The 57,671-nt window shown below is 45.9% G+C and carries 52 protein-coding genes and 1 riboswitch (2 of these 53 cut by a window edge); of the genes, 23 read left to right on the top strand and 29 right to left on the bottom strand.

Features of this window, described 5'->3' with window-relative positions; genetic code table 11:
* The 7 genes from H3V12_RS10355 to H3V12_RS10385 form a co-directional block, all read left to right on the top strand.
* A protein-coding gene (locus H3V12_RS10355) for a LysR family transcriptional regulator (RefSeq protein ID WP_198214597.1) crosses the window boundary here: on the top strand, positions 1-11 show its 3' end. Its footprint begins 871 nt before the window's first position; only the last 11 of its 882 coding nucleotides appear in the window; its start codon lies off the left edge, out of view; the stop codon is at positions 9-11.
* Positions 12-243: 232 nt separating this feature from the next.
* A complete protein-coding gene (locus H3V12_RS10360; RefSeq protein WP_246787559.1) occupies positions 244-870 on the top strand; it encodes a glycosyltransferase family 29 protein in 627 nt (208 codons plus the stop codon).
* Positions 871-976: 106 nt separating this feature from the next.
* Complete coding sequence (locus H3V12_RS10365) at positions 977-1,717, top strand: glycosyltransferase family 25 protein (protein ID WP_198214599.1); 741 nt, start codon at positions 977-979, stop codon at positions 1,715-1,717.
* Between the two features lies 1 nt (position 1,718).
* On the top strand, positions 1,719-2,417 hold the full coding sequence (locus H3V12_RS10370; RefSeq protein ID WP_198214600.1) for a polysaccharide deacetylase family protein: 699 nt from the start codon (positions 1,719-1,721) through the stop codon (positions 2,415-2,417).
* Positions 2,418-2,602: 185 nt separating this feature from the next.
* Positions 2,603-4,501, top strand: a complete 1,899-nt coding sequence (locus tag H3V12_RS11330; protein ID WP_198214601.1) for an AsmA family protein — start codon at positions 2,603-2,605, stop codon at positions 4,499-4,501.
* 52 nt (positions 4,502-4,553) lie between these two features.
* Complete coding sequence (locus H3V12_RS10380) at positions 4,554-5,240, top strand: MOSC domain-containing protein (RefSeq protein WP_198214602.1); 687 nt, start codon at positions 4,554-4,556, stop codon at positions 5,238-5,240.
* A gap of 670 nt (positions 5,241-5,910) precedes the next feature.
* On the top strand, positions 5,911-6,759 hold the full coding sequence (locus H3V12_RS10385) for an aldo/keto reductase (RefSeq protein WP_198214603.1): 849 nt from the start codon (positions 5,911-5,913) through the stop codon (positions 6,757-6,759).
* Between the two features lie 577 nt (positions 6,760-7,336).
* Here the strand turns inward: H3V12_RS10385 and H3V12_RS10390 are convergent.
* The 4 genes from H3V12_RS10390 to H3V12_RS10405 all read right to left on the bottom strand — a co-directional run bounded on the left by H3V12_RS10390 (position 7,337) and on the right by H3V12_RS10405 (position 10,830).
* Complete coding sequence (locus H3V12_RS10390; protein WP_178391758.1) at positions 7,337-7,480, bottom strand: hypothetical protein; 144 nt, start codon at positions 7,478-7,480, stop codon at positions 7,337-7,339.
* Between the two features lie 178 nt (positions 7,481-7,658).
* On the bottom strand, positions 7,659-8,534 hold the full coding sequence (locus H3V12_RS10395) for an HlyD family secretion protein (protein ID WP_198214604.1): 876 nt from the start codon (positions 8,532-8,534) through the stop codon (positions 7,659-7,661).
* Positions 8,535-8,539: 5 nt separating this feature from the next.
* Complete coding sequence (locus H3V12_RS10400) at positions 8,540-8,743, bottom strand: DUF1656 domain-containing protein (RefSeq protein WP_075869218.1); 204 nt, start codon at positions 8,741-8,743, stop codon at positions 8,540-8,542.
* Positions 8,740-10,830: an FUSC family protein gene (locus tag H3V12_RS10405; RefSeq protein WP_198214605.1), complete on the bottom strand. Its 2,091-nt coding sequence runs from the start codon at positions 10,828-10,830 to the stop codon at positions 8,740-8,742. Before H3V12_RS10405 ends, H3V12_RS10400 begins: the two co-directional genes overlap by 4 nt.
* Positions 10,831-11,197: 367 nt before the next feature.
* Between H3V12_RS10405 and H3V12_RS10410 the strand changes: the two genes are divergently transcribed.
* From H3V12_RS10410 to H3V12_RS10420, 3 genes are all read left to right on the top strand, one after another.
* On the top strand, positions 11,198-11,956 hold the full coding sequence (locus tag H3V12_RS10410; protein ID WP_198214606.1) for a 16S rRNA (uracil(1498)-N(3))-methyltransferase: 759 nt from the start codon (positions 11,198-11,200) through the stop codon (positions 11,954-11,956).
* A gap of 91 nt (positions 11,957-12,047) precedes the next feature.
* Positions 12,048-13,421: a glutamate--cysteine ligase gene (locus H3V12_RS10415; RefSeq protein ID WP_198214607.1), complete on the top strand. Its 1,374-nt coding sequence runs from the start codon at positions 12,048-12,050 to the stop codon at positions 13,419-13,421.
* Positions 13,422-13,830: 409 nt separating this feature from the next.
* A complete protein-coding gene (locus H3V12_RS10420) occupies positions 13,831-14,919 on the top strand; it encodes a hypothetical protein (protein WP_198214608.1) in 1,089 nt (362 codons plus the stop codon).
* A gap of 213 nt (positions 14,920-15,132) precedes the next feature.
* Here H3V12_RS10420 and H3V12_RS10425 read toward each other — a convergent pair whose 3' ends face one another.
* From H3V12_RS10425 to H3V12_RS10435, 3 genes are all read right to left on the bottom strand, one after another.
* On the bottom strand, positions 15,133-15,942 hold the full coding sequence (locus H3V12_RS10425; RefSeq protein WP_075869213.1) for a tetratricopeptide repeat protein: 810 nt from the start codon (positions 15,940-15,942) through the stop codon (positions 15,133-15,135).
* Between the two features lie 211 nt (positions 15,943-16,153).
* Complete coding sequence (rpsU, locus tag H3V12_RS10430; protein ID WP_198214609.1) at positions 16,154-16,381, bottom strand: 30S ribosomal protein S21; 228 nt, start codon at positions 16,379-16,381, stop codon at positions 16,154-16,156.
* A 789-nt stretch (positions 16,382-17,170) separates the two neighbouring features.
* On the bottom strand, positions 17,171-17,644 hold the full coding sequence (locus H3V12_RS10435) for a MaoC family dehydratase (RefSeq protein WP_075869210.1): 474 nt from the start codon (positions 17,642-17,644) through the stop codon (positions 17,171-17,173).
* A 310-nt stretch (positions 17,645-17,954) separates the two neighbouring features.
* Between H3V12_RS10435 and H3V12_RS10440 the strand changes: the two genes are divergently transcribed.
* On the top strand, positions 17,955-19,271 hold the full coding sequence (locus H3V12_RS10440; protein ID WP_198214610.1) for an NAD(P)H-dependent oxidoreductase: 1,317 nt from the start codon (positions 17,955-17,957) through the stop codon (positions 19,269-19,271).
* An 805-nt stretch (positions 19,272-20,076) separates the two neighbouring features.
* On the opposite strand, the gene H3V12_RS10445 is transcribed toward H3V12_RS10440, so the two are convergent.
* The 4 genes from H3V12_RS10445 to H3V12_RS10460 are packed head-to-tail and all read right to left on the bottom strand — an operon-like array spanning position 20,077 to position 24,426.
* On the bottom strand, positions 20,077-21,279 hold the full coding sequence (locus tag H3V12_RS10445; RefSeq protein ID WP_198214611.1) for an NnrS family protein: 1,203 nt from the start codon (positions 21,277-21,279) through the stop codon (positions 20,077-20,079).
* Between the two features lie 48 nt (positions 21,280-21,327).
* Positions 21,328-22,728, bottom strand: coding sequence for an NAD(P)(+) transhydrogenase (Re/Si-specific) subunit beta (locus H3V12_RS10450; RefSeq protein WP_075869206.1), 1,401 nt, complete (start codon positions 22,726-22,728; stop codon positions 21,328-21,330).
* Between the two features lie 11 nt (positions 22,729-22,739).
* Positions 22,740-23,150, bottom strand: coding sequence for a proton-translocating transhydrogenase family protein (locus H3V12_RS10455; RefSeq protein WP_198214612.1), 411 nt, complete (start codon positions 23,148-23,150; stop codon positions 22,740-22,742).
* Positions 23,143-24,426, bottom strand: coding sequence for a Re/Si-specific NAD(P)(+) transhydrogenase subunit alpha (locus H3V12_RS10460; RefSeq protein WP_198214613.1), 1,284 nt, complete (start codon positions 24,424-24,426; stop codon positions 23,143-23,145). Before H3V12_RS10460 ends, H3V12_RS10455 begins: the two co-directional genes overlap by 8 nt.
* A gap of 286 nt (positions 24,427-24,712) precedes the next feature.
* Here H3V12_RS10460 and H3V12_RS10465 point away from each other — a divergent pair, with 286 nt between their 5' ends.
* Complete coding sequence (locus H3V12_RS10465) at positions 24,713-25,498, top strand: gamma-glutamyl-gamma-aminobutyrate hydrolase family protein (protein WP_198214614.1); 786 nt, start codon at positions 24,713-24,715, stop codon at positions 25,496-25,498.
* Between the two features lie 446 nt (positions 25,499-25,944).
* Here H3V12_RS10465 and H3V12_RS10470 read toward each other — a convergent pair whose 3' ends face one another.
* Together H3V12_RS10470 and H3V12_RS10475 are read right to left on the bottom strand one after the other, a co-directional pair.
* Complete coding sequence (locus H3V12_RS10470; RefSeq protein ID WP_198214615.1) at positions 25,945-26,970, bottom strand: LacI family DNA-binding transcriptional regulator; 1,026 nt, start codon at positions 26,968-26,970, stop codon at positions 25,945-25,947.
* A 331-nt stretch (positions 26,971-27,301) separates the two neighbouring features.
* Positions 27,302-27,781 (bottom strand): MarR family transcriptional regulator, encoded by a 480-nt coding sequence (locus H3V12_RS10475; protein WP_198214616.1) that lies wholly within the window; start codon positions 27,779-27,781, stop codon positions 27,302-27,304.
* Positions 27,782-27,974: 193 nt separating this feature from the next.
* Between H3V12_RS10475 and H3V12_RS10480 the strand changes: the two genes are divergently transcribed.
* The 3 genes from H3V12_RS10480 to H3V12_RS10490 all read left to right on the top strand — a co-directional run bounded on the left by H3V12_RS10480 (position 27,975) and on the right by H3V12_RS10490 (position 30,903).
* Positions 27,975-28,718 (top strand): creatininase family protein, encoded by a 744-nt coding sequence (locus tag H3V12_RS10480; protein ID WP_198214617.1) that lies wholly within the window; start codon positions 27,975-27,977, stop codon positions 28,716-28,718.
* A gap of 87 nt (positions 28,719-28,805) precedes the next feature.
* A complete protein-coding gene (locus H3V12_RS10485; RefSeq protein ID WP_075869198.1) occupies positions 28,806-29,897 on the top strand; it encodes a GTP-binding protein in 1,092 nt (363 codons plus the stop codon).
* A gap of 16 nt (positions 29,898-29,913) precedes the next feature.
* Positions 29,914-30,903: a WD40 repeat domain-containing protein gene (locus H3V12_RS10490; RefSeq protein WP_198214618.1), complete on the top strand. Its 990-nt coding sequence runs from the start codon at positions 29,914-29,916 to the stop codon at positions 30,901-30,903.
* Between the two features lie 80 nt (positions 30,904-30,983).
* Here the strand turns inward: H3V12_RS10490 and H3V12_RS10495 are convergent, their stop codons facing one another.
* Complete coding sequence (locus tag H3V12_RS10495) at positions 30,984-32,099, bottom strand: alkene reductase (protein WP_198214619.1); 1,116 nt, start codon at positions 32,097-32,099, stop codon at positions 30,984-30,986.
* Positions 32,100-32,257: 158 nt separating this feature from the next.
* Here H3V12_RS10495 and H3V12_RS10500 point away from each other — a divergent pair, with 158 nt between their 5' ends.
* The gene (locus H3V12_RS10500) at positions 32,258-34,567 is read left to right on the top strand and encodes a Tex family protein (protein ID WP_198214620.1); all 2,310 of its coding nucleotides are present in this window, start codon (positions 32,258-32,260) and stop codon (positions 34,565-34,567) included.
* A gap of 600 nt (positions 34,568-35,167) precedes the next feature.
* Here H3V12_RS10500 and H3V12_RS10505 read toward each other — a convergent pair.
* From H3V12_RS10505 to H3V12_RS10550, 11 genes are all read right to left on the bottom strand, one after another.
* Complete coding sequence (locus H3V12_RS10505) at positions 35,168-35,620, bottom strand: hypothetical protein (RefSeq protein WP_198214621.1); 453 nt, start codon at positions 35,618-35,620, stop codon at positions 35,168-35,170.
* A 28-nt stretch (positions 35,621-35,648) separates the two neighbouring features.
* Positions 35,649-36,308: a methionine ABC transporter permease gene (locus H3V12_RS10510; RefSeq protein ID WP_198214622.1), complete on the bottom strand. Its 660-nt coding sequence runs from the start codon at positions 36,306-36,308 to the stop codon at positions 35,649-35,651.
* Positions 36,301-37,332 (bottom strand): methionine ABC transporter ATP-binding protein, encoded by a 1,032-nt coding sequence (locus H3V12_RS10515; protein ID WP_198214623.1) that lies wholly within the window; start codon positions 37,330-37,332, stop codon positions 36,301-36,303. Before H3V12_RS10515 ends, H3V12_RS10510 begins: the two co-directional genes overlap by 8 nt.
* Before the next feature lie 8 nt (positions 37,333-37,340).
* Positions 37,341-38,171, bottom strand: a complete 831-nt coding sequence (locus H3V12_RS10520) for a MetQ/NlpA family ABC transporter substrate-binding protein (protein WP_075869193.1) — start codon at positions 38,169-38,171, stop codon at positions 37,341-37,343.
* A 250-nt stretch (positions 38,172-38,421) separates the two neighbouring features.
* Positions 38,422-38,607 (bottom strand): hypothetical protein, encoded by a 186-nt coding sequence (locus H3V12_RS11110; protein ID WP_198223209.1) that lies wholly within the window; start codon positions 38,605-38,607, stop codon positions 38,422-38,424.
* 1,017 nt (positions 38,608-39,624) lie between these two features.
* The gene (locus H3V12_RS10525) at positions 39,625-40,659 is read right to left on the bottom strand and encodes an aspartate-semialdehyde dehydrogenase (protein ID WP_198214624.1); all 1,035 of its coding nucleotides are present in this window, start codon (positions 40,657-40,659) and stop codon (positions 39,625-39,627) included.
* A 663-nt stretch (positions 40,660-41,322) separates the two neighbouring features.
* Positions 41,323-42,435, bottom strand: coding sequence for a 3-isopropylmalate dehydrogenase (gene leuB, locus H3V12_RS10530; protein ID WP_198214625.1), 1,113 nt, complete (start codon positions 42,433-42,435; stop codon positions 41,323-41,325).
* Between the two features lie 174 nt (positions 42,436-42,609).
* On the bottom strand, positions 42,610-42,801 hold the full coding sequence (locus H3V12_RS10535) for a Trm112 family protein (protein WP_198214626.1): 192 nt from the start codon (positions 42,799-42,801) through the stop codon (positions 42,610-42,612).
* A gap of 43 nt (positions 42,802-42,844) precedes the next feature.
* A complete protein-coding gene (locus H3V12_RS10540; RefSeq protein WP_198214627.1) occupies positions 42,845-43,510 on the bottom strand; it encodes an LON peptidase substrate-binding domain-containing protein in 666 nt (221 codons plus the stop codon).
* 105 nt (positions 43,511-43,615) lie between these two features.
* A complete protein-coding gene (trxA, locus tag H3V12_RS10545) occupies positions 43,616-44,566 on the bottom strand; it encodes a thioredoxin (protein ID WP_078040028.1) in 951 nt (316 codons plus the stop codon).
* A 70-nt stretch (positions 44,567-44,636) separates the two neighbouring features.
* Positions 44,637-45,143, bottom strand: coding sequence for a prolyl-tRNA synthetase associated domain-containing protein (locus tag H3V12_RS10550; RefSeq protein ID WP_198214628.1), 507 nt, complete (start codon positions 45,141-45,143; stop codon positions 44,637-44,639).
* A gap of 136 nt (positions 45,144-45,279) precedes the next feature.
* On the opposite strand from H3V12_RS10550, the gene crcB reads away from it, so the two are divergent.
* The 4 genes from crcB (at position 45,280) to gcvP (ending at position 50,382) form a co-directional block, all read left to right on the top strand.
* Positions 45,280-45,663 carry a fluoride efflux transporter CrcB gene (gene crcB / locus H3V12_RS10555; RefSeq protein WP_198214629.1) on the top strand — a complete coding sequence of 128 codons (384 nt, stop codon included), beginning with the start codon at positions 45,280-45,282 and terminating at the stop codon, positions 45,661-45,663.
* 295 nt (positions 45,664-45,958) lie between these two features.
* A riboswitch (glycine riboswitch) is annotated at positions 45,959-46,057 on the top strand.
* 44 nt (positions 46,058-46,101) lie between these two features.
* Positions 46,102-47,208, top strand: coding sequence for a glycine cleavage system aminomethyltransferase GcvT (gene gcvT, locus H3V12_RS10560; RefSeq protein ID WP_198214630.1), 1,107 nt, complete (start codon positions 46,102-46,104; stop codon positions 47,206-47,208).
* A gap of 5 nt (positions 47,209-47,213) precedes the next feature.
* Positions 47,214-47,582 carry a glycine cleavage system protein GcvH gene (gene gcvH, locus H3V12_RS10565; protein ID WP_075869183.1) on the top strand — a complete coding sequence of 123 codons (369 nt, stop codon included), beginning with the start codon at positions 47,214-47,216 and terminating at the stop codon, positions 47,580-47,582.
* Positions 47,583-47,586: 4 nt separating this feature from the next.
* Entirely contained in the window at positions 47,587-50,382 is a 2,796-nt protein-coding gene (gene gcvP / locus H3V12_RS10570) for an aminomethyl-transferring glycine dehydrogenase (RefSeq protein ID WP_198214631.1), read from the top strand.
* A 534-nt stretch (positions 50,383-50,916) separates the two neighbouring features.
* Here the strand turns inward: gcvP and H3V12_RS10575 are convergent.
* Positions 50,917-52,173 carry a D-amino acid dehydrogenase gene (locus H3V12_RS10575; protein ID WP_198214632.1) on the bottom strand — a complete coding sequence of 419 codons (1,257 nt, stop codon included), beginning with the start codon at positions 52,171-52,173 and terminating at the stop codon, positions 50,917-50,919.
* Positions 52,170-53,315: an alanine racemase gene (gene alr / locus H3V12_RS10580; RefSeq protein ID WP_198214633.1), complete on the bottom strand. Its 1,146-nt coding sequence runs from the start codon at positions 53,313-53,315 to the stop codon at positions 52,170-52,172. Before alr ends, H3V12_RS10575 begins: the two co-directional genes overlap by 4 nt.
* Positions 53,316-53,508: 193 nt before the next feature.
* On the opposite strand from alr, the gene H3V12_RS10585 reads away from it, so the two are divergent.
* Together H3V12_RS10585 and H3V12_RS10590 are read left to right on the top strand one after the other, a co-directional pair.
* Positions 53,509-53,958 carry an Lrp/AsnC family transcriptional regulator gene (locus tag H3V12_RS10585; RefSeq protein WP_198214634.1) on the top strand — a complete coding sequence of 150 codons (450 nt, stop codon included), beginning with the start codon at positions 53,509-53,511 and terminating at the stop codon, positions 53,956-53,958.
* Positions 53,959-54,131: 173 nt separating this feature from the next.
* Complete coding sequence (locus H3V12_RS10590) at positions 54,132-54,422, top strand: hypothetical protein (protein WP_198214635.1); 291 nt, start codon at positions 54,132-54,134, stop codon at positions 54,420-54,422.
* A 200-nt stretch (positions 54,423-54,622) separates the two neighbouring features.
* On the opposite strand, the gene H3V12_RS10595 is transcribed toward H3V12_RS10590, so the two are convergent.
* Both H3V12_RS10595 and cueR read right to left on the bottom strand, forming a co-directional pair.
* A complete protein-coding gene (locus tag H3V12_RS10595) occupies positions 54,623-55,783 on the bottom strand; it encodes an alpha-hydroxy acid oxidase (protein ID WP_075915000.1) in 1,161 nt (386 codons plus the stop codon).
* A 354-nt stretch (positions 55,784-56,137) separates the two neighbouring features.
* A complete protein-coding gene (gene cueR / locus H3V12_RS10600) occupies positions 56,138-56,542 on the bottom strand; it encodes a Cu(I)-responsive transcriptional regulator (protein ID WP_075869869.1) in 405 nt (134 codons plus the stop codon).
* A 315-nt stretch (positions 56,543-56,857) separates the two neighbouring features.
* On the opposite strand from cueR, the gene H3V12_RS10605 reads away from it, so the two are divergent.
* Positions 56,858-57,671: the 5' portion of a nucleobase:cation symporter-2 family protein gene (locus H3V12_RS10605; RefSeq protein ID WP_198214636.1), read on the top strand. 560 nt of this gene lie beyond the right edge of the window; the window shows 814 of its 1,374 coding nt (coding positions 1-814); its start codon is at positions 56,858-56,860; its stop codon lies beyond the right edge, outside the window.

Here is a 57,671-nt window from a genome sequence, read left to right on the forward strand (position 1 = left end):
GCACGCCGTGATCAATATGCTCGAACGAAGTTTGTGCGAAAATTCGACAAAAAGTGGGCTGTTTAATTACAAATATCGGGAAGTTGCTTTTAAAAATTTTTTAGAAAAGCTGTTATTATTTTGTTTTCTTTTAATAAAAATGCCGTAATCCTTTGTTCTTTCCATGAAAAACGGTCACTATAAGCATTGATATCAATGCACAAAAAAAGAACGGGCGAAAACGTCATAATTGGGATCAGGCGTATGAAAACTCAAAAACGACGGTTTATTGTTGTAGGAAATGCCGATTTACCGCGAGATCTTTCTCGAGAAATAGACAGTGCCGACTATGTTTTACGCTTCAATCAGCCACGTTTGCTTGATGGTTGGAGCGGTTCTAAGACAAGTTGTTTGATGATGTGTAATTCTGGCAAACCGATGCAGGAAAAGCTGGAAGACCCGACTTTCCTTGAATGCAAGTTTTTCAAACAGGCAGAATTGATTACATTTGTCTACCATCCTTATATCATGAAAACTTATTTTTCCCGTCCGCGTTTGCTGTCGCAATTATTCAAACATCGTCGGGTCGATTGGACAAAGCAGGCAATTAAAGTCCTCGGTGAAGCGGGTAAGGATATTCTGATAAAATCTGCACAATTCTACCTTGATGCCTGTGCCGAAATTGGCATTAAAGACGAAAAGCTGAAGGAATGGTTTCCTTCAACCGGCTATCTCGGAATCTGGGATTTCCTACACCACTACGATTTGACCGAGTGGGAAATTTACATATGTGGCTTCACCTGGAAAGGTTGGAAACATCACGCCTGGTCAGCAGAAGAAAGATGGGTTCGCGACCGTGTCAATGAAGGAACATGCCATTTCCTTGAATGAGCAATTTTAAGAGCAAGCGGTATAATTCACATTGTTTTCCTTTCCATTCGTCCCTAGTATGGAAGCCGGGCTTTAACCGCCCGCTTTTAAAACTTTCGGGTCGAATATGAACGGTTCAGAGAAAACCATCAAAGCGCTGATTATCCATCTCGATCGTGCGGATGAGCGACAGATACAAGTTGAATTGCTCGAAAGAATGCTGCCTTGTCCTGCAATGGTTTTGAATGCTGTTGATAGTCTTGACCTTGATGACAAGACGATTTTCCAATTTTACAGAAAACAGCTTTATCGTCCTTTTTATCCCTTTGCTTTGTCAAAAAACGAAATTGCGTGTTTTTTGTCGCATAGACGCGCCTGGCAAAAAATCGTCGACGAGGGAATGGATGCAGGATTTATCATTGAAGACGATGTTGCTCTGGACGAGCGATTTGACGAAGTTTTCCGGTTTGCTGTCGAGGAAGCCAATGAAGAAAGTTTCATCCGTTTTCCTTTTCGGGTGCGCGAAACAGGAAAAATAATCGCTGAAAAAGGCGATATTAAACTTATCAGGCCGACAGAAATCGGTTTGGGGCAGGTTGCCCAACTGGTGGGCCGTAGTGCTGCCCGAAAACTACTTGATGCGACAGCCACATTCGATCGTCCGGTTGATACGACCGAACAATTATATTGGAAAACCGGCGTCCATCCACAGGTTATTCTACCTCCTGTGGTTCGCGAGATTTCTGCCGAACTTGGCGGCTCGACGATCAAAAGCAAACATTCTCTTTTTGCCCGCCTTTATCGAGAACTGGCCCGCCCGCTTTATCGGCATCGCATAAAGGTTCTATCGAAACGTCAGGAAGGTTAATATGGCTGTTCCCATACTTCTTTATCATCATTTAGGTACGCCGCCCAAGGCAGGTATTCCGGGGCGCTCCAATTATGTTACGGTTGAAAAATTTATAAGGCAAATGCATGTCTTGAAACGTATCGGCTTTCAAGGATTGTCACTCAAAGAAGCAATGCCTTATATTCGCGGCAGCAAAAAGGGAAAAGTGGCGGCGATAACTTTCGACGACGGTTTTTTATCTGTTTATCAGGATGCTATGCCTGTTCTTGATGAATTGGGGTTCAGTGCAACCGATTTTTTTGTCTCTTCGCGTATGGGGCTCGACAATTCATGGGATAATGAACGTTCACAGCGCGACAAGATAATGACATTCGACCAAATGAGAGATTGGGCGGCGCATGGGCATGAAGTCGGTGGCCATACAAATGACCATCCGCATTTAAAAGATATTCCGATTGAGGAAGCAGAACGCCAGATAATCGAAAACAAGGCAAAACTTGAAGAAGAACTCGGCTCGCCCATTATATCTTTTGCCTATCCCTTTGGTGACGAAAATGAAGCCATCCAAAAAATCGTAAAAAATGCCGGTTATCGTTATGCTGTTACAACAGTCAAATCGCGTGCACGGGGAAACGAAGGGGATTTTGAATTGCCTAGACACAGTATTCGCCGCAATGACACGATTTTACATTTTTTAGCCAAGTGTCTTCTGCGCTAGCGGGGCATAAGTTACGCTTTCACAGCATTTTCATTGTTGTTGGAATAAAATTCGATTAAAAAAATGCCGGGCAATAAAACCCGGCAAAAATTTAAACAAGGGCATTTCAGAAACAAGCTTTCACTGGAAGCCGAAATGTAATTCGGTTTTAATCATTTATGGTTAATAAAAGGTAAAGGGACGAGGTGCACAGAAAAAACATAAAATATGTCGGCGCGCTGGTTGTGCTGTTGGGACTTATCGTTGTGGCGATTTTCCTGCTGTTGCCGGCTCTCGTTTCGACCGATGCGATCCGCATCCGCCTTGCACAGGATTTAAGTGCATGGACGGGTTATAATGTGCAATTGCGAGAAGCGCCGAAACTTGATCTTTTCCCTTATCCTAAAGCATCGTTGGCCGGTGTGATACTCACGCCGACAAATGATGATACAGCACCACTTATGGAAGCGGAGCGCATTGAAGTCGATTTATCACTCATTGATGCTTTGTTCGGGCACATCACATTTTCGCAAACCCGCATTATCAATCCACATTTTGTTATGGAAGAGCCGGTCAAAACAGTTACCGATTTTTTTGACGCAGTTTCAAGGTCGCAAGGCAGTTTCGGAGCAGCCGTTCGTGAAGCCCGCGAAATTGTTAACAAGAATCCTGATCATCCTGATATAACCCGCCTTCTTAATCAACCATTCGGGCGGATAGTGATTGACAATGGAGAGCTGCTCTATCGCAAAAACCTCGGAGGGATGGCAGAAAAAATTACGGCACTTAACGCTGTGCTTGAATGGCCGGAATCAACAAGAGCGGCAAGTTTTCGTGCCAATGCCATGTGGCACGGAAAAGCAACCGATTTGCGTATTGATGCGATGCAGGCGCTGATATTTTTTTCCGGCGGTACCAGCGAACTTAGAGCCAGCCTTAATTCTTTAAGCGGCGGTATCACTTTTGAAGGGAAAGGGCGCCTTTCCGAAAGCTATATTTTTGACGGACGAATTGCAGCCCGTTCTCCGGGCTGGAACAAGACCATGGATTGGCTCGGTTACCGTCAGGTGCTGGGTCAAGGATTGAAAGCGCCGGTTGTCTGGGAATCGGATTTTTCTGCCCAACCCGGTCATATGCAATTTAACAATGTCAATTTCAAACTAGGAAATGATAATGCCCGCGGCGCACTCGCCACCGGTTATCAGGATCATCTGCCTGTCATCAGCGGGTCGCTTGCTTTTGACAAGCTCAATCTTGACACATTGGTTGCAACATTTTTCCCGGATGAAGAAAAAAACGAATTTCTTGATCTTTCGGTTCTTGACCTGATTGGTCTTGATATCCGCATGTCGGCACCAGAGGCGCGGCTTGGAACAATAACCCTCAATAATCTTGCAGCTGCCATACAGATCAGAAGCGGGCGGGGAATTTTCGATCTCGGCAATGCCAATGCATTTGGCGGAGCCATCCAATCCAATATCCAGATCAGTCGCGATAATGATAAAGCCAGCATTGAAGGCCGCGTTTCAGGAAATTCTCTCGACCTCCAATCAATAGCGCAGGCTTTCGGTCATCCTTCCTTTGTCAATGCAAAAACCGGTCTTATCCTGACAATGCATGCCCCGTTCAGCCGGTGGTCGGAAGTTGTTTCCAAAATGCAAGGCCATCTGACATTGAATATGTCGCAGGGCAATATTAAAGGCTATGATATTGAAAAGCTGCGGACAGCGATAGGCGGCGGTGATGAAGCGCAGATTGAAAACTCAGCGGATGCGTCGACGGATTTTGATAGATGGGATATCGAAACAACGATTACTGACGAAAATCTTGTTATTGATAAATCGGTCATTCAAATGGGCAATTGGCAACTTTTGACCAAAGGAACGGCAGATATTCAAACTGAAGACAATAAAAACAATGGTTACGAAATTAAACTTGATGCGGTCTTGAAAAAAGTGCCACGCTCCGACAAAGCCTGCGCCGATGTTACCTGTCTGATGAACAGTCTTGTCAAACCATTAGGTTTTTCAATGTCTGGCAGACGATTTCCATATGGCATCGTCGATCTTCAGCGCGATAATGCGTCAGAAAGGAAACTGGACTAAAAGCAGTTTCGAGGCATAACCACCAGCACCTATTATTATCGGTTTTAAAAAAATGGTAAAACTTTTAGCACTGTCAGTTGGTCCGATAAAAGCAATAGGACCAGAAAAGTTGCAAAGCGGGATTGACAAAAAACCGGTTGATCGACCTCTGTTTCTCACCAAAACCGGTTTTATTGGTGACGAACAGGCAGACAAGAAACATCATGGTGGAATGGAAAAGGCCGTTCATCACTATGATTTTGACCATTATGCTTTCTGGAAAAACGAGCTTGGGCATAAAGCGGTCTTTGATACGCCGACTGCCTTCGGGGAAAATCTGTCAACCTCTGGTTTGAGCGAGAAAGATATTGCTGTCGGGGATGTTTATCGTCTAGGGAAAGCTATCATAGAAGTTTCGCAAGGAAGACAGCCCTGTTTCCGGCTCAATGTAAGGTTCGGTGTCACCGATATGTCACTGCGCACGCAAAAAAGCGGGCGAACAGGCTGGTATTATCGTGTTTTACAGGAGGGGGAGGTAACTCTGCAAGACGAGCTTGAACTTCTCGAACGGTTGCACGAAGAGTGGACGATTTATCGTTTATGGAAGGCTTTTTATGTGACCAGAACCGATTATGAAGAATTGTCGCATATTGCTTCATTGAACGAATTATCACCAAGCTGGCGCTCTCTTGCCCAAAAGCGGTTGGATAATCACGAGATAGAAGACTGGACAAAGAGATTATATGGAGCAGCGAAATAATAATCCGGAATGCGCTTTTTCGCTTCAGTGCTTTATTGGTGATCATAGCTTTTACCTGTCTATATCTTCGGCCTTATTGACGTGAAAAACAACAAGAGTTTTATATTTCCTTGCGGGTTTTGATGTTTCTATCCACACGATAACGCGTTGCGGGTAAATTGGAATTTGATTCAGCGTTTATCACCTGTTCGTCACATAAACATCGTGAAAAGCTGAGGGATCAAGGCATTTTGTTGGACGACTGAATAAACCGGTTTTCCAAAAAAATGCGAACCAGAAATAACATGTCAGGCGAAGCACCTGAATATCCAAAGGAGTCTGAAGGACGCATAATTTTAAGATTTTTCGAAAAATTAAAAATATAAAAGAATATTTTTTGAAGATATTTTTATAAAATATAAAATTCATTTAATTTAATCGAGATGAAAAATATTCATGGAAAATAAAATATTCCGATTTGAATTTTAACGTTTAATTGTTGATTTTAATCGAAATAATATATTTTAACTAAGTTATGTGATACACATCACTTTTTATTTTTGAATTCTGTTTTTACCTTACTGTCAATTCAGGTGATTATGCATTATGATCTACTCCAATGAAAAATCCATGAACGTCGTTGACGGGATGGAGTGTGGTTCATATTGAATAAGATAATCAAGGAGAATAGATGTCAGAACTTTCACAAAATAAATCGGTTCCCTTGCTTAAGATGAATGATGGCTTGTTCATTCCACAACTGGGCTTCGGGGTTTTTAAAATTCCCGAACGCGATACCAGAGACGCTGTTAAACAGGCAATAAAGACAGGCTACCGGCACATTGATACAGCCAAAGCTTATGATAACGAAGAAGGTGTCGGGCTTGGTGTTGCCGATTCAGGTATCGAACGCAAAAATATTTTTATTGCCACCAAAGTCTGGAATAGTGACCAAGGCTATGACAATACGATGCGCGCTTTTGAAGAAAGTACAAAGCGGCTCCGCATGAACGCGGTTGATCTTTATCTTATCCATTGGCCCTTGCCAGCGCGTGATCTGTTTGTGGAAACGTGGAAAGCTTTGATCAGACTCAAACAGGAAAATCGTGTCCGGTCTATCGGCGTTTGCAATTTCCGTATTGTCGATCTTGAACGGATTATCAAGGAAACAGGTGTTGCCCCCGCAGTCAATCAGGTGGAACTGCATCCGCATTTTCAACAAAAGCAATTACGCATTTTCCATGATAAAAACAATATATTGACCGAAGCATGGGCACCTCTCGGACGCGGCCAATTTTTTGATGATCCTGTGCTGAAAAAAATTGCCGGTGAACATCATAAAACTGTCGCGCAAATCATTTTGCGCTGGCATATGGAAATGGGCACGATTGCAATTCCAAAGTCCAGCTCTGCGGAACGTATGGCCGAGAATTTCAATATATTCGATTTTTCGCTTACCGCCGCAAATCATGACGCTATTGCCGCGCTTGATAAATTGGATGGGCGTATGGGGCCGGACCCTTCCGAATTTCAGGCATAAATCTTATGAAAAATTCAGGTTGAAAGGTTTGAGAAAAACAGAATTTTAAAAGCGGAAGCTGTTTCAAGCTTTCGCTTTTTGTTTAGACATCAAATGTCCGATTTTCGGCGTGCTTGCTCATATTTTATTGCCAAATGATTTCCTCAATTTTTACAATCTTGTTTGATGAGAATGCCGTTGCCGATTGGTGATATGGTTATCTAAAATCCGATAATTGATGGCTTTGTTCCGATCACTGTAATAGGAGTGTGCCCCCGCGGAATTTGAAAATGCTTGGCGATAACAAAAGCAGCCATATTCGACTTTTTAATTCAGGAAAAATCGGGCTTTTCACATTTGTGAAGTTCGATTTGTTTACCGACAAAACGGATAATCAAAATTTAAGAAATTCCGCAAGCCGCCTTCAATCGGCGGAAAGAAGATTCCACAAAATTCAGCCGGTAAATTGAAACGGGAACAAACAGACTTATCGGAAACGGACGGAGAAATCATAAAAAGAAGGGGCCTGAAGGCCCCTTTTAAAGTTATGACTGCCGGCTTTCGTTTGACAAGGGAATCCGGTCAGATAGTTCAGATATTAACGCATCGAGCTATGAACACCATAACCGTCTTTGCTCATAAACTCGTTATTTCCAGCACCGACCGAACCAATTCCGGCAGCAACTAGAATAAATGTGAAAAGAGCAGCAACAGTCACCAAGGTGGCTCTCTTGGCTGACATTTTATCTCTCCGATCAAATGTGATTATCAAGTTTTAATTTGTGTGTTGTCATATAGCGAAGTTTCTTTTTCGACAATGAATGAACAGCGCTTTATTCGGAGTTTTTGCCGATTAAAGTAAAAAAAAGTTAAATCTGTTGCACTTAAGTGACGAAAAAATCTTGACGAAAATCAACCGGTTATTTCTTGTGTTCTTCGATTGCGACACTGACAGTGCGTCCCGAAACAAGGTGGATATTGTCAGGTACCGGATCAAGTTTGATACGCACCGGTATACGTTGTGCAAGGCGAACCCAGTTGAATGTCGGCGCAACATTGGCAAGCAGGCTTGTGGTTTGCGTGCGTTCGCGATCTTCAATGCCTGCAGCAAAACCTTCAACAACGCCGGTCAACACAGTGCTTGATCCCATAATGTGGATGGTTGCACGACTGCCGATATGAATGCGGTCGAGTTTGTTTTCTTCAAAATAGCCGGACGCATAAAACGAATCGGTATCGACAAGCGCGGTAACCGGTTTGCCTTGCGTAACATATTCACCAGGTTCCAGAGAAAAATTGGTCAGTTTACCATTTACAGCAGCACGCACTGTCGAACGTTCAAGATCGAGTTTCGCCGTATCAAGCTGGACGATTGCCTTGCGCAATGTCGCTGCGGTTTGCAATTCCTGCATAGCGGCCGTCTCCAATTGTTGGCGGGTGATGGTTTTATCATCCAGTTTCTGGTCACGCTCGAGATCGCGTTTTGCCTGATCGTGAGCAGCTTTTGCGTTGTCAACCATGGCTTGTGCATCTTCAAAAGCTAAAGAAAAACGTGCCTGATCAATCTTGAAAAGAACATCGCCCTTTTTGACATGTTGGTTATCGACGACATTGACCTCGGTTACAAAACCGGAAACATCAGGCGCGACACGAACAACATCGGCACTTATTTTACCGTCTCTTGTCCATGGGTCATTCATGTAATAGTTCCATAACTGCCAGAGGAGGAGGCCGGCCACCAGAGCCATGACAAGGGTGAAAAATATACGACCGGAATTGGCTATAAGCTTGTTCATATCCGTTAAATCCGAGTTACAATGAAAGAAAGAATACTCAAAATGATGAAATAGGTTGCCGCTGCAAAAAGCGCGTGGTGCCAGATGAAGCGTTCCAACCCTTTGCGCAAGATGAACCGCTGGAGAGCAACATTCAAAAAATAGCTGACAAGTGCCAGAATTCCGATTGTCGGAATATAGACACCATAAATATCAACCTCGGGGTTCATGAGTCATGTCCTTTGAAAATCGGAGGCAAGACCGCTTTGTAAGGCTTTGCATCACCAAACAAATTTTGCCGCAATCCGGTTAATGCAAACGAGATCTTCTGATGATCTTCCGAATCCGGAAGTGCAAGAGTCCAGTTGAGTGTTGTATCAATTGCTTCCAACAATTCTTTGCCTTCGGGCACGTCGGTGCTATTTACTTTTATGCGATAGTAGAACGCGAGTTCCTCCAAAACATTGGCAAGATTTTGTCGATTGGTTGGCCCTTGTGAATCCTTCAAATGTTGCAATTCGATTGTATCAAGCCCCACACGGACATCTTTGAGAATATCGGTCTGGCGAACGCGTGAATGGATCGGGATCAAGGCATAACGTGGCGCAATCAAGCCATAGCGGTAAAGCATACGGTGTAACAATTCGTTATAGGCTTTGGTATTTGTCGGCCTTTCGGCAACTTCGATAATATCAAGCCAGCTTGCACGGATGAGGCGAAAAGCGCTCCATTCCGCACCGACGGAGCGTACGATGGAAGCCGTTGCTGCTGCAACAATAATTCCCAAAATCATTGCTGTATTGATATTGATGAAATTATAAAAATCACCACTCAATCGTGATTGCAGCAATAACAGATTGGGCAGGTTGACTGTCATTGTCATGCCCATGGCAAATTTTGAAGGGATGGCCATCATGATGCCGGCCGGTATCAGGACGAGTGCCAAACAAAGCATGAGCGGCAAATAGCCGTCCACAAGTGGTAAAATGCCAAATTGCAGGACAAAGGCAATAACAAGAACCAAAAGAATTTGTTTCAGCATCCCGCGAATTGCCGGAACAGGGTCGTCTTTCGTTGCAAAAAGGCTACTAAAAATACCGGTCATCATTGCAGCGGTAGCGCCTTGTGTCCATTCGGTCATACGCCACAAAGTCACAATAATGAAAATGGCAAGGATTGCAGAAAAGGCTGAAAGAAAGGCAATGCCGAAGTCATAGTGGATAGACCGGACTTCGCCCAGAAAATCGAAACGGTGCCAACGCAATTTGTGTTGGGTGCCGTTGACGATATCATTACGCAAATGCAGACAGTCGGAATAGATTTCCATAATATCAACAAGGCGTAATGTCAGATTGCGCGAAACAAGATCAAGCCACACTTTCGAACGGCCAATATCATCCAATATGGATTGCTTCAAAGCCTTGATGCGGGCGATGCCTTCCGGCTTCATCGGCTCGTGGGTTTTTAGCCAGGCAGCGGTTTCTTCAATCAATTCGTCAAGTTTGGTGCTGTTGCTTTTGCCATCACATTGCTCTGTAATCAATTTGTTGCGCCGGTTGATAAGATCGTTACAGCTTGCAACCATCGGCAATAAAGAAACCATGCGGCTTTGCAAAACGCGCATGGCATTGACAGTGGATGGCAATGTCGAAGAGTCATAAGTGACATGCGTGGTAAAGGCGCGCAAATCAACGGCATCAATTGCGAGTTTTTGGCGTCTTTTTAATGCGTCTTCGCTTTTGCCTTGTCCTCTAATGTACATAATTGCAAGATCGGCACTGTTTCTGAGCCATTTATCAATACGCTCTGCCAGAACCGGCCCTGCATGACGGGGAAAAACAAGGCGGCCAACTAGCGCGGCAGAAATGATGCCAACGCCGATTTCTTCCACACGACTTGCCGAATAATCAAAGACTGTTTCCGGCGCGTCGACGATCATAAATCCGATAATGCAGATGCTATAGCCGGCAAGCATCGAGACGTAAGCGCGCGGTGACCGGTCCAATACGCTGATGAACAAACAACAGCCGAGCCATAAGGCAAGTCCCAAAGTTGTAAGCTCGGGTGAGGGGATAAGCATGGGCAACATGATAACGGTTGCCATGCCGCCGATTACCGTTCCAAGAAGTCGATAAAATGCTTTGGAAGTCAAAGCCCCGGATAGCGGATTGGCAACAATATAAACGGCTGTCATCGTCCAATAAGGGTTGGGAAGATCGCATAAAAAGGCGATATAAAGAGCCAAAGCCGCGGCTGCAAAAGTTTTCAGGGAAAAGACAACATCCCAAACAGTCGGTTGTTTAACGCTAACAGTCATAAATTTTCAAACAAACACAATAAGCGGGCAAAAAGACAATTCCCCTTTGTCCGGAATAACACAATAAAGCTGCTTTCCTACGAGATCACTAATCTGACAGCGTTGAGAGAAGGTAGTTTCTTCTCATATTTAGTTTTATTTTTTTAAAGTTTCTAGTCACCTTTATGTAAAAAGTAACTACGAATTTTGAAACACTCACTATATTGTTGATCTTGATTTTTTTAAAAGGCTGGAAAACCGGCCTTAAGAGCCTCTATCGACCGGCATTTTGAAAAATTCCCGACGGGTGGATAAGTTGGTGGGTGATGGGGCATTCGGAAATTTTAAAAGCTTTTTTAAAAAAGCACGGGCAGAAAAGTGAGAAGCAATGCGCGCCAATTATAAATTACAGAGACTTTTTGTCGAAGAACCGTTGTCAGCCTGCGGGAAACTGGATCTTGATGAAACCCGTTCGCATTATCTTAAAAATGTACTGCGGATGAACGAAGGAAGCGAGCTTCTGCTTTTCAATGGAAAAGATGGCGAATGGCGTGCAAAAATTTATGAAATCAAAAAGAAAATTGTAGTGCTGGAGCTCGTTTCAAAAGAGCGTGGGCAGGCCGCACCTGCCGATCTCGTCTATTGTTTTGCGCCGCTTAAACACGCCCGCCTTGATTATATGGTGCAGAAGGCGGTGGAAATGGGGGCATCGGTTTTGCAACCGGTTATCACCCGTTTCACACAAGTGACGCGGCTGAACGAAGAGCGTATGCGAGCTAACATCATTGAAGCATGTGAACAATGTGGTGTTCTTTCTATCAGTTCTTGCCGTAGTCCGGTTTCACTCGGAGAGCTTTTGAAAAATTGGCAGCAGGAACGGCATCTTATTTTTTGTGATGAAGCTGCTGATACGCAAAATCCGCTTGAAATATTGAAAAAGATGCCGCGAGCTCCACTTGGTGTGCTTATCGGGCCGGAAGGTGGTTTCAGTGATGAAGAGCGCTCTCGACTCAAACAATTTCCGTTTGTTCACGCAATCCCTCTGGGGCCCAGAATTTTGCGAGCGGATACCGCTGCGGTTGCGGCCCTTGCAGTTATCGATGCAACTTTGGGTGATTGGCGCGACGACGAGCGGTCTCTGATATGAGGGCAGTGGGACTTGAAATTGTGGTACTTGAAAGAGTGATGAAAACGATTAAAAGATAAGATAAATTACAAAAAATTGGAAATTGTGAGTTATGGCGCGCGACATTGAAGATGAAACAGCAATCAACGGTTTTGATGATCTGGTAAACTATCTTGCGGGTGGCGCGAAAACTTCCGATAAATGGCGAATTGGTACCGAACACGAAAAATTTCCGTTTTTTGTCGAGGGGAATAGGCCTGTCCCCTATGAAGGTAAAAGGAGCATTCGTGCCTTGCTTGAAGGCATGCAAGCCATGCTCGGCTGGGAACCGATCCTTGATGAAGGAAAAATTATCGGATTGTTAGAGCCGACGGGTGCTGGCGCCATTTCTCTTGAACCGGGTGGGCAATTCGAACTTTCGGGTGCACCAGTCAAAACAATTCACCAGACTTGCCGCGAAGTAAATGCCCATCTTGCACAAGTCAAGGAAATTGCAGCACCTCTTGGTATCGGCTTTCTGGGACTCGGCGGTAGCCCCAAATGGCGTCTTGACGAAACGCCCCAAATGCCCAAGTCACGTTACCATATTATGACTAACTATATGCCGAAAGTGGGCAAGCACGGTCTTGATATGATGTATCGGACCTGCACAATTCAGGTTAATCTAGACTTTTCATCGGAAACAGATATGCGCCGTAAAATGCAAGTTTCGATGAAATTGCAATCAATTGCCACAGCACTTTTTGCCACTTCGCCATTCACAGAAGGAAAGCCGAACGGCTTCATGTCATGGCGTTCGGAAATATGGCGTGATACCGATAACCGTCGCGCCGGCGTTCTGCCTTTTGTTTTTAACGAAAATTTCGGTTTTGCCGATTATGCCGCATGGGCCCTTGATGTGCCTATGTATTTTGTTGTTCGTGACGGACATTATCATGATTGCACCGACATCACATTCCGCCAATTCATGGAAGGTGCTTTAAAGGGAAAAGTTGACGATTATCGCGCCAATATGGGCGATTGGATCAACCATCTTTCAACATTGTTTCCGGAAGTTCGGCTCAAACGTTTTCTGGAAATGCGTGGTGCCGATGGTGGCCCGTGGCGTCGTATCTGTGCACTGCCGGCTTTCTGGGTTGGCTTACTCTATGATGAAGAGGCACTCGATAGCGCCTATGAGATGACAAAAGATTGGGGCTATGAGGAAGTTCTTGCTATGCGCAACCTTGTTCCCGTTGAAGGGGTGAAAACACCTTTCCGCAATACAACTATTCTGGAAATTGCCCGTCAGGCCCTTGATATTTCCCGAAAAGGTCTCGCCAACCGTAAAAAATTGAATGCCGATGGTGACGATGAAACATGTTTTCTCGATCCCCTCTTCGAGGTGGCAATGACCGGAAAATGCGATTCGGAAAGACTGATATCCAAATTCCATTCGGTTTGGGGTGGTTCGGTTGATCCGGTCTTTTTGGAATATGCATATTAAGCTTTCGGGTAAAGACTAAGCGGGCGGCATCAATCTATCTGGCACTCGCTTTTGAACTGTGCTCGGTTTTGGTACTGCATCCGCTTTTTGAACTGTCTTCGCGTAATTTTAAAAGCCGGAACGGGGAAATTAGGCATTTTATCACCTCTATTTTGCGGTTTGTTGAAGGCAAAGCCGGCTTTAATCAACAGAGAATGTTGATTGTCCCGATTTATGAAGAAACGCTTTTCCGTTCCTGTAAAGTTTGCGGATTTTGAAAGTGATTAAAAGCATTATTATAGAAGTTATTTTTTAAAAAAATCCGGATTATTGCATTTTTAAGAAAAATAAAATCCGGATTGTCTTGTTTTTGGACATATCGAATGCCCATATCAATATTGAGTAAACAAGAGAGGAAAGGGATTTCTCAATGCAGCATGTCGATATTCCATCAATGACGGATTTTAACAAATTGCGAGAGGTGAGAGCTGATGCATGTGTATCAATATACTTGCCGACTACACCGATTACATCCGAAATTGGTGCCAGTAAAATTGAATATGCAAATCAGGTGAAGGAAGCGTTGGCGCAATCCCAGTCTTTGACTGACAAAAGACGTCTGTCAGCGATGGAAAACCTGTTGACCGGTCTTTCCGATTATGAGGAATTCTGGTTGAAGCAGGCACGCAGTCTTGCAGTTTTGGCAACCCCCGATCACATCTGGACTTTCCGCCTGGCAAACCGGTTGAAGTCTTTTGTCGAAGTGGCTGACCGTTTTATGCTGAGCCCGCTTCTTCGTTCGATTACTTTTGCCCATACGGCTCATGTCGTAGTTATTTCTGAAGCAACCGCGCGTCTTATTGAAATAGCAAATGATATCGAACCATTCGAAGTCAAGGTGCCGGATATGCCGAAAAATATGAATAGCGCAACCGGTACGGGAAACGAAAAAATCAGTTCCAATACGGCTGGCCGTTTGACCCAATATTGCCGTCTTGTTGATTCTGCTTTGCGTCGTTATTTGACACGGTCGGACATTCCTTTGATTGTTGCCGGAAGTGATGCGGCAATCAATGCTTTCCGTTCCGTTTATAGCGGCAGCAACCTGATCGGAGAGATTGTGAATGCAGGGCTTGACCGCGCAAATCCGACAGAAATCGGTGATCTTGCCCGTCCGGTTCTTGATCGCTATTATGAACGGCAAGTTGCCGATATCCGCTCGCGTTTTGAACATTTGACGAACGAGGGGCGTACCACAACCGATATTGCACTTGCTGCACGTGCAGCAACATTCGGCCAGATTGATACTCTGCTTGCCGATATGGATGAAATGGTTCACGGCACTGTTGACGAAAAAACCGGTGCGGTTACTTTCGGTAAGGAAGGGCCGGATACCTATAATGTGGTGGACGAGATAGCAAGCCGCGTTCTTGCCAATGGAGGGCATGTGCTTGCTGTGCGCAAGAGTGATATTCCGAATAACCAATCACTTGCAGCGATTTTCCGTTTCAGAATGTAGGAAACACAATTTTTCTGGTGCCGCTCTTTGGTTGAAGGAGCGGCTTTTTCACAGTTGGTAATTTTTTTAACACGCATAACAATCAAAGCCTGAAACAAATTTTTGTTTCAGGCTTTCTGTTTTTTCAACCGGAATATCTATGTGGCCATAGACCAATCGAATAGCGGTGATGGATAGTATAGGGGAAACGGACTTGCTAACGAAGTCGGATAATCACCCGCGCGTACGGCGTTGTCCTTCCTTTGCCGGCTTGAAATTCGGATCAAGAGTGACTGCCTTTGTGTAGGAAGCGTAGGCTTTCTTCTTCTCGCCGCGATGTTCATAAACCATTGCCTGGTTTGACCAACTTTCGGCAATGTTGCTATCAAGACGTATTGCAGCATTGAAATCATCAAAGGCATTATCCCAGTCGCCAAGTGCGGCATATGAAAGTCCGCGTCCGTTATAAGGGGCGGGAGCATTCGGTTGGCGCGACATGGCTGCACCAAAATCCGAGATTGCCTGCTGCTGATCACCACGAGCCTGCTCGATGAGCGCACGGTTGTGCCAAGCACGTCCATCGGTTGTGCCAGCCTGAATGGCACTGTTGAAATCGTTATAGGCAAGATCAAGCTTACCGCTTAAACGGTAGACATTTCCGCGTCCGATCAATGCAACGTCATAATTCGGATTGATTGCCAAAGCACGGTTATAATCGGCAATTGCAGCCGACATATTTCCCATATTGCGATAGATCAAAGCACGATTGGCATAGGCGTTATAGAAATTCGGGTTAAGTGAAATGGCCGAGGTAAAGTCGGCAATTGCTTCCTTGTTACGGCCGGCACGCCCATAAGCCGAACCACGAACGTTATAGCCTGCAGGGTCACGCGGATTGGCCTTGATAACAGCAGTGAGCGAAGAAATATTCTCGTGCGAGCCTTGAGCAACATCATCAGGATCGAGGACGTTATTGGTCGAGCTGCATCCCGCAAAAACGACAGCACCTAAAAGAAAGAAAGCAGAAAGTTTCAATTTTTTCATCGGGTACGATCCTGTTCAAGACAAATTCACGGTTGCTAAATCACCCAAATTCGACAACTAAGATACAACAAAAAAGTGGAAATGCGTTCTGCATCTCCACTCGTATGAGGCGAAAATTCAACTTCGCAGAATCCATCTTTTGCCAAAACATTTTACACACCGCGAGAGAAACCCCACACGTTCGATAGAATATTTCAGCAAATTCTGAATATCAGTGGGCAGAACCGTGGCCGCTCACCAAGCCTTCACGCTGTGCGCGTTTGCGTGCCAACTTACGGGCACGACGGATAGCTTCAGCCTTTTCACGGGCGCGCTTTTCCGACGGCTTTTCATAATGGCCGCGCATCTTCATTTCACGGAAGATACCTTCACGTTGCATTTTCTTTTTCAGCGCACGGAGCGCCTGGTCAACATTGTTATCGCGAACGAGTACTTGCACGTTTAATCCTGCTTTGTTTTCAATATCTCAGTTAAATGGGTAAACCCCAGACGTACCAAGCCAGCAAAGGCATGGTTTCAAATGATTGCGGTGCAAATACCACAAAAAAGGCGTGCTTGTCTATATTGCTTTTCCAAAAGCTGTGTTTTTTAAAAAATTTATTGGTCTTTATTCGCTTTGAGTGATGAAAACACGAAAAAAGAGCCAAAACAATCGCTTATTTTACTCGAATTTCTACAGAAACGACCTCGTTTCAAAAAACTTCAGACAAAAATATCGCAAAAATTGTTCCCGATAGAAAGGAAACATCAAAGAGCGACTCGCTTTTTAACAATCGCGATTTCGATGATATTTCCTGAAAAGAGGCGATGAAAAGTGACCATTTTGATGAAATTCCGGAACCAGAATTAAACAGAATGAAATAACAAAAAGAAGAGTTGAAAAAAATCGAATAAAAGTCGGATAAAACTTGTAAACGCAATGCGACAAGTGTTGCATGAAAATGTCGCTTTTATCGGGAAATGATATTGCCTTTACCAGCAATATATAAACGGAGTTTTATCGGCAGTAGTGCGGAATTTTGAAGCGATACTGCCGATCTATCAAATATTGAAAAGCTCCGACCTCAAAACAATTTCCGATATCTCGTCTTTTTCAGACAATTCTCGAAAAAGCGGTCTTTAGCAAAAATTTCCGAATGACATGAAAATTATGAATTCCGGATGAGCTCACCCCGATCTTCAATAATTGTGAAGCTTGTTGGGGGAGCCCCATAAAATCGGCTAAAACTCAGGAAGCTTTTGGGGGAACCATAGCGATTGTAATCCAGTCGGCAGTCAAAGCCGGTTTTTTCACATTTTCGATTTCAAGGGTTACGCCATAATGAAAAACGATTCGTCCGGAAGGGCGAATTTCCGCATTGGTCAAAACAAAATGGGCACGAACCTTTGCACCGGTCTTGACGGGGCTCATCAACCGCACTTTATCAAAACCGTAATTGATACCCATTGTTGTCCCCTCAAGCTCGGGAAGGGCCTCGTAGGCCAATGTCGACAACAGCGAAAGGGTTAGAAAGCCGTGGGCAATTGTACCGCCAAAGGGCGTTTCTTTGGCTCGTTTTTCATCAACGTGGATCCATTGATGGTCATCGGTTGCATCGGCAAACTGGTTAATCATTTCCTGCGTGACAGTACGCCAATTCGAAACGCCTACTTCTTTGCCGATTGAAGCGGGAATATCATCAACAGTCACTTTGCCGGGCATGAATGTTTTCCTTATCAATATTTTGTCGCGGTCGCCTCTCATCGGCGAAAGACCGCTTATTTATGAGCTCAAGCTGCTTATACAGGCCAAATAATTTTCGCGCAAATTTTTGTTTGGAAAATGTGTGGGGGGTTATTCTGCTCTCTGCTCTCTGGATTTGGCATCGACCAATCACGAGTCTTGCAATTTTTAACCGTTGTTATTAGACCTTTGAGGAAAAGATTATGCGCTGAACGAGTGGCAAAACCCGATGATAGAAATATTTTATCGGGCTGATGAATGACCGTTTTTTACCGGAGAATTTTTTGAAATGACAAGCAATGTAGCCCTTATCGGTTTGGCCCGCGACCTTAAAAAACGCGAAGAAAGTGGCAAGCCCATCCGTATAGGGCTTGTCGGTTGCGGGGAAATGGGAACCGATCTGTTGACAGGTGTCGCCCATATGGATGGCATCGAGGTTGCAGCGGTTTCGACAAGGACACCTGAACGTGTGCTTGATGCGGCAAAAATTGCTTATGACGAAACGGGGCATGCAAAGGAAGTTTCCAATTCGTCGGAAATGACAGCAGCAATCGAAGAAGGAAAAATTGCCGCCACCGACGATCTTGATATGTTGCTAAAAAACGAGCTTGTCGATGTTATCGTCGATGCGACTGGCTATCCCGAAGCAGGCGCGGAAATCGGTTATAAAACGCTGCAAAACAACAAACACATTGTTATGATGAATGTCGAGGCCGATGTCACAATCGGCCCTTATCTTAAACATGAAGCCGAAAAACGTGGCCTTATCTACACACTTGGTGCCGGTGACGAGCCATCTTCCTGCATGGAGCTTATCGAATTTGTTTCGGCACTCGGACACAATGTTGTTGCTGCAGGCAAGGGCAAAAACAATCCGCTCGATTTTGATGCAATTCCCGATCATTATGAAGAAGAGGCAAAGAAACGCAATATGAATGTGCGTATGCTTGTCGAATTCATTGACGGTTCAAAAACAATGGTCGAAATGACGGCCATTGCCAACGCAACCGGCCTTGTTCCCGATTGTCCTGGTATGCATGGCCCGAAAGCCGATATCGACCGGCTAAACAAAGTGCTTATTCCGGAAAAAGATGGTGGCGTTTTGTCAAAATCCGGCGTTGTCGATTATTCGATCGGGCGGGGTGTTTCACCGGGAGTTTTTGTGGTTGCAGAAATGCGTCATCCCCGTGTTTGGGAACGTATGGAAGATTTGAAAATCGGTGAAGGACCTTATTTTACATTCCATCGTCCTTATCATCTCACAGCAATGGAAGTGCCGCTCACCTGTGCACGCGTCATGCTTTATGGAAAGGCCGATATGGTGCCACTTGATCGGCCGGTTGCAGAAGTTTGCGCCGTTGCCAAGAAAGATTTGAAACCCGGGGACAAGCTCGATTTTATCGGACTTTATACCTATCGCGCATGGAATATGACAGTCGGGGATGCAAGGAAGCACCAGGCAATTCCTTGTGGTTTGCTTGAAGGGGCAACCGTTACCGCACCGATCAAGAAGAACGAACTCATCACTGTAAAAAATGCTGCAATCAATGAGAACCAGTGGATTGCACGCTTGCGTAAAAAACAGGATAAACTTATTTACGGCTGATCGGGAGTTTTAAAACATCGCGGCTGATAAACGATAAAAATACGATTATAGCCACCATTGGATAAGGCTTTGTATTTGGCAAACAGGAAAGCTGATTTTTTGCCAAATGTGAAGCCAAGAGTTTGTTTTTTGCGTCAGACAACGTCTCTCGTCAAAAGGGGCCTATGCTATTGTAATTTTTAAAGCCCTTGATGCGTGACGTTGCCGGATAGCAACCGTCCAAAAGGGGAAACGGAAAGGCATAACCCGTCATCTACTTTCTGAAGTTCTCATGTGCCTTGGTCAACAAGACGGACTTCTCTTTATCAACGACACGCAACATCAAAGACCGGCAATTTTCCGTTTGTCCGCTTTACCTTCGATGATTCATGCGGCCGAGATTCCCATAGGTTCAAATTCTCGTTGGAATGAAAAAGGCCAAGAAGGAAGAAAAGGCAAACGAAGCGGGGCGTTCGAGAATAAGTGTAATTTGTTCTTCACGCCACAAGTTTATCACGCTGAGAGGTTATAGCTGCTACTGCGGTTTTTAAAGTGGAATTACGCGGCGGTTTAAGAACCGGATAAACAGAAATTCCGTCAACATGACTCAAACGAAAAGGCATTCTTCAACAAGCGCGCTCACGAAAATCACGGCGAGAAGATGCCCTACATAATCGTTTTATGAAATATCTATAGGACCCCGTCTCTTCGCATTGCGGAGCCAAAAATAGAGACAGACCGTTATTTGGGCTGTGAAAGCTTTTGAAATTCAATCAGGCAAACCCTTTAAAGGGAAATTGCGTTTTGCTTATCCCGATAATGACCTTCAATTCGGAACGCGTGGTTTGCGTGGTTTGGTGAGGATATTCCAGTAAAGCACAACGAAACCCAAAAAAGCCAGAATCCATAAAGTTCCGGCAATGTGAAGCGTTGGCAGATTGTTATTGGCAATGCCGGCAAAAAGCCGCAGCCAGACCGATAGAAACAGCGCAAGGTAAACCAGTACGACCGGCCAGGAAACTGTAAGTGGCCGACCGGCGTGACCAAGGCTTGCACGCGTCATAACGGCCATTGTCATCATGCCGATGCCACCGGCCATCCATAAATGTTGCACCGGTGCGCGTCCCCCCGGAATAATTCCGAACGCGCCAAGCGCCAAAGCGATAAACCCTAGCGGAATAAACAGAAAGCCGACATGAAGCACAAAAACCAGCGGTTCTTTTAAAGTTGCCAAACCACGCCAACGTTGAAGCCGGTAAAGATTGGCAATGCCACAAAGGCCGCACAATAGGGCGGTCAATTTTGTGTCGGGAAAGAGAATCCACAGAACGAGGCAAATAGCCGTAAAAACCATGATGGTTTGGTCAACGCGCCCGTGTGGAGCCGGCAGTTTTGTGTTCCCGCGTTTGGCAAGCCAATTGCGTGTGAAACTTGGCACAATACGGCCACCAATAATGGCAATGAGGAAAACCGCAATGGCAAGGGCAAGGCGAGCTCCATAACCGTCGGCAGCATAACCATCATTAAAGGCTTCACAATCGAAAATCAGATTGGCGCAGAAAAGCAGAACAAGCAAAATAAGCACTTTGAGATTACGCCAGTTTTTTCCATATATAATTTCACGCCCGATAGCGATGGTGAAAAGTAGCGGAAACAGCAAATCAAGGCCGACTGTCACAGTCGCTGGCAAATCGGATGAAAGCACCATGGCAATGCGCCCGATAAGCCAAATGGATACGAGGCCCAAAAGCGGCCAGCCGACAATTGGCATACGACCGGTCCAATTGGGAACGGCAGTCATCAAAAAACCGGCAATGACGGCCCATAAATAACCGAAAAGAAAGCTGTGTGCGTGCCAGGAAAACGGATCAATTCCGATTGCCAGCACATCTTTGCCGGAAAAAAGGAAAATCCAGATAAACAGACTGAATACAGCCCAGATACTTGCGAACAAAAAAAATGGCCGATAGCCATAACTCAAAAGTGCCGGACCTTGCCACGCTCTCATCTGTTCGGCCGAACTTGCCATGATTGTTCCTCTAAAAAAAATGCCGCCTTGTTGGCGGCATCTTAAGGATTATTCCATGGCTTTGACAATGCTTTCGACCATTTTTTTGGCATCGCCAAAAAGCATCATGGTGTTGTCACGGAAAAACAGCTCGTTTTCAACGCCCGAATAGCCTGTTCCCATACCACGTTTCAGGAACAGAACTGTTCCCGCTTTCGATACATCGAGAATCGGCATGCCATAAATAGGGGAAGATGGATCCGATTTGGCGGCAGGGTTGGTTACGTCGTTGGCACCAATGACAAAAGCAACATCTGCTTCGGCAAATTCGGAATTGATATCGTCAAGCTCGAAAACTTCGTCATAGGGCACATTGGCTTCGGCAAGCAGCACATTCATGTGGCCGGGCATACGGCCGGCAACCGGATGAATGGCATATTTGACTTCGACTCCGTTTTCCTTGAGCTTGTCAGCCATTTCACGCAGTGCGTGCTGTGCCTGTGCAACAGCCATGCCATATCCCGGTACGATAATGACCTTATTGGCATTTTTCATAATGAATGCCGCGTCGTCAGCCGAACCCTGTTTGACCGGACGGCGTTCGACTTCGTTATGTCCGGCAGGACCGGCACTTTCACCACCGAATCCGCCAAGGATCACGGAAATGAACGAGCGGTTCATGCCTTTACACATAATGTAGGAAAGGATGGCACCGGACGATCCGACCAGTGCACCGGTGATGATCAAAGCCATATTTCCGAGAGTAAAACCGATACCCGCGGCTGCCCATCCCGAATAGGAATTGAGCATGGAAACAACAACCGGCATATCAGCGCCACCGATCGGCACAATCAGTGTGACACCGATAACAAGCGACAAAAGAACAATAAGCCAGAAAACCAGATGGCTTTCGGTTCCGACAAGTGCGGCGATGAGAACAACGATTGCCGCTGCAAGAACAATGTTGATCAAGTGCCGGTTCGGCAAAATGATCGGTTTACCGGACATACGTCCATCAAGTTTCAGGAACGCAATGATGGAACCGGTAAAGGTTATCGCACCGATTGCGACACCGATTGCCATTTCAACAAGTGCCCGCCCGTGGATAGAGCCGATTTCGCCAATGCCGAATGAATGCGGCGAATAAAGTGCACCGGCGGCCACCATAACGGCAGCAAGACCGACGAGCGAATGGAAAGAGGCAACAAGTTGCGGCATTGCCGTCATGGCAATGCGGCGGGCAATGATAGCACCGATAGCGCCACCGATGGCAAGACCTATAATGATGAGGACAAGGCCACCGAAGCTTGGACGGGCAAGCAATAGTGTTGTGATGATGGCAACAGCCATGCCGACCATGCCATAGGCATTGCCCTTGCGGCTTGTTGTCGGATGGGAAAGCCCGCGCAGCGCCATGATGAACAGGACACCGGAAACGAGATAAAGAAAGGCGGCAAAATTAACACTCATAGTTTCAAGCCTCACTTATCTTTTTTCTTGTACATGGCAAGCATGCGTTGGGTAACGAGAAAGCCGCCGAAAATATTGACGCTTGCAAGTACCAGTGCGATGAAGCCGAAAGTGCTTGCAAGGCCTGAAGACGAAAGACCGACAGCAAGCAGCGCACCAACGACGATAACTGAAGAAATCGCATTGGTAACAGCCATCAGCGGTGTGTGGAGAGCCGGCGTGACTGCCCAAACAACATAATAGCCGACAAAAATCGCCAGTACGAAGATCGCAAACTGGAAAATGAACGGGTCAATAACACCGCCGGTCACATTGTGGACGGCATCAACGGCATTACTGGAGATTTGGCCGCCTGCTTCGCGCACAGCGGCAATGGCCTGATCCAGACCTTGAAGGGCTTTGTCGAGAGCCTCGTTAGACATTATCTGGCTCCTTTTTCATCTGTTTTTTATCCGCTTTGGCGGCTGGTTCTTTATGTTTCGAGGATGTATGGTTTGCCGGTTTTTCAGCCTTTTCATCGGCTTTTTTTGCCGGAGCCGGTTTTTTATCGGCGGCTTTTTTCTCCGATTCGTCTGCAAAGCGGGGATGAACAACATGACCGTCGAAAGTGAGCAATGTTGCTTTGACGAGCTCGTCATTCCGGTCGATAGTAAACGCTTTTGTCTCCTTGTTTGTCATGATATCGACAAAGGCATAAAGATTGCGCGCATAAAGCTTTGAAGCAGTAGCGGCAATGCGACCCGGAACATTGGTGAAGCCGATAATCTTCACCCCTTCAACTTCGACAATCTTATTAGCAACAGCGCCTTCGACATTGCCACCTCTTTCAACGGCAAGATCAACCACGACCGAACCCTGACGCATGGTTTTAAGCATCGCTTTAGTGATAAGGCGCGGTGCCGGACGACCGGGAATCAATGCGGTTGTAATGACAATATCCTGTTTGGCAATATGCTCGGCAGTCAAGGCCGCCTGTTTTTGCTGGTATTCCTTAGACATTTCCTTGGCATAGCCACCAGCCGTTTCAGCCGCTTTGAATTCATCATCCTCGACGGCGATAAATTTTGCACCAAGGGAAGCGACCTGCTCCTTGGCAGCAGGGCGCACGTCATTTGCTGTGACCGATGCACCGAGACGCCGTGCGGTGGCAATGGCCTGAAGACCGGCGACACCCGCCCCCATGATGAAAACCTTGGCAGCCGGAACGGTTCCTGCCGCTGTCATCATCATGGGAAGGGCGCGATCGTAATATTCGGCTGCATCAATCACTGCCTGATAACCGGCAAGATTTGCCTGTGATGACAGAACATCCATGACTTGCGCACGCGTAATGCGCGGCATGAATTCCATTGAAAAGGCATTCAATCCGGCTTTGGCCATGGCCTTGACATCATTCTCGTGGCCGAATGGATCGAGAATGCCGATAAGACTTGCACCCTTTTTATATTGCGACAATTCCTTGGCACTCGGACGGCGCAATTTTAAAATGATGTCGGCTTTGCTTGCCTCGTTTGCACCAACGATTTTTGCACCGGCTTCCTTGTAGTCCTCGTCACTTATCAAGGACTGGAGACCGGCACCTTTCTCGACCGACACATCATAGCCGAGATTGATAAGCTTTTTGACAGTTTCAGGAGACGCGGCAACGCGTGTTTCCCCTTCGGCTGTTTCTTTGGCAACAAAAACTGTTTGACCCAAATGTTATCTCCTTGAGTTTCAGGGAAGACAAACTGTCTAACGACAGTCTCTTCTCCCCACCTATTCACAATGCCGGATTATTTCAGAAAAATTGAAACGATTTAGTAGTAACGATAAAACCACATCATTTCCAGTGGTTTTGCTAAAATTTCATTTTTCAAGATTTCTGATCGTGAAAAGTTCAGGGAAAATATTTTTAAAAACACCAGTCTGAATGGAAATAGGGCATTTGACAAACCCCCGTTTTCTTTGAATATTGACCGGATAATATATAAAGGGAACACAAATGGCTGATCGTTTAAAGCCGCTTGTTGCGGTACCCTCCGATTGCCCCTCCTTTGACGGTTATGTCTGGAATGGCGCGCCCGTACAATATCTTGAGGCCGCGTCAAAGGTCGCTGATGTTGCGCCTCTTATCGTGCCGTCACTTGGGCGAGATGCCGATATACAATCCATACTTGCGGTTGTGGACGGTGTTCTTATCACCGGAGCGAAATCCAATGTAAATCCCGCGCGCTATGGCGAAGCCGCCACGACAGATCATGAGCCGTTCGATTTTGCCCGAGACGAAACATCTTTTTTCCTTATCCATGCGGCAATCAGGCTAGGTTTGCCACTTCTTGCCATTTGCCGCGGTATACAGGAACTCAACGTCGCTCTTGGGGGGACATTGTCACCGGCGCTACAAAAAATACCGGGGAAACTCGATCATAGAGCCAATGATAAAAGTGACAGTGATAAAAAGTTCGCCATAAGACAACCGGTGCATGTGAGCGAGAATACGTCGCTCGCAGAAATTGTAGGAACCGGCGAAATCATGGTGAACTCAGTTCACCAGCAGGGAATCAACAAGCTCGCGCCACGTCTTGTTGCCGAAGCGATAGCCGCCGATGGCACGATTGAAGCAGTCAGTGTGAAGGATGCGAAAGATTTTGCCCTCGGGGTACAATGGCATCCCGAATATTGGGCAACAAGCGATATACCATCAAACAAGATATTTAAAGCATTTGGCGAAGCAGTTCATCATCATTATGATAAGCGGCTCGAGAAAACGGGTGCCGTGGAAAAATAATCACCTTGAAAAAAGGCAAGCCGTGAAAAAATAGGAAACACTTATTCCAAAAAATATCGGCTTTCGTAAAAGTACGCTATTCGGAAAAATTATGAAACCTTTTTCAAGTTTATGCGCAAGATCCATTTTGTTATGGTTTTTGAATGCAAGATTTTTTTGTTTTTGTTGCAGCATTTTCAAAAATTGTTTTGATGAAGCCGGAGCAACCATTCCTGCTTTTTGAAACAGAGTGGTATCCGTTACTGTGTCCGAAGAGAATTGACGCACCAACCGGAAAAAGGTTTTGCTGTTTTTACACTCGAATTCCGCCCCATATTCTGTTTTAAAATTATGTATGGAACTGTTGGAAACGCGAAAAAACAACCACATTTTATCATAAAGCGAAAGTCACTTTATGATGTCAGAATCATAGATTATCGGAAACGGATATCAGAAAATTAAAGTTTTCAGTCTTTTCGCGGAACCATGCGACCGGTTGATTGGCGAATGTGCAATTCCGGTTTGATAAGGTCGTGACCATTTTTCACTTCGGTACCGTTCAAAAGGTCAAGAAGAGCACGCGCTGCACGCCTTCCCACTTCCCTTTGACCATTCCAGACTGTGGTGAGTGCGGGTGTGGCAATTGCCGCTTCCTCGAGATCATCATAACCGGTGACAGAAATATCCCGCCCTGCAACGAGGCCGGCACGGGCAATTCCGTTCATCAAACCGATAGCGGCAAGGTCATTGAAACAGACAGCGGCTGTCGGTTTATCTTTGAGTGCCAGAAATTGTGGTGCAATTTCGAAGCCTGCCTGTTTTGTTCGCGGTCCTTCAAGGCGCCATTCGGGTTTTGCTTCAAGGCCTGCAAGCTGCATGGCGTGACGATAACCTTCATAACGGTCATGGCCTGTCGATGTGTAATCGGTGCCGCCAACCATAGCGATGCATTTATGCCCGAGCGAAATAAGATGGTTGGTAGCAAGAGAAATACCATAAGTATCATCGCCACAAAAAACCGGAACATTTACCCCTTCGACATGACGAGCGACAAACACAACAGGCAAACCGTTATTTTGCGCCATCTCGATGTCTTTTGCGGGAGTTCCGATTGCCGGTGACATGATGACGCCATCAGCTCCGAGCTGGAGTAACGTTTCCAGAAAATTGCGTTGCTTATCCAACTGGTCATAATGGTTGGAAAGAATGAAGGTTTGCCGCGACCGGTCGAGTTCAGTTTCGATCGAGCGCAATATTTCGGCAAAAAACGGATTCATAATGTCGTGAACAACGACACCGACAATGCCCGAGCGTGATGTGCGCAAGCTTGCTGCGCGGCGGTTATAAATATAACCGATATCACGAGCATAATCCTTGATTCTGTCACGCGTGTCATCTGCTACAAGCGGACTGTCACGTAGCGCAAGTGAAACCGTAGCTGTAGATACATTCAATGCATCGGCAATGGTAGAAAGCTTGATTTTTTGTGACAATGCCCCTCATCCTATCAAAGATAAAACAACAGCAAGCTTCTGTTACCTTCAAGAGGATTGAATGAATACCCCATTGGGAGGTTCTGGAAAAGCGTGAAACGTTATTTTCACCTGACAGGTGATAATAAATTTAAAGGCTTGTCCAAACAAAACTGTGTTATTTCCGGTACCAGACCGCAAACATAGACAAGTCGCAAAACATCATTGCACTTGAAAGAGCTCACGCCGAATGAAACAAATACGGAAAGCTTGATCGGATGGTAAAACCGGTCATTTGATAAGCCGGTGGCTATGTTCTTTCCTGTTTTAGGAGTTTGGCTCCATTGTCAGACTAGAGCACGTCGTTTTCGCCATCAATATAAACGTTAGAAAATTCCACTTGTTGTTCCTGAACATTTTTTTGAATGCGCCCCAGCAAGGCAAGCAACATCAAATGTTCCCCCTCATCAAGGCCATTTGTGATATCTTTTTCAGTATCGGCAATGGCCGACTCGATAAGCTTGACAATTTTATGGCCATCTTTGGTCAGAAAAACGTGAAGTTGGCGCTGATCTTTATGGGAACTGCGTTTTGTGACAAAGCCTTGTTCTTGAAGCCGCGCAATTGTTTTGGTGATTGTGGGAGGTTTGACGCCCAGCTGTTTTGCAAGATTCCCGGGCGATTGCCCGTCTTTTAATGCCAACGAAAGAATGATTCTGTCCTGGCCTGCGTATAAGCCGAATTCATAGAGTCGGCGTGCCAATAATGTTTTCATCATTCTTGCAGTGGATTGAACAATATCCAATGCAGGTATCTGGTTTTTTTCGACCATTTAAGTTATGTCTCCCCGAAGACGTTTTAAATGAATTATCTGGTTTCTTGTAGTATTCCTGTATGATTCGTATTTTCACTTAGAATTTCATATTCTTCTATAGTGAAGAAAGATAACAAATTCTTGCATAGCGAAGATAGATAACAAAACTCTGTATAAAAAAGAAGAAAATATTTTATCGGGAATTTTAGCATTGAAAGAAAAAGATAAAATTATAGCCATTTTGCCTCTCGGATCGTATGAATATCATGGGCAGCATCTGCCTCTTTCCACGGATGCTGTCATTGCAACAGCATTTTCGAAAAAACTTGAAAACAAAACTTGTATTGGAAAAAAGGTTGTTGTTCTCGATAGCGAAGATATTGGTTATTCTATTGAACATGGCGGTCGGGGGGGGACAAAAACACTTGGATATTCTCAAGCAATAGACAGGTGGATCGAAATCGGCGCTGACTGTTACAGAAATGGAATAGACAGATTTCTTATTCTCAATGCTCATGGCGGCAATTCACCATTGATGAACATTGTCATCACCGAATTGCGCAATCGCTTCAAAATGCTTGCTGTCGCAACAAGCTGGGGACGCTTCGGTCTTCCCGAAGGGATGATGACAGTTGAAGAAAAAGAGCTTGATATTCATGCCGGCTTTATCGAAACTTCGCTCATGCTTTACCTTGCACCTGAAGAAGTAAAAATGGGCAAAGCACAAAATTTTGCCAATTGGCAGAAAGAGCTCAAAGAAAAATTCAAATATTTGAGAGCCTATGGACCATTTCCTTTTGGCTGGCAAATGGCAGATCTCAACAGAAAGGGTGTTGCGGGAAATGCGCTTGCCGCGAATAAAGAGGCAGGAAAGGCAATTTTCGATCACGCCCTGAAAGGTTTTCGCGAGTTACTCGAAGATATGTTTGCGTTTGACGTTGATGATCTTTCCTAGAAAGCACCGGTTCAAAAGGTAGAAATCGGTATTGAGAAAGCCTATATCGACAACAGTAAAAATTCCCGTCATTTGAAAGGTCATGCTATGAGCGAGACTGAAAAAACACCCCGTAAAATTCCGGTAACTGTTCTGACCGGTTATCTGGGGGCTGGTAAAACCACGCTTCTTAACCGGATTTTGACAGAAAATCATGGCAAGCATTATGCTGTCATTGTTAATGAATTCGGCGAGATCGGTATTGACAATGATCTGATTGTCGAATCCGACGAAGAAATTTACGAGATGAATAATGGTTGTATCTGCTGCACAGTGCGCGGCGACCTGGTCCGTGTTGTCGACGGTTTGATGCGTCGTCCGGGCCGGTTTGACGGTATCATTATCGAAACAACCGGTCTTGCCGATCCGGTTCCGGTTGCACAGACATTTTTTATGGATGATGATGTCAGGGCAAAATCGCAACTTGATGCTGTTGTCGCGCTGGTTGACGCAAAACATTTGCCGTTGGAGTTGAAAGATAGCAGAGAAGCAGAAGACCAGATTGCTTTTGCCGACGTGGTCCTTTTGAACAAGACCGATCTTGTCAGCCCGCAGGAACTTGCCGATGTCGAAGCAACAATACGTGCAATCAATCCTTCTGCTGTTATCTTTCGCACCCAACGTTCCAATGTCGATTTGAACGAAGTGCTTGATCGCGGTGCGTTCGATTTGAGCCGTGCTCTAGAAAATGACCCTCATTTTCTTGATCATGACGAAGAAGAGGAAGAACATGTTTGTGGGCCAGAATGCGATCACGATCATGATCATCACCACCATCATCATGACCACGACCACGAACATCACCACCATGACGGGGAGGAGCATGTCCATGGGGCAGCGCTTCACGATGTAACAGTGAAATCCGTTTCCTTACGGGCGGGCGAGCTTGATCCGGGCAAGTTTTTCCCTTGGATCCAGCAAATCACCCAGACTCAAGGGCCGGATATTTTAAGACTGAAAGGCATTATCGCTTTCAAAGGTGATAAGGACCGTTATGTCGTACAAGGTGTCCATATGATTTTGGAAGGCGACAGCCAGAGACCGTGGAAAGAAGGCGAAAAGCATGAAAGCCGTCTGGTCTTTATCGGCCGCAAACTTGATGCCGAAAAGCTCAAAGCCGGCTTCGAAAATTGTGCCTGATTTTTGAGAGGATTCTATGCCGACAATTGCACATTGTGACCTCGACAGCTATTGCCTGTTGGCGGGGTTTTTAGATGACCAGCCGGTCTTTGTGACGGCAAGTGGTGAAATCACCCTGCTTGGCGACAAGCAAAAGGTAGTCGAGGCGCATGAAGGGATTGCCTCTGTTGCTTTATCGAGAGACAAGAAATCTGTTATTACCGGCGGTGAAGACGGCCGGATTTGCCGCACGAAGAGTGATCTTCAATGCAGCGAACTTGCCCATCACGAAAAAAAGTGGATCACTTCGGTTGCAGCCGGTCCCGACAATTCTTACGCCTTTGCTTTTTCACGCACTGCATGGGCCGATGGCGGCAAGGGGGCCGATGGAGGCAAGGGGCTTCAGGAGTTTGATCACGAGCGCAGCGTTGAAGATCTTGCTTTTGCACCAAAAGGCCTAAGATTTGCGGTGGCACGATATAATGGCGTGACATTGCATTGGCTTGGTGCTGACACCAAGCCTACCGACCTTACATGGAAAGGCGCACATTTTGCTGTTACATTTTCGCCCGATGGCCGCTATGTCATTTCGTCGATGCAGGAAAATGCCTTGCATGGCTGGCGGTTGAGTGATGACCAGCATTTGCGCATGAGCGGCTATCCGGCAAAGGTCAAAAGTTGGTCATGGAGTGCCAAAGGTAAGTGGCTTGCCACGTCCGGCGCTCCGGCTGCCATTGTCTGGCCATTTCAGGCCAAAGATGGTCCGATGGGAAAAGCCCCCCTTGAACTCGGCACTCGTGCTGATGCCATGGTCACATGTGTGTGCTGCCATCCGGAAGAAGACATTGTTGCTGCCGGATTTAATGACGGCATGATTTTGTTCATCCGCTTTGCCGATGCGAAAGAAGTGCTTTTGCGCCGTCCAGGAAAAGGTGCCATTTCAACTATGGCCTGGGATGATAAAGGCTATCGGCTGGCATTCGGCTCAGAAAGTGGTGAAGCAGGCATTATCGATATTTCTGCCTGAGAGCGGAATCGGAATTTTTTCGAATAAAATAAAACCACCTGCTTTACGCAGGTGGTTTTTTATTGGAAATCTAAAACCGGCTAGCCCAAAGTCGGGTAATCGGTATAGCCTTTTTCGTTACCGCCATAGAGCGTTGTCTGATCAACCTCGTTCCATGGAGCATGCTCCTTGATACGACGGACAAGATCGGGATTGGCAATAAACGGACGGCCGAAAGACACAATATCGGCATAGCCCGACCCAACAGCTTTTTCAGCCATTTCGGCGGTATAGCCATTATTGACCATCCATGCACCATTGCCACCGGCATCGCGATAGACGTGTTTCAAACGCTTATAGTCGAATGCATAATCGGCTTCGGTATAATTGCGGTCACCGCCTGTTGCGCCTTCAATCAGGTGGATGAAGGAAAGCTCATAGGCAGCCAAAGCATCGACATAAAAATCGAAAAGCGGCTGCGGGTCCGGATCATGGGCATCATTGGCGGGGGTCACCGGAGAAATGCGGATACCTGTTCGACCACCACCAATTTCTTTTGCAACGGCTTCAGCAACAAGCAGCGGAAAACGGCAACGATTTTCAATCGACCCGCCAAATTCGTCGGTGCGGTGGTTGGAGTCCGAGCGCAAGAACTGGTCAAGCAAATAGCCATTGGCCGAGTGAATTTCCACGCCGTCAAAACCGGCAATATCGACAGCATTGCGTGCGGCTTTACGATAATCGTCGATAATGCCGGGAATCTCGGATGCGTCCAATGCACGTGGTGTCGATGTTTGTACAAATTCACCCTGACCATTCTTATCTTTGATATAGGTTCGGGCTTTTGCCTGAAGGGCGGAAGGGGCAACAGGCGGTTTACCTGCAGGTTGCAATGAACTGTGGGAAATACGTCCCGTGTGCCAAAGCTGGGCAACAATTTTGCCGCCTGCTTCATGAACAGCATCAGTCACTTTTTTCCAACCGGCAAGCTGCGCTTTTTCATAAAGCCCCGGAACGTCGATATTGCCTTGTCCCTGTTGTGAAATGGCCGTACCTTCAGAGACGATAAGGCCGGCGGTCGAGCGTTGGCGATAATAGATAACATTCAAATCATTGGGTGTTGCATTGGGAGAGCGAGCGCGTGTCAACGGTGCCATGGCAATGCGGTTTTTTAGAACAAGGTCTCCTGCCTTGATCGGGTCAAAAAGTGATGTCATGAAAAGTCCCTTTCATATTGGCTGCAAATTTAAACATAAGGTGAATAAGCCCGATTAAAAAGGGCTTGATTATTTTTTATGAGGGGAAGAATTACGGTTGCGTTCTTGGTTCGCGATCCGTAATCTCTCCTTAAAATTGAAAGAATCTGGTAAATAGAATGACGACAATTGCGCAATCAATCTGCCAAACAATTGCTGGTGATATCAAGGCAAGTCAATCTCAGGTTGCTGCCGCAATCGCCCTCATTGACGAGGGGGCAACCATTCCCTTCATTGCCCGCTATCGCAAGGAAGTAACCGGCGGCCTTGATGATGGACAATTGCGCCTGTTGTCGGAACGGCTCATTTATCTTCGTGAAATGGAAGCACGCCGCGAAGCGATTATTCAAGCTATTCGCGAACAGAACAAACTTACGCCGGAACTGGAAGAATCGTTAAGGAAAGCAAGCTCGAAGGCTGAATTGGAAGACCTTTATCTCCCGTTCAAACCAAAGCGGCGCACCCGTGCCGAGATTGCCAAAGAAAACGGATTATTGCCGCTTGCCGAAGAAATTTTGAAAAATCGCAAGGAAGAGCCGGAACTTCTTGCCAAAGATTATATCAATGACAAAATTGCCGATGTTAAAGCTGCTCTTGACGGTGCTCGCGATATTATTGCGGAAACCATGGCGGAAAATGCCGAACTCATCGGAAATTTACGCCACTATATGCAATCACATGCCTTTATTCATGCCAAGGTTATTGCCGGTAAAGAGCAGGAAGGTGCGAAATTTTCCGATTATTTCGACCATAGAGAAAAATGGTCGACCGTGCCGAGCCATCGTGCATTGGCAATGTTTCGTGGGCGTAATGAAGAAATCCTGAATATCGATATCGAAGTCGACGAGGATATTCCAAATGGCGAAAAACCGGTTATAAAGCTGATCAAACAGGCCTATCAAATCGGCAATCAACTTCCCGGCGATATTTTTCTTGTTAATGTCGCTTTATGGGCATGGCGTGTAAAACTGTCTTTGCACCTTTCACTTGATTTGATGCGCGATTTGCATGAGCGCGCCGATGAAGAAGCAATTTCAGTCTTTGCCCGTAACCTGAAAGCACTTTTATTGGCTGCACCGGCGGGTGAAAGGGCAACAATGGGACTTGATCCGGGCATTCGCACTGGTGTCAAGGTTGCAGTGGTCGATAAAACCGGAAAACTCAAGGAAACCGCAACCATCTATCCATTCCCGCCGAAAAATGATGTTCGCGGTGCAGAGGCGGTACTTGCCACCCTCATTAAAAAACATCAGGTTGACCTCATCGCTATCGGTAACGGCACAGCAAGCCGCGAGACAGAAAAGCTTGTTGGCGATTTATTGAAATATATGCCAGCGCCGCGGCCGACAAAGGTTATTGTTTCGGAAGCCGGTGCTTCTGTCTATTCGGCTTCCGAACTTGCGGCAAACGAATTTCCCGATCTTGATGTGTCACTGCGCGGGGCCGTGTCGATTGCACGGCGTTTGCAGGACCCACTTGCCGAATTGGTTAAAATCGAACCGAAATCTATCGGTGTCGGGCAGTATCAGCATGATGTCGACCAGTTCGAGTTGATGAGAGCGTTGGACGGTGTTGTCGAAGATGCGGTGAATGCCGTGGGGGTTGACCTCAACACCGCTTCGCCATCTCTGCTTGCCCGTGTTTCGGGGGTGGGGGCATCATTGGCCGATGCAATTGTTGCTTATCGTGATGAAAATGGCCCATTCAAAAATCGTAACGGGTTGAAGTCGGTACCACGACTCGGTGCAAAAACATTCGAGCAATGTGCAGGCTTTTTGCGTATCCGGAATGGCGACGAACCGCTTGATGCTTCGGCAGTACATCCGGAGGCCTATAGCGTTGCACGTAAAATTGTTGCTGCATGTGGCCGTGACTTGCGGTCATTGATGGGTGATAGTGCTGCTTTGAAAAAACTCGACCCGAAAACATTTATTGACGAGCGGTTCGGCTTGCCGACTGTTAAAGATATTTTGAGCGAATTGGAAAAACCCGGTCGTGATCCGCGGCCGGAATTCAAAACAGCAACTTTTGCCGAAGGTGTTGACGAAATTTCCGACCTCAAACCGGGGATGAAGCTTGAAGGAACCGTGACCAATGTCGCCAATTTTGGGGCATTTGTCGATATAGGCGTGCATCAGGATGGACTTGTCCATATTTCGCAACTTGCCGACACTTATGTGAGTGATCCGCATAAAGTGGTAAAAGCCGGAGATATTGTTTCTGTCACAGTGCTTGATGTTGATCCAGCACGTAAACGCATCTCGTTGAGTATGAAAAAACATCCTGATAATCCGGATAGTCGCACAAAAGCCGCTTCGCCGGAAAATTCGGGACGCAATCATTCGCGTAATATGAAAAATAAAAAGCCGGTTTCCCAAGAGGGCAGTTTCGGTTCGGCTCTTGCAGAAGCATTGCGCAAACGCTATTAAAAAATACCGCCACGACTATTAAACTTCGAGGGGAAAACCGGATTTTTTAACATGCGCGCTTTGTTGAAGATAGAATAACAGCGTCTGATTTGCCGAACGAAGAATGATTGTGTTTTAAAAGACAAAAATTGCCTGTTTTAAAAACAGCAATGAAACATTATCGGGCAAGGCTTTTTATGATCGGACAAGGCCTTGCACTCAATCATCACAGGGAAAGGGTGACTTCCGGTTTTTATGCCGAACGGCATTTGTCTTGTTTATCAGGGCTTGTGAAGGTCTCCGTTAATCAAAACGTTCATGTTAAAGAGTTGCAAGCGCCAATCGGGATAAGTGCGAGAAAAACCGGAAACGCGGATAGGCGCGCGCTTAAGCGTGTCTCCGGCGCTTGTGCGCGCCCGCGAAAGTTTTAAAACCATGATGAAAACGGACATAGTTTCAGGAAAGAGTGAATTTCTATTTATAAAGCCGATGTTTGTTCTTTTGCCCGTTTTGTTGCATTCCGATAGCAAGCCATTATGGGCAATCATGAATAAATATGAGCGCAATAAAAACAAAAAGCCGGTTTAACCGGCCTTTTATTATAATCGATTCGTTTTTCGTTTATTTCTTTTGGGGCTTAGCCGCTTTTTGACTGTCAAGCTGTTTATAGGCTTCCGTCAATTCCGATTGCATGGGAGCACAATGTTTGGTGCGTGCAATGTCCTGCAATACGCCATTACGATTGCGCAATGCATCAATTTCTACTCTTTCCGGCGATTTCGGGTCCATAAAAAACCACGCAGGAAAGAAGAAAATACCGGCTGCCCCCAATGCAACATTCTTTCCTTGTGCATTTGTGCGCTCATGAACAACCGATTGAATCTGGCGTTCATTGGCGTGGAATTCACGCGAAATACCCGCACAATCCATGACGCTGTCGTTCGGATTGGTCAAAGCGACCGGATGGGCGTCGCGTCCACCACAGCCGGAAAGCAGCATGGAAGCGGCAATTAAAGTGGCAATCGGAGCCACAGACACGAAATTTGTTATTCGGCTTTTAGTATCTTTCATCATTCTTCCTCCCCTTTTCCAAGTGAAATGGCTAACGTTTCGAGTGGTCAAGCTTGCGGGCCAACCGGTCACCGCAGGATTGCACAACCAGATTCATGATAATCAGAACACCGATAACAATGTTCATAATCTCCGGATTATAGCGCTGGTAACCATAGCGGATCGCCATGTCACCAAGACCGCCCCCCCCCAGAAAACCGGCAAGCGACGTTGCACTGATAATTGAAATAACCATCACAGTAAAGCCGGTCACGAGGCTTGAAAATGATTCCGGTACAATGACATTGGTAACAATTTGCATGCGTGACGCGCCCATTGAGCGGATAGCTTCGACAAGTCCCTTGTCAACCCCACGAAATGACAGTTCTGCCAAACGCGCATAAAGTGGTGTCGCCGATAATATCAGCACAAAGATAACAGATTTGATCCCGACACCGGTGCCGACAACAACGCGCGTCACGGGAAGAAGGTAAAAAGCGAAAATGATAAACGGAATGGCGCGCACACAATTGACAAGGAAGCTTAATAACCGGTTAAGATTTTCCTTGGGAAACAGGCTTCCCTTTGCCGTCATATAAAGGATGAGCCCGATCGGCAAACCCAGAATGAGCGCCATCAGCGAAGAACTCACCGTCATGATGATGGTGTCTATAATCGCTTTCGGCAATTCTTTTGAAAGTACATCATACATAACCGAGAACCTCGCAATAACGGCCATGCTTGATAAGCCAGGAAACCGCCTTGTCAAGTTTGTCTTTGTCTTTCGCCGGAAGGCCTAGAAAGAAACGGCCGACCGGTTCTCCCTGAATCGTATCAATGCCGCCATGAAGAATGCGCGGGATCAATCCGCTTTCATATTCTATCAAATGCAGGAACGGTTCTCTTGCTACGTCACCGGCAATATTGAGCTCGATAACAGCTTCATCGCCTTCCGGCTTCAACCTTTTGGCAAATTCGGCCGGTAATTGTGGTGTCACAATGCGCAGCATCGCAATAGTGGTATCATCTTGGGGAGAAGCAAAAATATCTCTTACCAACCCCTCTTCAACAATTTTACCCTTGTTCAGCACGACAACGCGGTTGGCAATGGAACTTACGACTTCCATTTCATGCGTAATCAGAACCACTGTGAGATTGAGCCTTTTATTGATATCGGCAATCAATTCAAGGATGGATTGGGTTGTTTCCGGATCAAGTGCCGAAGTTGCCTCGTCGGATAGGAGTACTTTCGGATTTGCAGCCAATGCTCTCGCAATGCCGACGCGCTGTTTTTGCCCGCCGGAGAGCTCGGCCGGAAAATGTTGTTCTTTCCCTTTGAGGCTCACAAGTTCGATAAGTTCCATAGCCCGTTCACGACGTTTTTCTTTCGGCACACCAGCAAGCTTTAATGGCAATGCAACATTGTCGATCACACGTTTCGATGACAACAGGTTGAAATGCTGGAAAATCATACTGATGCGTTGACGGTAGGGCGCCCATTCGCTTTCGCTCAAATGCGAAACGTCATGGCCTTCAAAGAAGATTTGTCCTTCATCAACACGTTCAAGACCATTGAGACAGCGAATAAGCGTGGATTTACCGGCGCCGCTGCGCCCGATAATTCCAAGAATTTCGCCTTTTTCAATATCAAGTGACAAATGGTCAACGGCCGCCGTTTGGGAAAAACGGCGGCTGATATTTTTAAGTGATATGATTGGTTCGGATGCTGAACCCATGTTTGAATTTACCATAATGGCTGGGCAGTTACGCCAAACACTTCCTTGATTTTTGCGCGAACCGGTTCCGAATTATAGGCAGCAACGAGTTTTTTCACCCATGGTTCGTCTTTATCGGCGGTGCGCACGACAATAATATTGTTATAGGGATTATTTTCGGACTTTTCCCAAGCAATCGCATCTTTATCGGGTTTGAGGCCAGTGGTCAAAGCCCAGTTGGTATTGACAACAGCAATGTCGAAATCATCAATGGCACGACCGAGCATACCGGCATCAAGCTCGCGAATTTCAAGTTTTTTAGGGTTTTCGACAATATCAAGCTTGGAAGCGAGAACATTGTTCGGGTCTTTGAGTTTGATCAATCCCATATCATTTAATAGACGGAGCGCGCGGCCACCATTTGACGGGTCGTTGGGAACGCCGACAACAGCACCGTCACGAAGCTCTTTCAAGTCTTTGATTTTGTGGGAATAGACGCCCATCGGGAAAAGCACAGTATAGCCGACGACGGAAAGTTTGTAACCGCGCTGTTCGATTTGCGCGTCGAGGTAGGGTTTATGTTGAAATGAATTTGCGTCAATATCACCGGCATTGACGGCTTCATTCGGCAAGGCGTAATCGGAGAAAAAAACAAGATCAATGTTGAGGCCTTGTTTTTTGGCTTCCTGAACAGCAACCTTCCAAACTTCCGATTCTTCACCTTCCATCGTTCCAAGCTTGATGCTGGTTTTATCTTCGGCATAAGCGAGAACCGGTGCCAAAGCTGAAACACTTGCAAAAGTGGCAAAAGAAAAAGCAAGCCCGAGAACTGTACGTCTTTTGATCTTATCAAGAAACATTATTGAAACCCTTCATATTCTTTTCAGGATGTTTCATCTCAAAACATAGGCTGAAAAATTTCCGTTCATTCATTGGTTTTAAAAATTCTGAATGCCGGTTCTAACAGGGCCCAAGATTTTCTAACCAATATGCCGATCAGTTTTACCGGAAGTGGTATAAAAACCAAGCAACATTTTCAATAGACATTAGTCATGTGACAGGATGATTTTTTTATAAATAATCAAATAAAGGAAAATATTTTTTCGTGTATCAGTGAGAGTGCTTGCCATTGTGAAAAAGTTGAGGAAGCAGCCAACACAAAATCGAGAAAAAAATCAACATCATTAGTGCGACGCCCATGCGGATGAAGTCAAAATTCGTTGCGTCTTCAGGAATAAAAAGTGCGGTGATATAACCGGCACAATCTAATATAACCTGTGCAACAGCACGTATCATTTTTGCCTCCACATATTACCGGAAGATTGACCGGTATTTCTGCATGGTTTTCTTCATTTAGTTTTATATACAATCATGAATGTTGCAAAGATAAAAAACTATCTTTTGGTAAAAAAGGCCGATTTGCAGCATTTTTGTTATTTAAAACGGTTTTAAAATTATCTTTCAGATGCTATTGACTCTCGAAAAACGCAGTTTCTCTGCAATTATCTCTCCAACTTCGTCAATCTTCATGAGTCGCTGGAATTTTCTCCGTTTGCCTTTTTGTTCGAAATCTATCATTCAATACTGAAAATGGTCAGAGTGTTTTAGAGAAAATTCAAAGCCTTTTAAGGGGGAAGAATTTACGGCGTTAGCCCCGTCGCTAAAGCCTGATCAAACTTTTCTGTAACTTATCCCTGTTTTGTTTTGCATATGTTTTCTTGCCAGACAGCCACGTTGTTATTTTAAAAATTCCGGTTTTAAAAAATCGCGCGGGAAAATAAAAGTTTTCGGAATTGAAATCTTTATTTCGCTTGAGGACCGACAGAAAAGCGGGAAGGCCGACAAAATGGGGAAAAGCCTACAAAAATGAGGGAATGCCGGAAAGGTAGGGGATGTTCGGAAAGGCGCGGCGAAAATAAGCTTAATTAAAACCGCCGCGTTTTTTTAAGGCTGGAAAAGCATATTTTCTTCTAAAAAAACTTGCAAAGAAAGAGTTTCCATTATCAACCCCGTTGCGGGTTTTGAACTTAGCTGTGATGGAGAGCAACTATAGAGAATAAAACTCTCCCATAAATATCGGAAGCACTTATCGGAAAGTGTTTCATTGGCTTTATAGGAATTGTGCACCAGCATTGATTCATGATGCGGTTTATTCCCGTTTTTTGTTCAAGATTGGAATAAAGCTGCCGTCATTAACGAATGATATTTTCGAGATTAAAAAATACCCCTGCGAGAAAATCCCGTCAGGGGTATTTTTATCTTTTCAAAACGGCGTTGAAGCTCGTAAAGTCAAAATATGCTTTGACTAAGTTTTTATGCTTGGGCTTTTTTAGGTGTAATCAGATTACGGGCGATCAGAAGTTCGGCAATCTGCACCGCATTCAAAGCTGCACCTTTGCGCAAATTATCGGCAACAACCCAGAAAGACAGGCCGTTTTCAACAGTGATATCCTCGCGGATACGGCTGACAAAGGTATCGTCTTCTCCGGCTGATTCATAAGGTGTCATATAGCCGCCGTCCTCATGCTTGTCGACAACCTGACAGCCTGGAGCATTGCGCAGAATTTCACGGGCTTCATCGGCTGTGATGGGCTTTTCAAACTCGACATTGACTGCCTCGCCATGACCGATGAAAACCGGAACACGAACAGCAGTAGCAGTAAGCTTGATTTTTGGATCAAGCATTTTTTTGGTTTCGGCAACCATTTTCCATTCTTCTTTGGTGTAGCCGTCTTCCATGAATACGTCGATATGGGGAATAACGTTGAAAGCAATACGCTTGGTAAATTTACGTACTGTAATAGGATCTGCCACAAAAACGGCGCGTGATTGCTCGAATAGCTCGTCCATTCCTGCCTTGCCGGCACCGGAAACAGATTGATAGGTTGAAACCACAACGCGCTTGATGGTTGCGGCATCATGCAGAGGTTTTAGAGCAACCAGAAGCTGGGCTGTCGAACAGTTCGGATTGGCAATGATATTATGTGTTTTGAAACCTTCGATTGCATCCGGATTGACTTCCGGAACAATGAGCGGAACATCAATATCATAACGCCAGGCCGAAGAATTATCGATAACGACAGCACCCGCAGCGCCGATCTTTGGTGCCCATTGTTTGGAAACATCGCCACCGGCAGACATCAGGCAAATATCGGTATCGGAAAAATCGTAATTATCAAGAACTTTGGTCTTCAATGTTTTGTCACCGAAGGAAACTTCTGTTCCCAATGACCGATGCGAAGCGAGTGGTACAACTTCATCAGCCGGAAAACCACGCTCTTCAAGGATGTTGAGCATTTCTCGTCCAACATTTCCCGTAGCACCTACAACAGCAACCTTAAAACCCATTTAATCAGAACTCCTGTCTCTCTCCGTGTTTTGTGAAGAAGCCCGGCGGCCGTCAGGCTTACCCCCCGGGCCGCACCCGGGAGAGAGCAGGTTGGCCAAGGGACGTCAGATAATTTTCTTTGTCGTTTTTTTGTGGCCAATAATTTTCAAGGATGCGCAGCAGTCATCAAAGCCGCGATGGCAGCTCGGAAACCGATTGATATGGAACCCGTAAAAGCCCATTTCTAAACTCCTTGATTGCATTGGTTTTAGCGTATTTTCAACCTCTGTCAAGAAACACGATAATAATCGGTTATTTTTCATGTTGAATTCTTTTGGTCTTAACAGGTTGCATAAGAAAATCTTGCCATTTTATCAGAGGTCGAGACGAAGATTTGCACATCAACAAAGCTTGAATTTCAAGCAATAAAAAGCAGAAGCAGTTAGCAGCAAAAATTTTTGGAAGTTTCAAGGCTGATGAAACCGGTTCCGAATATCTAAAAGCAATAAAGCTATTGAAAAACAGTCTAAAAATCGCAGCTTCCCGGCGTTTTCGGGGTTTATCTTTATTCAAAAAACAAAATTGATGAATGTTTTCGAGCAGTATTTCAACTTGACCGGCGTTAATCCGGTCAAGTTTTCTTCATGAAAATCTATTCATCAATCCGGTCAGGAAAGCCGGTTTTATGCAACCATCGTTTTGAATTTTTGCAAAATGGCGTCCCCCATCTCACTGGTTGAAACCTTTTTCATGCCTTCCGAATAAATGTCGGCTGTACGCACGCCATCATCAAGAACGGCAGATATCGCTTTTTCCAGCCGGTCGGCTTCAGCCCCCATGAGGAAAGAATAGCGCAGGCACATAGCAAGTGACGCGATCATTGCGATAGGATTGGCAATACCTTTTCCGGCAATGTCGGGAGCAGAGCCATGAACCGGTTCATAAAGCGCATGGCGCTTGCCGGTTTTCTTGTCTTCCTCGCCGAGAGACGCAGAAGGCAACATGCCGAGCGAGCCTGTAAGCATAGCTGCAATATCGGAGAAAATATCGCCGAAAAGATTGTCGGTCACAATAACATCGAACTGCTTGGGCGCGCGCACCAATTGCATGCCGCCGGAATCGGCCAGCATATGTTCGAGCGTTACATCCTTATAGTCCTTGTCATGGACCTCTGTAACGACTTCGTTCCAGAGAATGCCGGTTTTCATGACATTGTGTTTTTCAAGAGAAGTCACTTTATTTTTGCGGGTGCGGGCAAGGTCGAAAGCAACCCTTGCAATGCGGTCGATCTCGTAGGTGTCATAAATCTGGGTATCAATTGCGCGTTTTTGCCCATGGTCGAGTTCGATAATTTCTTTCGGCTCGCCGAAATAGACGCCGCCTGTCAATTCGCGTACAATCAATATATCAAGCCCGTCAACAAGTTCGCGCTTAAGCGATGAGGCAGAAGCAAGCGAGGGGTAGCAAATGGCCGGTCTCAAATTTGCAAACAGACCGAGATCTTTGCGCAGCCGCAACAACCCCGCTTCGGGTCTTACCTCATAAGGGACTTTTGCCCATTTCGGGCCACCAACAGCACCAAAAAGCACCGCATCGGCTGCCAAAGCCCGTTTCATATCGTCTTCTGAAATTGCTGTGCCATAAGCATCATATGCGGCACCCCCGACAAGCCCTTCTTCACACTCGAAATCAAGCCCGAGTTCTTTATCCATATAAGTAATGATTTTTTTAACTTCGGCCATCGACTCAACGCCGATACCATCTCCGGGAAGAAGAAAGAGTTTTCTGGAAGCCATAATGATTGTGCCCTCTCAAATAATCAAAACGATTGGACAACAAAATCCCAAGCAATCTCTAACAATATCGTTCTCTATAATAATAGAAAGGCTCAACCGCCTTGATTGGAATAATGCGACCACAATCTACGTTATAGCATGGTCTTTCGAAAGCGAAACAAGGTTTTAGAAAAATTATATTTCGTTTTCTTCCAATGGGCGCGCCTCCGAGGCGAGCATAATCGGTATGCCGTCACGAATAGGAAAAGCAAGCCTCGCTTTTTTGGAAATAAGTTCCTGTCGTTCTTTGTCGTAATGAAGTTCTCCGCCTGTTACCGGACAGACCAGAAGTTCGAGCATTTTCGGGTCGGTTGCATATTTGACCATCAGATCATATCCAATCCTTCGAACCGCTAACGGCTAACGGCATTCAATTGAGCGGTTTATCATCACCACTATGTTCCATAAGCGAGCGTTCTGTCAAAGCAACGAGGGTTGCAGCTCGGGCAACAATATCGGGTGCTTCAAGAAGCGCCTGTTTTTCGGCAGTTCCGAAAGGCGCCATGATAGCAAGCGCATTGACAAGCGATTCTGTCGGTGCCTGCATGATCGAATCCCAATCGGCTTCCATTTCATGGGCATCAAGAAATTTTTCAAAAGTATCAAGAAGCTCTTCGCGATTGATTTTATCGCCCGCATCCGGTTGTTCGACGAGGTCACTTTCATCAATCGTAATTTTTGCAATCCGGTAGGGTTTGTCACTTGTAATTTCTTTTTGAAGTTTGAAACGACAAACACCTTGTAAGCCGATCATCAGCCGGCCATCTCCGGTTTCGGCAAAACTTGTGATGCGCCCGATACAGCCGGTTTTATAAAGCTCCGGCTTTTCGGCATTGTTTGATTCCGGCTCCGGCTGGATAATGCCGATCAACCGGTTTCCTTTTATTGCATCTTCAACAAGTTCAAGATAACGCGGCTCGAAAACATTAAGCGGCAAATAGCCATTCGGTAAAAGCAGAACCCCTTCGAGCGGAAACAGGCCGATTTCGTCGGGCAGGTCTTTCACCTGAATATAGTGGGCATTTCCAGCTTTCATTGTTTTTTATCGTCCAGAGCCATAAAGGTTTTTAAAAATTTGAACGAGATATTTTTTAACATCCCGATAATGATAAAGTCTTCAAGGTTTTAGGCAGACAAGCCATCAAGAAAACAACAAAGATGACAGTTTTCTACGCGCGGTCAATGTTGCCGGATCCATTGCGCCCCAGGCTTCAAAAAACTGTAATAATTGTTTTCTTGCGCCGTCATCATTCCACGTTCTATCCGCTTTCATGATACCGAGCAGCAAATCAGCCGCTTCATCCCGCTTGTTTTCAGCATTATATACAAGAGCAAGGTCATAGGCCGCCTGATAATCTTTCGGATTTTCGGCAATGCGTTTTTTCAATGCTGTCGGGTCGCCCAATTTGGCGGTTTCTTCTTTAAGAGCAATTTTCGCTTCGACAGCACGAATAGCTGGGTCTGACTTTTTGGCATCCGGCACAGCTTTGAGAATGCCTTTGGCCTGATCAAGTTCGCCATGTTCGACAAGCATATCGGCAAAAGCGGCAATAACGGTGACATTATCAGGTGCCTGTTTCAGAATTTGCGCATAAAAAGTAGCAGCACCTGTCACATCGCCACTTTTGCGCAATTCATTGGCTGTCTCCAAAGCCTCGTCAATTGCTGCTTCTTTTTCGTTACCCGTTAGTTTTGCAACAAATTTTTTGACTTCGCTTTCCGGTACCGCCCCCATAAAACCGTCAACAGGGTGGCCATCAACAAAAGCAATGACGGCAGGTACGGAACGTATTCCCATCTGGCCGGGAATGGCCGGATGTTTATCAATATCGAGTTTAACGAGTTTGACAGCACCTTTTGCTGCCTTGACTACTTTTTCAAGAACAGGCCCCAATTGCTTGCACGGGTTACACCATGTTGCCCAAAAATCGACAATAACAGGTTGCTTTTTTGATTCGACAAGGACATCCTTTGAAAAATCGGCCGTTGTTGTATCCTTGATGACAGAATTATCTGCCCCACCTGTTTGATTGGCCAAATTTACATTTGCATTCATTTGCCCGCCTTGTGGCGCAAAAGGATTGTCACTCATTATCAAGTCCTGTTTCTTACGAAATGTCTATTCGTTTCTATTCTCAAAATCGTGCCTTTGGATACGAATTTCAACCCTCTTCCTCTGAAACCTGAATAATAAGCGGCTCGTGATTTGTGGCGCGAACAAATTTTACAAGATCCTCGCGTGAAATCGACGTGGTTGCCTCGTTGGTCATCGGGTGGCAATTGATAATAGGGTGATTGTAAAGCGCCTTATCAAGAATGAATGTCACATGATTTCCCTTGTCATTAATCAGACCGAAAACGCTGACAGCGCCCGGATAAAGGCCGAGATATTCGGAAAGTTTTTCAGGGCTACCAAAGGAAAGGCGCCCCGATGCACCGATTTTGTCATGAAGATGTTTAAGATCGACAACCGAATAAGCTCCCAGTGTCACCAGAAAATAATGCCCCTTCTTGTCCTTCAGAAACAGATTCTTGGTATGGGCACCGGCGATATTTTGTTTAATATCTTCGCCGTCTTTGACGGTAAAGATAGCCGGATGGGTTGTTGTTTTGACATGAATGCCAAGTGTTTTTAGAAAATCCAATAATTCCTGTTTTCCCGCTGGCATTTTTAGTCCTTTATTTTGTTTTTTTGGGCATTCTGTTTTAAATCGTCATGCTAATTTACTGCATTTAATTTCCAATTCGGCATTTTATTTGATGCTGGAGTTGAAATATTTTTCCTTCCTTTAAGGAGATTATCCGATGACTGCAACATTATGGGTGGCTTTTGGCGGTGCACTGGGCACGGTTTTACGTTACTGGTTATCGCTCCTCATGGTTCCGGTCAGTAAAAATTTGCCATGGGGAACAATTCTTATCAATATTGTCGGGTCTTTTGTGATCGCATTTTTTGGCGTTATCACTCTTGCAGAGGCAAAATGGCCGGTGAGCGAGAATATCCGGCTCTTTGTCATGGTGGGGATTTGTGGTGGCTTTACGACCTTTTCTTCTTTCAGCTTGCAGAGCTTCGAACTTTTGAAAAAAGGTGCAGTCGGTGAGGCTTTTTTCAATATTATTATTTCTGTCGTCTTTTGTCTTTTCGCGACAGCTTTGGGATTTTACCTTGGCAGCAAGATCAATCATTAAGAGTTTGAAGAAAACTAAATTATTTTAGCTTTATTATCACAATAAATTGTCATGAACATATGGGGAATTGTTATGAACATATGGGTTAAATATCCCGACTTAGTCGGGGGAAATGATTTTTTGAGGATGACTTCACTTTGAAGATCGGCTAGAACCGGCTTTATGTCAGGGAGGGGTAAATTTAACCCTTTCTCATCTTTTTGCGGGAGAGTGTAAAAATACAGTCAACCGTGTTTTGGCCGCCGAAGGGGAAAACAGCCCGTAATCTCTCAGGCACAAGGAACCGTAAAAAGATCAAGACAGCTCTGGAAAGTCGGGTTTGTCCCGCGCCGAAGGTGTAAGTGGAGGGGAGAGCTTTCCACAAGTCTCTCAGGCTCAAGACAGAGGGGTGTGAAATAGATGCATTGTGTATCTATTGGCGCAACCTCGGAGCAATTTATGGGCAACTCTCAAGAAGACCTTAAAACTTTGCCGCTTTTTCATATGCATGAAAAAGCCGGAGCCAAATTCGGCAATTTTGCCGGATGGAACATGCCGCTCACTTACCCGCTCGGCGTTATGAAAGAGCATTTGCATACACGTGCCCATGCGGGTCTGTTCGATATTTCTCATATGAAACTGATACTGGTTGAAGGAAATGATGCAGCCGACTTTTTGTCAAAAGCCCTGCCACTTGACGCCGAAGCACTGCAAATCGGCCAGTCACGTTATAACTACCTTTTGAATGAAGAGGCGGGCATCCTTGACGATCTCATTGTCACCCGTCTTGGCGAGAAACGTTTCATGGTTGTTGCCAATGCCGGCAATGCGCACGCCGATATTGCCGAACTTCAAAAACGCGCGCACGGGTTTGACTGCACAATCGAACCGCTTGAACGCGTGTTTCTGGCACTTCAGGGGCCGGAGGCTGCCGATGTTATCAAAAAAGCAGGCTTACCGGGAAATGAACTTCATTTCATGCATGGTTTCGAGCCGAAGAAAAACTGGTTTATGACACGTTCGGGCTATACCGGCGAGGATGGATTTGAAATCGGTCTGCCCGTCGGTGAAGCTGAAGCACTAGCCGAAAAATTGTTGAGCGACCCGCGCGTAACATGGATCGGCCTTGCCGCACGCGACAGTCTGCGACTTGAAGCGGGCTTGTGCCTTCATGGCAACGACATCACCGCAAAAACCAATCCGGTTGAAGCGGCAATTACCTGGGCGGTTACCAAACCGGTACGTGAGAAGGGCGATTTTTTCGGTGCCAAGGCTTTTCTCGAAGCATTGAAAAATGGTGCAACACGTCGCCGCGTTGGTTTGATGCCTGAAACACGCCAACCGGTGCGCGCCGGTGCAGAAATTTTTGACAAGACGGGCAAACTCGTCGGTCATGTTACATCAGGCGGTTTCGGCCCGTCATTCAATGGTCCGGTTGCAATGGGTTATGTTGTAATCGACCTAGCAAAAGCCGGAACCGAGCTTGAAACTGAAGTTCGCGGTAAGAAAATACCGCTTGTTGTCCACACACTTCCCTTTGTCGAACATCGTTATTTTAAAGGATAAAACACATGGTTAAACTGTATTTCACCGAAGATCATGAATGGATCAGTCTTGATGGTGATCTTGCAACGGTCGGCATCACAAACCATGCTCAGGAGCAGCTTGGCGACCTTGTTTTCGTCGAATTGCCGGAAGTCGGCAGCACGGTCAAAAAGGGCGATTCTGTCGCTGTTGTCGAATCGGTCAAGGCTGCATCAGACGTTTTTTCACCGGTTGATGGCACAATTAGCGAAGTCAATGAAGCTTTGAGCGACGACCCGGCACTCGTTAACCAGAAGGCAGAAAAAGAAGGCTGGTTGTGGAAGATGAAAATTTCTGACGCAAGCCAGCTCGACAGCTTGATGGATGCGGCAGGTTATGTCGCAATGATTGGATAATAAAATGCAGGAACTTCCATTTTCATCACGCCATATCGGGCCGAGGCCCGAAGAGGCAAAGGCAATGCTGCATAAATTGGGACTCGGTTCTCTTGAAGAACTGGTCGAGCAGGCAGTGCCTAGCGCAATCCGTCTTCACCACCCGCTTCAATTGCCAAAAGCTGTGAGTGAGGGCGCTGCTCTTCACGAGCTTCACGCTATGATGGAACAGAACCGTCTCCATAAAAGCTTTATCGGACAGGGCTATTATGGCACTTTTGTTCCCTCGGTTATTTTACGCAATCTTTTTGAAAATCCGGCCTGGTACACCGCCTATACTCCCTATCAGGCAGAAATCAGTCAGGGGCGGCTTGAAATGTTGTTTAATTTCCAGACTCTTGTCTGCGAATTGACAGGCTTGCCGATTGCGGCAGCCTCGCTTCTTGATGAGGCAACATCGCTTGCCGAAGCGAACGCCGTTGCGGTGCGCTTTTCACGCAATAAAAAAACCGCGATTTCGGTGTTTGGCGAACTTCACCGGCAAACTTTGGCGGTAGCTCAAACAAGGGCTGAAACACAAGGTTACGAGATCGGGTTAGAGAGCGAGATTACCGATAAGACAGCGGCAATCGTTTTGCCATGGCCCGACACAAAGGGGCGTTTTATCGATTACAGCGATATCATCAAAAAGGCCAAAGCCAAAGGTGCATTGGTTATCGTTGTGGCTGATCCCCTGGCTTTGACAATCATGGAAGCGCCTGCCCTTTGGGGAGCCGATATGGTCGTGGGCTCTATGCAGCGTTTCGGCGTGCCAATGGGATTTGGTGGTCCGCATGCCGGTTATCTGGCGGTATCCGAAGCCCTGACACGTATGATTCCCGGACGCATTGTCGGACAATCGATTGATACCAAAGGGCGGGTTGCCTATCGTCTTGCTTTGCAAACGCGTGAACAACATATCCGCCGCGACAAAGCAACGTCGAATATTTGTACCGCTCAGGCACTCCTTGCCAATATGGCAACAGCTTTTGCAGTCTGGCATGGTCCGGAAGGGCTACAAGCGATTTCCAATCGCGTTCATGATCTTGCAAGCCGGTTTGGTGACAGTGTCAAAGATGCGGGCTTTACTCTTTCCGGCGACCATTATTTCGATTGTGTAACCGTGAATGTTTCCGGCAAAGCTCATGAACTGCAACAAAAAGCGGAAAGTGATGGCCGTCTCATACGCGTTATCGACAAGGATACTGTTTCCATCAATTTTGATGAACTTTCGGATGAAGAAGACGCAAAAGCACTTGCCAAGCTTTTCGGTGCAACGCTCAGTGATAAAGCCCCGTCGAAACTTTTCGGCAAAAAACGCGATGGTTCCTTTTTAAGCCAGCCGTTTTTCCATGCAGTGCAATCGGAAACCGAAATGATGCGCTTTTTGCGCCGCCTTTCCGATAAAGATCTGGCACTTGACCGCGCTATGATTCCGCTCGGCTCCTGCACCATGAAATTGAACGCTGCCGCCGAGATGATGCCTTTGAGCTGGCCGAAGGTTGCAAATCTTCATCCCTTTGCACCGAAGACCGATAGTCGCGGCTATCAGCAGCTTATTTCCGAACTTGAAAAATGGTTGTGTGAAATTACCGGCTTCAGCGCCATTTCATTCCAGCCCAATTCCGGCGCACAAGGTGAATATACCGGTCTTCTTGCTATTCGCCGCTATCATGACAAAAATGGCGAACATAACCGCAATATCTGTCTCATTCCGGCTTCTGCCCATGGCACAAATCCGGCTTCGGCGCATATGGCCGGTATGGAAGTGGTTGTGGTCGATTGTCTTGGCGACGGAGACGTCGATGTCGAAGACTTGCGCAAAAAAGCAGTCGAACACAAAGACAATCTTGCCGCTTTGATGATTACCTATCCGTCAACCCACGGGGTCTATGAAGAAAGTATCAAAGAGATTTGCAAGATTATTCATGAGAATGGCGGGCAAGTCTATTTTGACGGTGCAAATCTCAATGCGCTGGTCGCTCTCGCCCGTCCGGCTGATGTCGGCGCGGATGTCTGCCACATGAATTTGCATAAAACTTTTGCTATTCCTCATGGCGGCGGTGGTCCGGGTGTCGGGCCGATCGGTGTTTCAAAGCATCTTCAACCATTCGTTCCCGGTCACGCGCTTTTTTCAACAAGCCATGCTGTTTCGGCAGCACCTTTCGGCAGCGCTTCAATCCTCACCATCACATGGATGTATATCCGTATGATGGGCGCCGAGGGGCTGAAACTTGCTACCGAAAATGCAATTTTGAATGCAAACTACATTGCAGAACAGCTTTCTGCGGCCTATCCGATTCTTTATAAAGGAAAAAGAGGGCGTGTTGCGCATGAATGTATTGTCGATACGCGTGTCCTTAAAGATAATTACGGCATCACCGTCGACGATGTGGCCAAACGTCTGATCGATTATGGCTTTCATGCTCCGACCATGTCGTTTCCGGTTCCCGGAACATTGATGATCGAACCGACCGAATCCGAACCCAAATCGGAAATAGACAGGTTGTGCAATGCCCTTCTTGCCATTTCCGAAGAAGCCAAAAAAGTAGGTGAGGGTGTCTGGCCGAAAGATGATAATCCACTCGTCAATGCGCCGCATGTTCTGGCCGATACCATCGATGACAATTGGTCACATGCTTATTCGCGCAAAATTGCGGCACTTCCTGACCCCGCTCAGGATCCGGCAGATAAATATTGGCCGCCGGTTTCACGCATTGATAATGTAGCCGGTGACAGACACCTTATTTGTTCCTGTCCGCCACTTTCCAATTATCGTTAAAAAAAAACCGGCTTCGGCCGGTTTTTTATTTAGTTTATTCGGTTTTTTATTTAGATTTTTATTCTTTTTGGTTTTGGGGGCGCCTTCTTTGGCGCTGCCGCAATGATGTAGAACTATTGGTGACATGGCCAAAACGGAAAGATGAAAACGGTCAGCTTTTCGCCTTTGCTGTGTCTGTTTATTTTTCATAAAATTTCCGGACATTCCGGAAGCGACGAAGAGTAAACTTTTAAAAGATAACGGGCAGGTCGAGCACTAAAATAACGGACAGGTCGAGCACTGAAAAAGTGTAAGCAAGCGGAATGAAAATCAAACGGACGGTCAGGCACAGAAAAGCGCATGACCGGCCGGAACAGAAAACCGAACGAACAATGAGCCCTCTAAAGACGTAACGAATAATCCGCAAAATGCAATTCATGGACTAGAAAAGGCAAACCGGATAGAGCGCACATAAAAAGCCGCAACAGTTTCCTCTTTTGGACGAAACTGTTGCAGCGGATAAGCTTTTCTATCGTCTTTTAGTTGCTCGAAAAATTATTGATACCGGCTGATGTCCAGTCCTGTCGGGTCAATTTCGGGCTTATTGCCGCTGATAATATCGGCAATCAAATGACCGCTTCCGGTCGACATTGTCCAACCCAAAGTACCATGTCCGGAATTAATAAACAGGTTTTCATATTTTGTTTTGCCGATAATGGGCACACTATCGGGCGTCACCGGCCGTAACCCTGACCAGAGCTGAGGCTTGAAATCTCTATCATAGGAGCCGGAAAACATCATTTCCAAAGCTTCTTGCAAGGTTTTCAGGCGCGGTTCGCTGAGCTTTATTTCGTAACCTGAAACTTCTGCCATGCCGCCGACGCGGATACGTTTTCCCAGTCTTGTAACAGCAACTTTGTAAATATCGTCAATAACAGTTGAAACCGGTGCTTTCGCCTCATTGGTAATCGGCACGGTGATGGAATAGCCTTTCACCGGATAGATTGGCGCATGAAGTCCGAGATCACGAATAAGAAATGGCGTAAAAGACCCCATCGAGACGAGATAGGCATCGGCATGCATCACACCGCGTGACGTTTCAACGCCGGTAATTTTACCGCCTTCAACATCAAGTTTATTGATTATTGTATTATAGGAAAATTCAACCCCTTTATCGGCCGCGAGCTTTGCGAGTTTGGTTGTAAACATCTGGCAATCGCCGGTTTCATCTTCAGGGGTTTGCAATCCACCAACGATTTTATCTTTTAACGGTGCCAATCCGGGTTCGGCGGCAACGCAACCGGCACTATCAAGCATCTTATAGGCAATACCATCGGCTTTGAGCACTTCGACATCCTTATTGGCCGCTTCAAGCTGATGAGGATCGCGGAAAAGCTGGATCGTGCCCTTCATGCGTTCATCGTAATGGATAGATGTTTCTTCGCGTAAGTCCTGAAGGCATTTGGCGGCATAGTCCGATACGCGCACCATCAGGGCTTTGTTTTTCTTGTACCGGTTTTCATTGCAATTGATAAACATTGCAAAGAGCCACTTCATCTGGTCGAGGCTGAAAGTCGGATGAATAATAAGCGGCGGATTGGCCTGCCGCATCATTTTCAATGCTTTGAGGGTCAGCCCCGGTTGTGCCCATGGGGTTGTATATCCGAAAGAAACCTGACCTGCATTGGCAAAGCTTGTTTCCAATGCTGGCCCTTCTTCACGATCAATGACCGTAACTTCATGGCCTAATTTATTGAGATACCAAGCTGAAGTTACACCAACGACACCACTTCCCAGAACAAGCACTTTCATTTTTTGTTTCCCTCGCGATTTTTCACATAGATGCGTTCGTAACGATGACTAAGCGACGTTAGAATTTCATAAGGAATTGTGCCTGCATCGCGCGCAACGTCGTTAAGCGATTGGTGTTTGCCGATGAGTTCTACAAGATCGCCGGCTTTTGGTGCATTTTCACCAAGATGCGTTGTATCAAGTGTGATGGAATCCATCGAAACGCGGCCAACAATCGGCACGCGCTCTCCTTTGAAAAAAACCGAACCTTTATTGCCGAGTGCCCTTAACCAACCATCCGCATAGCCCACCGATATTGTTGTGATTGTGCCTGGCCTTTCAGTTATAAATGTTCCGCCATAGCCGATTGCCGAACCAGCGGGAACATGGCGTGTCTGGATAACATGGGCGTCAAGGCTGACGACGGGTTTGATTGCTGTCGGGCTTTTGCCGAGCGGGTCTACACCGTAAAGGGCAATGCCCGGGCGCACCATGTCAAAATGATAGTCGGTCTTCAAAAAAATCCCGCCGGAAGCAGCAAATGCAACTTTGGAAGCGGGAAGTTTGGCAAGTGCCTTTTTCATGGCTTCAAGCTGGGCAGGATTGGCAGGGCTATTTTCCTCGTCACTTTTGGCCAAATGGCTGATGACCAGTTTTATATCGGCGTCATTAAAAATCGACGGGTCGGCGACAAGGCGGTAAAGCTCGCTATGATCAAGCCCCAAGCGGCACATGCCGGTATCAATCTGGATGATTGCGGGTAAACGCTTTGCTTCATTCAAGCAAAGTTTTTGCCAGTCAAGAATAGCCTCCCAGGAATTGAGAACCGGAATTATACCGGCCGCTGCCGTTATTTTTTCCGCACCCGGTAAAATGCCATTCAAAACAGCAATGGAAGCATCGGCCGGCAACTCGTCTTTGAGTCGGAATGCCTCGATAAGTTCTGCTACAAAGAAAAACCGGCATCCTGCTTCATAAAGCACAGGGGCTATTTTTTCTGCACCAAGGCCATAAGCATCCGCTTTGACAATGGCGGAACTTTGTGCCGGAGCAACCATTTTTTTTATGGTGTTATAATTTTCGACAATGGCATCAAGGTTGATTGTGAGAATTGCCCCATAGGCTAATGTCGGAATTTTAGTGTCGTTTTGAATTTCACCCATTTCATTATTTCCCAGATAAATCCGGTTAAAAATCCGGATGTCCATTTGTTCCCCTAGCATTGTTCCCGTGGCTTTTTTGCCATTTAATCTTCGCTATCATATGTGAAGAGCATTCGAATGTTGTATCTATTTTTGAAATATTATAGATATTTGTCGACGAATATTGAGCATAAATCCGAAAAATTGAAATAATATGCAAAATCTTGATGCGATAGACCGTAATATCATCCGCCTGTTGCGCCGTGACGGGCGCATGAGCAATGCAAATCTCGCTGCCGAAGTGGGGCTTTCCCCCTCGGCATGTTTGCGTCGTGTAAAATTACTGGAAGAAAGCGGCGTTATTCGCGGGTTTACCGCTATATTGGGAAGTGGTGAGGGAGAAGACCGGCTGATTGCCATTATCCAGATTACACTTGAAAAACAAACCGAAGAATATTTGAACCGTTTCGAGGCAGCTGTGCGTCGCCATCCGGAAATCAAAGAATGCTATTTGATGACGGGGGATGCTGATTACTGGCTTCGCGCGGAGGCAGAAAATGCCGCCACTTATGAAACCATTCATAAGGAGATATTGTCACGCCTGCCCGGTGTCGCGCGCATTCATTCGGCCTTTTCCATCCGCTCTATTTTGATGCAGCGATGAATAAATTATGTGAATTATTCTTCTCGCCCGAGTTTCAGGCAGAGCTCTTCATTATGTGAGCCGTTCGGGTATTTTGAAAGCAGCATTTGTTCGCTTCATTCGGGCTTTATTGTTGCTATACGTTTTGGTTCATCAAAATCAGCTTTATCAATCTTTGGACTGAAAACCGGTTCATGAAAAGCAGAAGAAGAGCTATTTTAAGCTGGCATTTCATTCCGCTTCCACTGTTAAAACAGGGTGTCATAAAAGAGGCGCTGAAAGATGCCGTGACATCTCGAACATTTTGGCAAACCCGTGTGCCATTAACGCGATCAAGAAATCGGCATTCTTTAACGCTCATCAATGATAAAATCGGATTAATTGCAAAATCAGGTAAAATAAAGAGTAAGCCTTTATACCAGAATTCAATGTGGATTTTTTTCACTGAAAAAAGTGGGATAACAGGCAGCTTTGCTGCTGTTTGAAGGTTCGTTTCGATTATGTATTGCGTGGAAGCCGGCCGTTTCAGTGCCGGATTTTAAATAATTTTCATTGTTGGCTTTTCATCGTTTTTAGTGTTCCAAGAAAAATCGCTTTTTAACAAAACCACCGTTAAAAAAGTAAAAGCATTGAAAAAAGCCGGGCATTTTGCCCGGCTTATCCAATATCGAATTAAGCTCTTCGTTCAGCGTTTTGGCTTTGAAGGCCTGAAATCATAAAGGACATCATGGGTGAGATCGGCAATTTTCTTCTTGCCGCAAAGTGCCATGGAAACATCAAGCTCGTTACGGATAATTTCCAAGGCTTTTGTGACACCCGGTTTGCCCATGGCGCCAAGCCCGTAAAGAAATGGACGGCCAATAAAGGTGCCTTTGGCACCAAGCGCCAAGGCCTTCAACACATCCTGACCGGAGCGGATACCACCATCAAGATGGATTTCTATTTTATCTCCGACAGCATCGACGATTTCAGGCAAAACCGAAATGGTTGAAGGTGCGCCGTCAAGCTGGCGGCCACCATGGTTTGAAACCAGAATGGCATCGGCACCGGTTTTGACAGCCATTTTGGCGTCTTCGACATCAAGAATGCCTTTCAGGATAAGTTTACCACCCCAGATCTTCTTGATCCATTCGACATCGTTCCAGTTAAGCTTCGGGTCAAATTGCGAGGCTGTCCATAAACTCAAGGATGAAAGATCGGTAACGTTTTTGGCATGACCGGCAATATTACGCAAAGTCCGTTTATCAGTCTGCAGCATATCCATGCACCATTTCGGGCATGTCATCATCTGCCAGAGATTTCTTAATGTAAATTTTGGCGGGGCAGACAGATTGTTGCGCAAATCCTTGTGCCGTTGCCCCATAATTTGCAGATCAAGTGTCAATACCAAAGCACCGCATTTGGCAGCCTTGGCACGATTGATAAGATCGGCAATAAAGTCGCGGTCTTTCATCACATAAAGCTGGAACCAGAACGGTTTCTTGGTTACCGAGGCGACATCTTCAATCGAGCAAATGCTCATTGTCGACAATGTAAACGGCACGCCGAATTCTTCAGCAGCCTGAGCGGCCAGCATTTCACCATTGGCATGTTGCATTCCCGCCAAACCGGTTGGCGACAAAGCAACAGGCATGGCAACCTTCTGGCCGATCATTTCGCTTTCAAGCGAGCGATTGGTCATGTCGACCAGAACGCGCTGGCGCAGTTTTATTTTTTTAAAGTCTTCTTCATTGGCGCGATAAGTGCTTTCTGTCCATGCTCCGGAATCGGCATAATCAAAAAACATTTTTGGAACGCGTCGTTTGGCAAGTTTTTTAAGATCGTTGATCTCGAGTATTTTACGCATGTCAGATCTCGTTCAATTTTTAGTGTGTCATGTGTAATATTCTTCACGCACAATAAAAAGTCTTTTCTTTCAAATCGCTAATTTTTGACGAAAGAGCCTTGAATGTCTTTTAACTTTGCGTAAGTCTGAAGATGTGAAAATTATTTAAAACCAAAAACCAAAAACCATTTCCGGGCAATGAGCAGTGCAGCAAGCAAACCGACGTTCCGGTTTTACAACTTTTTATATTTTGATTTTTCGCGGCTTTTTGGGGATGCTCTGCCAAACGCTTGTTGCACGACGCTAAAAACGCGAAAACTTTGATAAAAGTCGGGGCAAATTGCGTCCCACTCAAAAAAGCTAACATGCGTTCAATCAATGGCAATGATGGCTTGATCCAGCAAGATCTTCCAGAATGGGGCAATCGGGTCTGTCATCGCCATGGCAGTGATGGACAAGGTGGTCGAGTGTATTAATCATTACCTGTAGGGAATCCATTTTTTCCTGCAAAGCTTTGATATGGGAAAGTGCGAGTTTTTTAACTTCGCTTGAAGCGCGGCTACGATCTTTCCATAATCCGAGGAGAACGCGGATATCTTCGGAAGAAAAGCCGAGCAGTCTTGAGCGGCGGATGAAACGCAAGGTTTGAATATCGTCATCGGTATAAACGCGATAACCATTGCTGCTACGATGAATTGGTGAAATAAGCCCTGTTTCTTCATAATGACGGATCATTTTTGCGCTAAGACCCGATTGTTTTGCTGCTTCGCCAATATTCATTTTTCTCGTCCAATCCGGATTTTGATCAAATAGCATTCCGGTTTTTTATTTAATGCCGTTATTGCATATAATTGTTGTTTTAAAGCCAACAAGATGTTTTCTTGCGAGAACTACACCAGACAATCTTCCTGTTTTAAAATTGTATCATCAAGGGATCAATGAGTGCTCTTATCGGTCAAAAAGCTTGCTTGCTGGTGGATAAATGCTATTCCCCGCCAATTAGGCTTGACCTTTCTTCATCAATCCTCAACTAAAACGCTAACATGAAGATGTCCTTCAATGTTCACGCATCATTTATGCTGACGGAGAAAGCCGATGGAGAACCGGAAAACGCATAAAAAATCGGGTGATCTCGTTTTTGAAATGAATGACCATCCTCACGCGCCTGTCGCGTTTTTGGCTGCTCTCCAGCATTTATTGGCAATTATTGTGCCAATCATTACGCCGGGCTTTATCATTTGCAGTGCTGCCGGTGTGTCGCCGGAAGATACGGCCATGGTTTTATCCATGTCGCTTATTATTTCGGGCATTGCAACTTTTGTGCAATGCAAAAAAATTGGTCCCTTCGGTGCCGGTTTGCTGATCGTGCAAGGAACCAGTTTCAATTTTGTCGGGCCGCTTTCAGCAGGCTCCGCTGCCATGGTTGCAAGTGGTATTCCGGCAAACGAAGTCATGTCGGCGGTCTTCGGTGTGGTCATTGCCGGTTCTTTTATCGAAATGTCGGTTTCGCGCATTCTCCCCTTTATCAGCCGCATGATTACGCCGCTTGTCACCGGTATTGTGGTTCTATTGATCGGCCTTACCCTGATTAAAGAGGGGCTTGTCAGTATGGGGGGTGGTTATGCGTCACTAGGCGAGGGGGGAAGTTTTGCAAGCTTACAAAATCTCGCTTTGTCATGCACGGTCTTTGCACTCATTATTCTTTTAAACCGTGTGACGATTACATGGGTGCGCTCCAGTGCCATTATTCTTGCCCTTGCTGTCGGCTATGCAATGGCAGGCTTTATGGGCAGGCTTGATTTTTCCGGTTTTGAACATTCCGCACTTTTCGCCTTGCCAAGGCCGCTTCATTTCGGACTATCTTTTTCATGGTCGCTCTTTATTCCGCTCATCATGATCTATCTTGTTA

The sequence above is a fragment of the Bartonella sp. W8167 genome (assembly GCF_016100335.1).
Taxonomy (GTDB): domain Bacteria; phylum Pseudomonadota; class Alphaproteobacteria; order Rhizobiales; family Rhizobiaceae; genus Bartonella; species Bartonella apis.

Coding starts and splice junctions, on each gene's coding strand:
- H3V12_RS10360 (WP_246787559.1), top strand. CDS start 244: ATGAAAACTCAAAAACGACGGTTTATTGTTGTAGGAAATGCCGATTTA.
- H3V12_RS10365 (WP_198214599.1), top strand. CDS start 977: ATGAACGGTTCAGAGAAAACCATCAAAGCGCTGATTATCCATCTCGAT.
- H3V12_RS10370 (WP_198214600.1), top strand. CDS start 1,719: ATGGCTGTTCCCATACTTCTTTATCATCATTTAGGTACGCCGCCCAAG.
- H3V12_RS10380 (WP_198214602.1), top strand. CDS start 4,554: ATGGTAAAACTTTTAGCACTGTCAGTTGGTCCGATAAAAGCAATAGGA.
- H3V12_RS10385 (WP_198214603.1), top strand. CDS start 5,911: ATGTCAGAACTTTCACAAAATAAATCGGTTCCCTTGCTTAAGATGAAT.
- H3V12_RS10390 (WP_178391758.1), bottom strand. CDS start 7,480: ATGTCAGCCAAGAGAGCCACCTTGGTGACTGTTGCTGCTCTTTTCACA.
- H3V12_RS10395 (WP_198214604.1), bottom strand. CDS start 8,534: ATGAACAAGCTTATAGCCAATTCCGGTCGTATATTTTTCACCCTTGTC.
- H3V12_RS10400 (WP_075869218.1), bottom strand. CDS start 8,743: ATGAACCCCGAGGTTGATATTTATGGTGTCTATATTCCGACAATCGGA.
- H3V12_RS10405 (WP_198214605.1), bottom strand. CDS start 10,830: ATGACTGTTAGCGTTAAACAACCGACTGTTTGGGATGTTGTCTTTTCC.
- H3V12_RS10410 (WP_198214606.1), top strand. CDS start 11,198: ATGCGCGCCAATTATAAATTACAGAGACTTTTTGTCGAAGAACCGTTG.
- H3V12_RS10415 (WP_198214607.1), top strand. CDS start 12,048: ATGGCGCGCGACATTGAAGATGAAACAGCAATCAACGGTTTTGATGAT.
- H3V12_RS10420 (WP_198214608.1), top strand. CDS start 13,831: ATGCAGCATGTCGATATTCCATCAATGACGGATTTTAACAAATTGCGA.
- H3V12_RS10425 (WP_075869213.1), bottom strand. CDS start 15,942: ATGAAAAAATTGAAACTTTCTGCTTTCTTTCTTTTAGGTGCTGTCGTT.
- H3V12_RS10435 (WP_075869210.1), bottom strand. CDS start 17,644: ATGCCCGGCAAAGTGACTGTTGATGATATTCCCGCTTCAATCGGCAAA.
- H3V12_RS10440 (WP_198214610.1), top strand. CDS start 17,955: ATGACAAGCAATGTAGCCCTTATCGGTTTGGCCCGCGACCTTAAAAAA.
- H3V12_RS10445 (WP_198214611.1), bottom strand. CDS start 21,279: ATGGCAAGTTCGGCCGAACAGATGAGAGCGTGGCAAGGTCCGGCACTT.
- H3V12_RS10450 (WP_075869206.1), bottom strand. CDS start 22,728: ATGAGTGTTAATTTTGCCGCCTTTCTTTATCTCGTTTCCGGTGTCCTG.
- H3V12_RS10455 (WP_198214612.1), bottom strand. CDS start 23,150: ATGTCTAACGAGGCTCTCGACAAAGCCCTTCAAGGTCTGGATCAGGCC.
- H3V12_RS10465 (WP_198214614.1), top strand. CDS start 24,713: ATGGCTGATCGTTTAAAGCCGCTTGTTGCGGTACCCTCCGATTGCCCC.
- H3V12_RS10475 (WP_198214616.1), bottom strand. CDS start 27,781: ATGGTCGAAAAAAACCAGATACCTGCATTGGATATTGTTCAATCCACT.
- H3V12_RS10485 (WP_075869198.1), top strand. CDS start 28,806: ATGAGCGAGACTGAAAAAACACCCCGTAAAATTCCGGTAACTGTTCTG.
- H3V12_RS10490 (WP_198214618.1), top strand. CDS start 29,914: ATGCCGACAATTGCACATTGTGACCTCGACAGCTATTGCCTGTTGGCG.
- H3V12_RS10495 (WP_198214619.1), bottom strand. CDS start 32,099: ATGACATCACTTTTTGACCCGATCAAGGCAGGAGACCTTGTTCTAAAA.
- H3V12_RS10500 (WP_198214620.1), top strand. CDS start 32,258: ATGACGACAATTGCGCAATCAATCTGCCAAACAATTGCTGGTGATATC.
- H3V12_RS10505 (WP_198214621.1), bottom strand. CDS start 35,620: ATGATGAAAGATACTAAAAGCCGAATAACAAATTTCGTGTCTGTGGCT.
- H3V12_RS10510 (WP_198214622.1), bottom strand. CDS start 36,308: ATGTATGATGTACTTTCAAAAGAATTGCCGAAAGCGATTATAGACACC.
- H3V12_RS10515 (WP_198214623.1), bottom strand. CDS start 37,332: ATGGGTTCAGCATCCGAACCAATCATATCACTTAAAAATATCAGCCGC.
- H3V12_RS10520 (WP_075869193.1), bottom strand. CDS start 38,171: ATGTTTCTTGATAAGATCAAAAGACGTACAGTTCTCGGGCTTGCTTTT.
- H3V12_RS11110 (WP_198223209.1), bottom strand. CDS start 38,607: ATGATACGTGCTGTTGCACAGGTTATATTAGATTGTGCCGGTTATATC.
- H3V12_RS10525 (WP_198214624.1), bottom strand. CDS start 40,659: ATGGGTTTTAAGGTTGCTGTTGTAGGTGCTACGGGAAATGTTGGACGA.
- leuB (WP_198214625.1), bottom strand. CDS start 42,435: ATGGCTTCCAGAAAACTCTTTCTTCTTCCCGGAGATGGTATCGGCGTT.
- H3V12_RS10535 (WP_198214626.1), bottom strand. CDS start 42,801: ATGGTCAAATATGCAACCGACCCGAAAATGCTCGAACTTCTGGTCTGT.
- H3V12_RS10540 (WP_198214627.1), bottom strand. CDS start 43,510: ATGAAAGCTGGAAATGCCCACTATATTCAGGTGAAAGACCTGCCCGAC.
- trxA (WP_078040028.1), bottom strand. CDS start 44,566: ATGAGTGACAATCCTTTTGCGCCACAAGGCGGGCAAATGAATGCAAAT.
- H3V12_RS10550 (WP_198214628.1), bottom strand. CDS start 45,143: ATGCCAGCGGGAAAACAGGAATTATTGGATTTTCTAAAAACACTTGGC.
- crcB (WP_198214629.1), top strand. CDS start 45,280: ATGACTGCAACATTATGGGTGGCTTTTGGCGGTGCACTGGGCACGGTT.
- gcvT (WP_198214630.1), top strand. CDS start 46,102: ATGGGCAACTCTCAAGAAGACCTTAAAACTTTGCCGCTTTTTCATATG.
- gcvH (WP_075869183.1), top strand. CDS start 47,214: ATGGTTAAACTGTATTTCACCGAAGATCATGAATGGATCAGTCTTGAT.
- gcvP (WP_198214631.1), top strand. CDS start 47,587: ATGCAGGAACTTCCATTTTCATCACGCCATATCGGGCCGAGGCCCGAA.
- H3V12_RS10575 (WP_198214632.1), bottom strand. CDS start 52,173: ATGAAAGTGCTTGTTCTGGGAAGTGGTGTCGTTGGTGTAACTTCAGCT.
- alr (WP_198214633.1), bottom strand. CDS start 53,315: ATGGGTGAAATTCAAAACGACACTAAAATTCCGACATTAGCCTATGGG.
- H3V12_RS10585 (WP_198214634.1), top strand. CDS start 53,509: ATGCAAAATCTTGATGCGATAGACCGTAATATCATCCGCCTGTTGCGC.
- H3V12_RS10590 (WP_198214635.1), top strand. CDS start 54,132: ATGAAAAGCAGAAGAAGAGCTATTTTAAGCTGGCATTTCATTCCGCTT.
- H3V12_RS10595 (WP_075915000.1), bottom strand. CDS start 55,783: ATGCGTAAAATACTCGAGATCAACGATCTTAAAAAACTTGCCAAACGA.
- cueR (WP_075869869.1), bottom strand. CDS start 56,542: ATGAATATTGGCGAAGCAGCAAAACAATCGGGTCTTAGCGCAAAAATG.